This is a genomic window from Lacicoccus kunmingensis DSM 17847 (assembly GCF_059568765.1).
In genome coordinates this window covers 1-57,497 of the sequence record NZ_JCANUC010000012.1, presented here as the reverse complement: position 1 = coordinate 57,497, position 57,497 = coordinate 1, and the positions used below count along the sequence as shown (strand labels likewise).

Here is a 57,497-nt window from a genome sequence, read left to right as displayed (position 1 = left end):
AACTGCTTGGCGATTTTAAAACTCCGATGGGCTGCCGCTCATTCCTGCCGCAGTGGACGGACCCCGAGACCGGTGAAAGTGTGAATGAAGGGCGGGCCAACTTGGGTGTGGTCACGCTCAATTTACCAAGGATTTCCATAGAGTCGAAAGGCAGCAAGGAGAATTTCTGGAATAATTTCCATCAGAAAATGAATCTGATGCATGATGCTCTTGTCTTCAGATTAAAACGTCTTGAAGATGTCATCAGTGACAATGGTCCTATCCTTTACAAAAGCGGCGCATTCGGCAAACGTCTGGAAGCGGGAAAAAGCGTCATGGGTCTATTTAAAGGGAAACGTTGTACCCTGTCCATGGGTTATATCGGAATGTATGAGACAGCAACATCATTTTACGGTCCTGACTGGGAAACAGATTCTGAAGCGAAAGAATTCACTTTGGATATTTTAAGGGAAATGAAAAAATATCAGCTGGAGTGGACAGAAGAATATGATGTGTTCTTCAGTATTTATGCGACACCGAGTGAGTCTCTCACCGACCGCTTCTGCAGACTCGACTATGAAAAATTCGGTGAAATAAAAGATATCACTGATAAGGGATACTATCAGAACTCTTTCCACTATGATGTAAGAAAAAACATTACACCGTTTGAAAAGATTGATTTTGAACAGGATTATCCGCACCTTGCCGGCGGCGGTTTTATTCATTATTGTGAATATCCTAAGATGACACATAACTTAAAAGCATTGGAAGCTGTCTGGGACTATTCATATGATAAAGTAGGATATTTTGGAACAAACACACCAATTGATCAGTGTTTTGACTGTGGTTTTGAAGGTGATTTCGAGACCACGGATACAGGGTTCAAATGTCCAAACTGCGGCAACCAGAATCCAGAAACAGTGGATGTCGTCAAGAGAACATGCGGTTATCTGGGGAATCCGGTTGTACGTCCGACGATAAAAGGCCGTCATAAGGAAATCAGTGCAAGAGTCAAACATATGGATGATTCAAAATGAATGCACTAAAGATATATGAAGGGCGTTACCACATTGCCAAAGTGGAGCCAAGAACTTTTGTGGATGGTGAAGGTGTCAGATGCAGTATCTACCTTTCGGGCTGTCCCTTTGACTGCATAGGATGTTATAATCTTGCTGCACAGAATTTTACTTACGGTGAAGTATGCAGTGAAGAAATGATTGAAGAAATCCTGTCCCACTGCGCGGCGGATTATATAAGCGGTTTAAGCATCCTTGGCGGTGAACCGTTTTGTAATTTAAAACTGGCGGAGAGAATTGTCAGCCGGTTCAGAGTACGCTTTGGCAATCGGAAAACAATCTGGATCTGGAGCGGTTTTGTATTTGAGTATCTTAAGAATGATAATAAGAGACAGTATCTGTTAAATAATATTGATGTTTTGGTGGATGGACCGTTTATGCAGCAGTTATTCCAACCGAATCTTGCATTCAGGGGATCATTGAACCAGCGGATTATTGATGTGCAGCGGTCGCTATCGGGTGATAAGACAATCTATTTTAATGACTGAACGAATTCCATAGAAATATAAAGAAGACCATGAATTTTAAAATCATGGTCTTCTTCTTATATCGATACCTTTAATAATTTTTCTTTTTAGAAAATATAAGCGGGATAGCTACTGCTGCAGCCCCTGCAACACCTGTACCGGCAGCCAGTACGGCGGCTTTCCTGAGTGAGCCGGTTTTTTTATTATCCACATGTGATTCATCTTTAGATAACTGATAGCCTTCAGCCTCATCACTCAATGTTGAAATGGAATCCTCAACTTTGAACTTTTTCTTAAGGTCATCGGCATTGGCACCGAACCCTTTGACAAATTGGGTTAAAACATTCGAACCTTCTATAAATTGCGGGTCCATTAAAACTTTGAACAATCCGAGCCAGCCGCTGCTCCTGCTTCGATACTCATATTCAGAGGCAACTTCTATACTGTTGTTAATTTTTAAAATTACAGGTTCAAGCTCATCCATATTGATCTTACCAAGCAGCTGGGTCATCAACAATGCATTTTTAATGGATTTGCTCGCACTTGAAGATTCGACTGCTGTCAAAAGACGGTACAGTATACTGTCGCTTTCAGCAAGGCCGCCTTTGACCATATTGAGTACTTCGTGATCTTCGAGTTTGTTTAATATATCAAAGAGTTTTTCAAGCAGTTCCTGATTTTCAACAAGCAGTTTTTCAAGTTCTTTCAAATCACGTTCATGCTGGACTTCAGGGTCGACTTTCATTTTATGAATGACTTTCGTTTGTTTTGCCATTATTTTTTCGACCTTCTTTCCTTAACGATATCACCAGGGAAGATATAATCTTTACGTGCCCACTTCTGTTCAACGTTAACCCCGATCTGTGGCTGAGGGTTGCCGTATCTGTGGTTAATCTTCGGTAAAGGACTCTCACCTTTCTTTTCGAGCACTTCGATTTTTGCGGATACTTCCTTATATGCCGGTGTATCTGTGTCTTTATCTGCATACGAGCTGGTCAGGTAGTTAATCGCACCTTCACCGGCATCGTTCATCGGCAGATAGACCTGCTTGCCATAAACTCGGTCGGTTACGACGGCTTTCATTTTTACACTGCCGTATGGTGATGTGAGTCTGACCATCGAGCCGTTTTCTATGCCGCGGTCTTCCGCCAGTTCATGGGAGACTTCAAGGAAAACTTCCGGTGTCTTTCTTGTGATCGCTTCAGATTTATAAGTCATGTTGCCTTCGTGGAAATGTTCCAGCAGACGCCCGTTATTCACATGAATATCGTATTCCTCGCCGAAATCAAGCGGTTTCGTCCAATCCACAGGATAGAAACGTGCTCTGCCATCCGGGAACGGGAACTCTTCAGTGAACAGCAGCGGTGAATCCGTACCGTCAGCATCTACCGGCCACTGCAGGCTGTCATAGCCTTCCAGACGGTCGTAGCTGACACCTGCAAATATTGGTGTCAGTGACGCAGCTTCATCCATGATTTCACCCGGGTGATCATAATCCCAATCTGCACCGAGACGGTTTGCGATTTCAGTGATGATTTCCCAGTCCGGCTTAGTGCCTTCAAGCGGGTCGAAGACTTTGTACAGGCGCTGGAATCTGCGTTCCGTATTGACGAATGTACCCTCTTTTTCGAAACTAGGGCTTGCCGGTAAGACGATATCGGCAAATTCACATGTTTTGGAGAAGAAGATATCCTGTACGACAAAGAAATCGAGTTTTTCAAATGCTGCCTGTACATAGTTGATGTTTGAGTCGACAATGCCCATGTCTTCACCTTTCAGATAAAGCATATCCAGATTGCCTTCATGGATCGAGTCCACCATTTCATGGTTGTTCAGACCGGGCTCTTTTGGCAGTTGAGTGCCCCATCCTTCTTCGAAACGGCCTCTGACTTCATCATCTGTAACGAACTGATAACCCGGGAAACGATCCGGCATGCTGCCGAAGTCGCTGGCGCCCTGTACATTGTTATGTCCGCGCAGTGGGTAAGCACCGGCACCAGGCTTCATATAGTTTCCTGTTGCAAGCAACAGGTTTGAAATTGCTGTACTTGTGTCACTGCCGCCCTGCTTCTGAGTGACGCCCATCGCCCATAAAATACAAGTCGTTTCCGCTTCATGAATCGACTCTGCGATTTCAACGAGTTCTCCTTTGGAAATGCCTGTTGTTTCGACAGCATAGTCCATAGTATATTTTTCCAGAGTCTTATAATATTCATCAAAATCATTTACATGATCAGTGATGAATCTCTCATCGTGCCAGCCCTGGTCGATGATGTATTTGGTGACAGCTGACAGCCACACCAGGTCTGTAGTCGGACTCGGCTGGACGAACAGGTCTGCTCTGTCAGCAAGTTCGTTTTTACGCAGGTCACTGACTATCACTTTTTGTCCATTCAGCTTTTGAGCGCGCTTAACGCGTGTCGCAAGTACAGGGTGTGATTCCGCTGTATTTGAACCGATCGAGATGACCAGTTCCGACATGCCGATATCTGTGATGCTTCCTGAGTCACCGCCATGTCCGACAGTTCTCCATAAGCCCATCGTTGCCGGGGACTGACAGTATCTTGAACAGTTATCGACGTTGTTTGTTCCGACGACACCGCGTGCAAGCTTCTGCATCAGATACGACTCTTCATTTGTACATTTGGATGAAGAGATGAACGCCAGTTTATCCGGGTTTTCTTTCATTTTATCTTTGAATTTGGATTCTATGATGTCGAGTGCCTCTTCCCATGTGGATTCTACAAAACTGTCCCCTTTACGAATCAGAGGCTTGGTCAGTCTTTCATCACTGTTGACGAAGTCCCAGCCGAATTTACCTTTGACACATGTTGAGACGCCGTTTGCAGGCGCTTCTTCCTGAGGTTCAATTTTCAGAATTTCTCTTCCTTTTGTCCATACGTCGAAGGAGCAGCCGACACCGCAATAAGTACACACTGTTTTTGTCTTCTCGATGCGGTCTTCTCTCATTTCAGCTTCAACATCGGAAACGACCATCAATGAATTATATCCGGTCTCCACTTCTTTTGTGACGTTGACTGCTGGTCTGAATGAATCTTTGAGCATGCCAGTCAAATAACCGGCTTCCTCTTCCATGCCGACTTCCATCATCGCATTACACGGACAGACAGTTGCACAATGTCCGCAGTTTACACATGAAGAATCATCAATTGTCGTATCGTTATCCCAAATCACTTTCGGACGATCCAATGTCCAGTCGATCAATAATGTTTCATTGACCTGAAGATCCTGACAGGCTTCTACGCATCTGCCGCATAAAATACACTGGTCCGGATCATAGCGGTAAAAATCATTTCTCTGAATTTCATGACCTTTTGCTGTATGGGGTGATTCCTGATGATCAATACGCATTTCTTTAACTGTATTATGTATTTCACAGTTGCCATTGTTAAAGTCACATACTGTACAATACAACTCATGGTTCCCCATCACCCTGTCCATTGCAATCAATTGTGCTTCGTGAACTTCGCTGCCGACCGTTTCCACAACATCTCCATTGTTCAAGTCAGTTGAACATGAACGTACAAACTCGCCGTTAACTTTAACAATACAAGTGTCGCATGTTTCCAACGCACCGAGGCTCGGATGGTAACATAAGCTCGGAATGTCTATATCTTTGGATTCAAGATACTTCAGCAGACTACCATGCCTGGGTGCGGTAAAATCCACGCCGTTCAGCGTGATATCCACTGTTTCTGTTCTTACTTCCGCCATATATAAGCTCCTTCCATACAGTTTGATATCCTCATTCCCATGTCAGAGGGGAACAAAACATTTTTTGACTATTTCGATAATTATAATGAATAATAAAAAACTGTGTCAGCAGAAAAAGCTTATACACAGTTTTTGGTTGTATGGAAATAATTATGCGTACTGACTCATCAGCTCTTCAATTCGTTCAAATAGAATATGATTTTCCATATGAACGTGCTCGAAAGTCTGTTTTTCCAGTGCTTCAAGCCGGGAATATACAAGTGTATATGTGCCGCATGCATTTTCAGGTAATTTATATCCGTCTGTAATTTTACGCATGCGCATTAAAATTTCACCGGTCGTATCATGCTCGTCTACAAGTTTCTGGACGGCTTCTTTTACTTCCGGCACCGGAACATTTTCACTGTCATCGACATAGTTGACAATCAGCGGGAAAACATTCAGGTCTTCATCGGCTGTATGTGTAATCATTTCGACTTTGAATTTTTCGAAAAGATCATGCAGTTCGATAAGATGAGGCTGGGTGCCGCCGTGCCTTCCGGCAACTCTTTCGACAAAAGGTGTGAGGTTGACAAGTTCTTCCTTTAAATCTTTATGAAATCTGTTCTGGATATATTCTATGATGCTCGGTATTGATAAGTATTTCATATCAATCTGACCCGCTTCACTGCCTGCCTGACTGACCTTGCTCTCTACTTCGAGAAAAATTTCTTCATTGTCAAAATCACATCTTTCCACAGCTTCACTCAATGAGATTTTTCCTCCGCAGCAGTAATCTATCCCTGCTTTTCGGAAAACATCAGCCGTTCTCGGATATTCCCTGACGATGGCCGCCACATGTCTGTTCTGCAGTTCTGTATTCAATATAATCCTCTCCCATAGTCATATTCAGTATAGGAAGTTTACAGCGATGAGCCTATTGGTGAACTCCCTACTCTTTCTTCTGATTGTACAGTGTATGAAAGATGCATCTATGATATGAATCACACTTTGCGTATAATAAAGGAAAATACTGTTTGAAAAAGAGAATTTAAGAGAATAGGAAAGAGAATCAGGCAAAGGGGGTTTTATTTTGATTGAATTTAAAAATGTCTCAAAGAAGTATGGCAATAATTTAGCAGTAGATGATGTTAATTTCAAAGTGGAAGAAGGAGAGTTCTTTGTGATTATCGGACCTTCTGGATGTGGTAAAACTACGACCCTGAAGATGATCAACCGCCTCATCCCATTGACGACCGGCTATATATATTTTAAAGAGAAACCGGTCAGTGATTTTCCGTTGTATGAAATGCGCTGGGATATCGGGTATGTCCTTCAGCAGATTGCATTGTTTCCGCATATGACGATTAAAGAGAATATTGCACAGGTCCCTGAGATGAAGAAATGGTCGAATAAAGATATAGACGCCCGGGTGGATGAGCTTCTGGAGATGGTGGGGCTCGAACCTAAAGAGTACCGCAGCCGCATTCCTGGTGAGCTGTCAGGCGGCGAGAAACAGCGGGTCGGCGTTATACGCGCGCTGGCAGCGGATCCGCCGGTAATATTGATGGATGAACCGTTCAGTGCACTGGACCCAATCAGCAGGGAAAAGTTGCAGGATGATCTGCTTGAACTACAGAAGAAAATAAAAAAGACGATTGTTTTCGTTACACATGATATTCAGGAAGCGTTGAAAATGGGAGACCGGATTTGTCTGCTCAACGCCGGCAGTGTCGAGCAGATCGGCACACCGGAAGAATTTATGTCAGAGCCTGAAAATGACTTTGTGAGGGACTTCATCGGTGATATCGACGGACATCTGCTGAAGCAGTCCACTGCAGGAGATATTGTGAGGAGCGCACCTGAAATAGAGGGAGACACGGATGAAGGCATGCCGGAAGTGAGTCATGACGTGGATATCCATGGGTTGTTCAAATATTTCAGTGAACACGATACGCTGGTCGTTGTAAATAAAGATCGCCGTAAGTTACTGAACCGGCAGGATTTGTTCAAGTATTTATCCAATGATGAGGGCGGTGGTCATCAATGAGCAGACTGTTAAGTACACTGGAGTCGAGAAGCGGTGATCTGTTCACCGCATTGATAGAGCATATCCAGCTGTCATTCATCGCTTTATTAATCGCGGTGGTCATAGGTGTACCGCTCGGCATACTGCTGACAAAAACGAAGAAAATATCTGAGATAGTTATTAATATCGCTGCTGTAATGCAGACGATCCCTTCCCTTGCACTGCTTGGGCTGATGATTCCGCTGTTTGGTATCGGTACCGTACCTGCAATCATAGCACTGGTCATCTATGCGCTCCTTCCCATTTTGAGGAATACTTATACCGGTATTGATGAAGTGGATGAGTCGCTGGTAGAAGCGGCCGAAGGTATCGGAATGAAGCCGGCACGCCGGTTATTTAAAGTTGAACTTCCACTTGCAATGCCGGTCATCATGGCCGGTATCAGAACTGCGATGGTACTGATTATCGGTACGGCTACACTTGCCGCTTTGATCGGTGCAGGCGGGCTGGGGGACCTGATTTTACTCGGTATTGACAGAAATAATATGTCACTCATCATTATCGGTGCGATACCGGCAGCGTTACTTGCGATATTCTTTGATATCGTACTCCGTATACTGCAGCGGTTGTCATATAAGAAGATGCTGATCACATTGGCATCAATTCTGCTTGTATTACTATTGATTGCTGTTGCCCCGCTTCTGTCGGGACGCGGAGAAAGTATCACGATTGCCGGTAAGCTTGGCGCTGAACCTTCAATAATCACGAATATGTATAAAATATTGATTGAAGAAGAGACGGATTATATGGTTGATGTTGAAGACGGTCTTGGTAAAACGACATTCCTGTTCAATGCCCTGCAGTCCGATGATATCGACGGTTACTTGGAGTTTACAGGAACTGTGCTCGGTGAGCTTACACAGGAAGAACTTGAGTCGAAGGAAGAAGAAGCGGTTTATGAGCAGGCGAAGTCGAGCCTCGAAGAGGAGTATGACATGACTTTGCTTGAACCGATGGCATTCAATAACACCTATACACTGGCTGTTAAAGAAGACTTTGCCGACGAGCATGGGCTGGAGCAGGTCAGTGATCTTGAATCCATAGAGGATGATATCAGCGCGGGCTTCACACTGGAATTCAATGATCGTGAAGAAGACGGATATCCGGCCATTCAGCGTGTGTATGAACTGGAGTTCGGTGATGTCAGTACGATGGAACCTGCACTGAGATATCAGGCGATAGAGGCCGGGGATATTAATCTTCTCGATGCATACTCGACAGATGCAGAGCTGGAACAGTTTGATATGATAGCATTGGAAGACGACCAGGATGTTTTCCCGCCTTACAATGGTGCGCCGATGTTCAAAGTTTCATTTTTGGAAGAACATCCTGAAATTGTCGACCCGTTAAATAAGCTGGCTGGACAGATTACAGACGAAGAAATGCAGCAGATGAACTATCAGGTCAGCGCAGAAGATGCAGATCCGTATGAGGTTGCAGAAGAATACTTGATGGAAGCAGGATTAATAGAAGAATAATATACGCAGAAAAACCTTCTTGAGAGAAGGTTTTTTTATTTTGTCCGAAATAAATGTTTACAAAATACCCTTTATGATATATAGTTATATACATAGGTATATGACTATATAGCGAGGAGGGAATGCTTTGAATGGAAAATTAAATGAGAGAAAGCCAATCTTTGAACAGATTAAAGACTGGATCAGTGACCAGATTATCGATGAGACACTTTCTGAAAACGATAAGATCCCTTCAACCAATGAAATAGTAGAATTTTTTAAAGTGAATCATCTGACAGTCGCCAAGGGTGTAAACCAGCTTGTTGACCAGGGCGTCATTTATAAGAAAAGGGGTGTCGGTATGTTTGTCGCAGAAGATGCGAGGAATACACTGTTGAGTGAACGTAAACATAAATTTAAAGATGAATATGTGAAACCGATGATAGAAGAGATGTCAAAACTCGGGCTGTCGGAAAATGATCTGAATCAGCTGATTGAACTGGTAAAGGAGGATAACTATGGTAAACGTTGAATTTAAGAATGTGGACTTGAAAATAAAGAAAGAGAAGATTTTAAACCGTATCAATTTAAAGTTTGAAACGGGCATGATATATGGGCTCTTGGGCAGGAATGGTGCAGGTAAGACGACATTGCTGTCGTTGATTGCGACATATAGAAAGGTAACTGAAGGTACATTGACAGTCGACGGACAGGACCCATACGAAAATGAAGAAATCATGCCGCTTGTCGATTTCCTGCATCAGGAAGACTACAGTGAAGAATCGGACACAGTGGAAGGGTATCTTGATCTGGCTAAAAGGTATAAGCCTGCATTCGATATGGATTATGCCCTGACGCTTCTCGATGAATATAATATTAACCTTAAGAAAAAAATGATGGAACTGTCACAGGGGCAGCAGGCTGCAGTGGATGCTTCCATGGGACTTGCGACAATGTCACCGGTGGTGTTGTTTGATGAGGTGACCAATGGTATGGATGCACCATCACGGGAGAGATTTTACAGCCAGGTACTCAATGCCAAAAACAGGGAAAACAGAGTGATTGTATTGTCTACGCATATCGTCTCTGAAATGGACTATCTGTTTGATGAAGTTGTAGTCATTCATCATGGTAAAGTGCTGGTCGATGAACCTGTGGATGAATTTTTAGGACGAGGCTATCAGGTGACAGGCGGTACAGACGATATAGATGAATTTATCAGGGATAAAAAAGTGGTGAATATGAGAACACTCGGACCGACAAAAGCAGTGTCCATACTCGGTACACCGTCGGAAGAAGATGAGAAGATATTCGACGATGGCAGAATTTCATATTCATCCATGAGCTTACAGGACTTATTTATAAATATGACAGAAGACTGAAATAGAAAGGAGAGAAATTATGAATAACAATAAAGTCAAAAATGGAACGATGGATTTATCTATAATCAGTGTCATTGGTGCATTTTGGTATATTCCGATTTTCACCGCCATTTATATCACACTGTTCCTGGCATTCGGTGCCGAAGAGTTGGACAACCTCTCCTATTTTTCAATGGGGACAAACTCAAACAGAATATTTATGCTTGTAATGGGCATCATTATCGGCAGTTCGTTTATAAAATGGGCAATCGGTCTTGGAATGACAAGAAAGCAGTTCTATAAGGCGAATATGTACGCGGGTGCAATCATGGCAGTGGCGCTGACGATAGCAATGATTATCATCAGCCTGTTTATCGGGTTATTTCCGTTTGCGGGCACTGAGCATATAAACCAGGCGCTTGAAATGCATCCGGCGATGAACCTGCTGGCCATCACATTGATGGTGTACCTTGCATATTTGGCGGGGACGCTGATCGGAGCCGGATTTTATAGAAACGGATGGTTCGGTGCAGCAGGCATCATCATCACAATTTTCTGCAGTTCCTTCCCTGAGGTAATGGATTCAGTGATAGTGGACGCCTTTGGAATCAAGCCAGGGACAGGGACACTTATCATCGTAATTGGATTGATTTTTGCACTGATTGCTGTGAACTATTACTTTGTAAAAGATATTGTGATAAAAATATAATGAGAGGTAAAGGAGGAACAAAAAGCTTCTGATACCTTAGTAAAAAAGCGATGCATCTCTGTAAAAAGATGCACCGCTTTTCTTATTTTTTATTGGCTGATTGTCTCAGCCTCTTTCTCTTTAATCTCTGATTCTTTTCATTTCCCGGGAAATCTCTTTATCATGACCTGAATGCCTTGCCTCCAGCGCTTCCATTACATTTTGATAATCCGTCTCATTTCTGTTCTGGCTCATCTTGTATGCCGCCTGGACCTCCTGTACAATCACTTTGAAACCTACAATTCCTTTAATCTTGGCCTGTGATTCCTCTGATAGATTTTCCCAAGTCATACCGCCCTCACTCTGTCCTTCATGCTTTTCAATAAGATTGACGAGATCTTCCCGAAGCTCTTCTTCACTGAGCAGGGCACACCGTCCATACAAATGAACGGACTGATAGTTCCAGGTAGGTACATTTTCGCCTTCGTACCATGTGGATGAGATATAAGCGTGCGGTCCTTTAAATATAAGTAAAGTGTTTTCGTAATCATCAAATGTCTGCCATTGAGTATTTCCTTTAGAAATATGGCCGGTGATTGTCCATTCACCATTTTCTTCGTTCAGCATCATTGGGGTATGTGTAGCCACTGGTCTGTTGTTATCAGTGGTAATAATTGTGCCAAAATCGTTGTGGATGATAAAGTTCTTTATTTCTTCTATATCATCAATTTTAAAATGCTTGGGAATGTACAAATGTATCTGCTCCTTTATATTTAACCGAATTATTCCGGTGTATCTTTAGGACGTGGATTCTCCTTCGGATGAATAAAGTTATAATCAGAAATATTGTCTGCATCTATCGTTCTTTCCGTAATTTCATATGGCTCATAAAAATTCATTTCTGTGATTTCAATTGAATTGTCATTATTCACATCTGTTACATATGCGACGTGTCCGATTTCCCCTCTTGACGTCTGAAGGAGGGAACCTGATTCAGGATTCTGGTTCACTGTATAGCCGTCATCCTCAGCCCTTTCAGCCCAATGTTCGGCATCTCCCCAGCTTCTCTCAATCATGTTTAAATCACTCTTTACCAGATCAAAGACGTAATAGGTGCATTCACCTTCGTCATATGAGTTATCCGCCATGGGATCCGGCAAAATAATATATTTCATATCTTCAATCAGACCGTCTTCAGACCGGCTGTCAGCATAGAATAAGCCGCCGGCAATGAAGAGAAGGACGGTCAATGTTATAAAAATCTTCTTCATATTTCACCCATTCACTCAGTATTACTATGTTTATATCATATTTATTGTTTAAACACTAACAATCGATATAAAAATGGTGGTAAAAGCTGCAGTTTACTTCTCTTCGGTCTGTCCCAGTATATTGGAACCGGTGATAAAATATTTCTGGAATATGAAGAACAGTACAATGACAGGGAATAAAACCATCAGTGACCCCGCCATCAGATAATTCCATTGTGTCGAGCTCTGTTCTTTGAAGACCTGCAGGCCGAGCTGAAGTGTATAAAGTGATTCATCATTCAAGTACAGCAGTGGTCCAAGGAAGTCGTTCCATGCCCCGTTGAATGAGAATATCCCGACCGTAAACAGTGCAGGCTTCACCATCGGGAGCGCAATTTTAAAGAATATATAGAAATGGTTCGCGCCTTCCATTTTAGCTGCTTCTATCATACTGTTCGGCACACCTTTAAAGAACTGCCTCAACAGGAATATGTTGAAAGCACTGCCGAGGAATGCTGGGAGAATCAATGGATAATAAGTGTTGACCAGTCCGATATTGGCATAGATGACATACTGGGGGATCAACGTGATGAACCCTGGAAGCATCATAGTGGACAGCACAAGGATGAATAATGTTTCCCGGCCTTTAAATTTTATTTTGGCAAAGCCGTAGGCTATAAAAGCATTGACGAATACATTGCCGAGGACAATCAAAATGGTGATTACAGATGTGTTTACAAAGTATGTGAAGAAAGGTACGATTTGAAAAATCTCCACATAGTTTGAAAACTGGATATTTTCAGGGATGAACGAAAAATCACTCTGGTAAATCTCTTCAAGAGTTTTCAATGAAATTGAAACCATCCAGAAGAGCGGTGCAATCATGAAGATTCCACCGACGATAAAAGTACAATGTTCAAGGATTTCCAAAACTTCATCTTCGGATTATTGTGCATATTTTAATCTCCCTCATAGTGGCCCCATCTTTTCGATAATTTGAAATTGAGAAGAGTGAGCAGCAATACGATGATGAATAATATCCATGACATTGCCATCGCGTATCCCATGTCGAAGAGATTGAATGCTCTGATCCACATATATAAGTTGTAGAAAAGTAATGAATTCTCCGGTGCACCTGCATTATCGGCACTCATTACATATGCTTCCTGAAAAATCTGGAATGAGCCTATCGTGCTTGTGACGACATCGAAAAAGATGATCGGAGATAAAATGGGAAGCGTTATTTTAAAAAACATCTGAACTTTTGTCGCACCATCTATCTACGCAGCTTCATAAAATGTTTTGGGTATGCCCTGCATCGCCGCAAGATACAGCAGCATTGCGCCGCCGGCACTCCACAGTTTCATGAAAATCAGGGATGGTTTTGCCCAGTCTGCATCAAAAAGCCAGTTGGGGCCCTGGATGTCGAACAAGGCCAGAAACTGGTTGACCAGGCCTGTGGAAGGGTCCAGCAGCTGCATCCAAAGCAGGTAGACACCTACTCCGGATAATATTGCCGGAAGGTAATAGATTGTTCTGAAGAACCTCATTCCCGGCACATTCTGATTCATCATCGTTGAAATCAATATGGCTATGACCGTCGTCAGGGGCACTGAAAAAATTAGAAAGTAAAAAGTGTTATACAGCGATACCCAGAACAGATTGTCATTTGAAAACAGGTTACTATAGTTTTCAAAACCGATGAAGTCCATCTGAGATGTAACATTGTAGTTTGTGAAACTGCCGTACAGTGAGAACAGCAGTGGACCGAGAGTGAGCAGGAGGAACCCGATGATCCATGGTGAAATAAAAATATAGCCGAATATATTCTCTTTTCTCTTATTCATGGTCTTCACCTACTGATTTTCTTCAATCAGCTGTTCAAGATCTGAATGGGCACGCTCGAGACCACTCTCCACATCCGTATTGCCACTGATGATGGACTCGAAAATCGGGTTCACTGTTCCTGCATAATCCGGTGCGATCACCGGCTGGGGTGTCAAAAGTGTCTGGTCCATATTATCAATCATCTGAGTATAGACTTCACGGCCGGTATCATTGAATTCTTTGCTTTCATCTGCACTGTTGCCGGCTTCTTCATGGGCGACCAGGTCGAAGTTCATTTCGGCCCAGTACAGCTGAGATTCATGGTTTGTCAGGAATTCTATGAATTCATATGAAGCTTCAGGGTTTTTGGCACCCGCCGGCACCTCGGCGACAAATCCGCCGCCCCATGAGGTATTGCCGCTGTCCGGTTCACGCTCCGGAAGTGGCGCGACACCAAAGTTCAGATTTTCGGAAAAATCACGCAGCTGCACATAGTAGTTTGCATTTTGAACCATCATGCCGATGTTACTTGCCATGAATGGATCCTGCTGAGCATTTTCAAATTGTGAATTGACGCTTGTAATTTTGTCCTGCCCGTATTTGTCCTGGGCCTCGAGGATCCAGTTGAAAGTCTCATGGACGGGTGGTGTGTCTATCAGCACTTCTCCATCTTCCTGTAAATAATTTTCTCCAAGTGCATTAAGTACCCAGACATCCGTTCCCGCGCCAATCAAAGGGTAAAAGCCGATGCGTTCATACGTACCGCCTTCCTGGAGATCCATCATTTCAGCATATTCGTTCAATTCTTCCCATGTTTCAGGCGGGTGTTCCGGGTCAAGTCCGACTTCTTCAAATATATCTTTGTTGTAAAATAAAATCTGTGTATCAGTGTTGAACGGCAGAGCATAAATCTCATCCTCATGTATCACGGCCTCCATCATCTGATCGTAGAAACTGCCGCTCACGTCATCACTCACATACTCCGTAATCGGTTCGATCTGTCCCTCATCGGCACGCAGGGCCACGGTCATGATATCGTTGATGATGACATCCGGCGGATCGCCCGCTGCAATCGCAGCCAGGTTTTTTGTCCAGATATCTCCCCACGATGTGTAAGTGTGCCTAACTTCAATTTCATCCTGCGTTTTTTATAATTCTAATATAAAAAATCCCGGCACGCCAATGTACCGGGATCCCCTCCATTAAATACCAGGAGGATCTTCTTTTGCTTTCTTTTTATAATCTTCAAGTTCTTCTTCATACTCTTTTGCAGAACCTTTGACATAGTTTTCATAACGCCGCTTGTTCGGACTGATCGTCAGTTCGAAATATTTACGTTCCGCGTTTGCATCTTTATAAAACGATACGACCATCAGTATGACGACGATACTGAATGGTAACGCCGAAATTATGGCGGCGGACTGTAAGGCATTTAATCCGGTTTCCCCGCCTGCCAGTAAAAGAACGAAAGCGATGGATGACAGGGAAATACCCCATATAACTTTAATGATTCCGCTCGGTGTAAGAGATCCATAGGACGTCTGCATACCGATAACAAATGTAGCGGAGTCTGCTGATGTAACAAAAAATGAAGATACAAGTAATAATGCAATCAGTGACAGGAGTACTCCCATAGGCAGCTGATCGAATACAGCAAATAACTGCGTTTCAGCCGGCATTTCAAAGATTTCAGGGACGCTCTGTCCAACAGAGACACCTGTCATGCCAAATGTACTGAACCATACGATACCGATCAGTGTCGGTACGAATAATACAGCCATCACGAACTCACGGATAGTCCGGCCGCGTGATACACGGGCAATGAAAATACCTACAAACGGGCTCCAGCTCATCCACCAGCCCCAGTAATAGACTGTCCATGTACTCATCCAGTCACTCTTTTGCTGGTTTAATGGTGCGACATCAAAACTCTGAATCAGGAAAGTGCCCAGGTATTGTCCCGTGCCCGCCGTCATCATATTTAAAATTAAAATCGTCGGCCCGACGATAAGAATCACTATAAATAGAAGAGCTGCTAAAATCATGTTCAAGTTACTCAAGTACTGGATACCTTTGCTCAGGCCTGACCATGCACTCATTAAGAACAGCACAGTGACAACTGCAATGATGATGCCTTGCACGAATGTGTTCACAGGCACATCGAATAAGTAATTTAAACCGCCGTTAATCTGCATTGCACCGATACCGAGGGAAACAGCTACACCGACAACAGTCGCAAATACAGCCATTACATCGACAATGATGCCGAGAAGGCCATCTACCCGGTCACCGAATAACGGACGGAGTACTTTTGAAAGTAAACCGACTTCACCTTTTCTAAATTGTGAATAGGCAAGTGCAAGAGCAACAACCCCGTACATTGCCCATGCATGGAAGCCATAGTGTAAAAATGTAGATCTCATGGATTCAAGCATTGCTTCACGTGTTTCCGGCTCGGTACTCGGCGGTGCTACATAGTGTGACATGGGCTCTGAAGCACCGTAGAAGACGAGACCGATACCCATACCGGCACTGAACAGCATAGCCAGCCATGAAACAGTATGGAATTCCGGCTTTTCCTCCGGTTTACCCAGCTTTAATTTTCCAATGGGGCTGAGTAATAAAAATACACAGAAAAATACGAGTAAGGTGGTCAATATCATATAGTACCAACCAAAATAATCAGTGATCCAACCTGAAATCGAACTGGAAATCTCACCAAAACTGTCTGGGAATAATGCACCTGATAAAACAACGATACCGATGACAATTACTCCATAAACAAACACTTTTGATAACTTTCCGTTTGTTTTATTATTTTCCAAAGAATTTTTCCCCCTCTGCATAAAATTATATTGTGTACAAATCATCTTAAATGACAACAACGTTTTTGATACTATCAGTGTTTATTTACATTTTCAACCATAGTATTTTATTAATTCCCTATACCATGCATTATAATCTCAGAAGTGAGAAATAAAAACACACCCATCAGTTGAGTGTGTTTAACAAGTTATACACTTATAATTTCATAAGTTTTATTATTTATTTTTTTAATCAGACCTTCATCCTCCAACTTTTTGAAGTTACGGGTCAATGTCTCCGGCTGCATACTTAAATAGGATGCGAGATCTTTCTTAGTCATAGTTAAATTCAGCTGATCAGCCTGGGTATGGGTTCTGATATATTCCTGAAGCCGTTCGTTGCTGCTGAGTAATGAGATGTTTGTCGTCAGCAGTTCAGATTCATTGAGGCGTTCAGCGAAACTCTCAATAATTTTTATACTGATATTCGGATACTTTTTCATAAGGCCATAAATATCCTGCCTGTTAATTGTACAGACCTCTGCATCTTCCAGAACTTCAGCATAAGACTCATGTATATTATCTTCATTGAAGAGTGAAATTTCTCCGGTGAAATCCGCATGATCAAGTACTCTGACCAGTTGTTCTTTACCTTCAGCATTGAGTCTGAAAATTCTTACCTTACCTGCGTGCAGCACTGACAGAGATTCATTCTGATCTCCTGCCATATACAGGTAATCCCCCTTATTCAAGTGTCTATGGTTAATTTTACTGAACACTTCATGTAATTCATCATCATCAAGATGGCTGAAAATGGGCACTTTGCTGACACAGAGTTGATGACCTCGTAGTTTAGCCATTAAATATCCTCCTTATACAGTCCATTTAAAACCCTTCTTTAGCGTCGAAACGATTCGTATCAATTTCTATTATACCGGCGGCATAGATAAAGTGAAGAAAACAGCACTCAAGCGATGAAGTGCTGTTTAGGCAGGACCGGATTTTTATAATTGTTCCGTACAATGGATTAAGCGGATGTTTTAACCGATTTAACAGGGTAACCCAATTTTTCAATGGTATTTTTCAAAGACTCCCCTGTAACTGTATCATCATGTTCGACGGTGACTTTGTTCAAATTGAATTTTACATTGACACCGCTGACGCCTTCCGTTTTTCCGATGCCTGTTTCAATCTTTTTAATACAGCTCGGACATGTTAAATCATCTGTTCTCAAATTAGTTTTCATAACCTGAATCCCTCCTGAATGCTTTGATTTCTGTATTATTTTGATTATAAAGCCTTAACGATTATAAAAAATTGATCTATATCAAGAAATGATAAGTGAATTTTATGATGATATTCGGGTATTATAATTGAGAGGTGATAATGATGAGCCTTTCCATCCAGTATATATCTAAAAATAATGAGATTGAGAAAGCGGGAAATAAAGAACATGTACCGGAGCATGCCACTTTCACCTGGTACGACTACGACAGCTTGGATGATAAAGAAAAGTTGAAAAGTAATCATGATTTTGATGATGATATATTTGAAGATGAAACAAGTAAAAATTACCGGCCATCCTATTATAAAAATGATGATTATCAGATTTTGATCTGCCATGTCATCAATCAGGAAACGTTTGAAGCACACCCTGTCAATATCTGTGTGATGCAGGACGTTATTATAACGTTTCATAACGGCTCCCTCAGACAATTTATAGATGTAGAAAGAATAATAAAAGATAAAAATGATGACTTGGAAATTGATATTGCGCTTCATATTTTACTGAAGACAATTGATCAGTACTTTGATATTGTTCACGAGATAGAAGATGAAGTCATTTTATTTGAAGAGAGACATGTCGGTGATGCTAAGGGAAAAGATATTACTTCTGAAATATTTGAGCTGAAACAGAGAATATTTAAAGTTAAGCGTGTCATCATTCCAATGGAAGAGCTGGTGGAAAAGTTTAAAGAACATGATGACATACTGGAAAGTGAAAGAAGTGAGGATATTTTAAATAAGGTCGATACAAAAATAGACCGGCAAAAATTAATCATTCAATTCACTGAAGAAATGATTGATGAGATAAAGGATAATTATATGTCGTATAATACATACCGAATGAATAAAATAATCAATGTATTGACCATTATCTCGGCGGTATTTCTGCCGCTGACTTTGATCACAGGTATATATGGCATGAACTTTGAAAACATGCCGGAACTCAGTTGGAATTTCGGTTATTTCATAACGCTGGGCATTATGCTGGGAATCAGCGTATCCATGCTGATTTTCTTTAAAAGTAAAGGTTGGATGTAATCCAATAGTGTAAAAAATCTATCATGATTAATACGTTTCAATAAAAGAACTCCTTCAGATACAAATTCTGAAAGAGTTCTTTTATTACTCATGAGTCAATGCTTTTGCGCTATCGAATAATACTTGGACAGAGGTCATTATACTGTCTTCATGTATATCAAATTTTTCATTATGATGACCGGCAGCAAGTTTGGTGCCAAAGACGCAGTATGTGGCATAGCCGCCCCGTTTTTGTACTGCATCCATAAAATAAGTTGCATCTTCAGAGCCGGCGGCGGAATTATCCTCCAGAATACTGATCAGCCCGGTCTTGTCAGCACTATTCTTCAGTACTTCTGCAAGTTCCGGAGACCCTTCAGCCCCGATTGCTTCGCCGACGAGATCGATATCATATTCCACCTGATGCATCAAAGCTGCACCTTTTATAATTTCTTCAGCATAGATTTTCATATATTCGTTGAGTGCAGTAGTTTCTCCGCGTAATTCCATTTTCAGCTCGGCTGTATCAGGGATGATATTTCTCCCGCTGCCTGAGTGTAATTCCCCGACGTTGACACGGGTGACCCCGTCTGCGTGCCTTGGTATGGAATGGAGATTCGAAACTGCGGCAGCTGCAGCAAGCATTGCATTTTTACCTTCTTCAGGATGGCCGCCGGCATGGGAGGACACCCCCGTAAACTTAACATCGAGCTTGGAAGAAGCCAGAAAGCCGTTATTTGATGCGACGAAATGGTTGAAAGGCACACCGAGTCCTATATGTGAAGCGATGAAGTAATCGACATCGTCCACGACTCCGGCATCCACCATCGATTTTGCCCCGCGTGCACCCTCTTCAGCGGGCTGAAAAATCAATTTTATTCTGCCACGTATATTTTTTTTGTTTTCGCTGATGAGCCGAGCGAGGCCGAGGCCGATAGTTGTATGGACGTCGTGGCCGCAGGCATGCATATTGTTGTTGGAGGACCGGAAGCCTTTTTGATTCGGCAGGTGATCATCATTTTCACTTTCGTAGATAGGCAATGCGTCCATATCCACTCTGTATGCAACCGTCGGCCCCGGTGTATTGGTGTCAAGAACGCCCACCACTGCCGTATAACCTTCTTCGAAGCGCAGCAGATATTTTTCAATTGCTCCATGTGCTCTCGCCCATTTTAGGTGAGACCGGGTCTCATCTATTCCCGGCTTCCCCATACATGAAGCAGGCTCCATGACTTCTTTGCCTAAAAGAATATCAAATCCGAGTTTTTCCAATGTATCAGCGACAATTGAAGCTGTTCTCATCTCCAAAAATCCGAGTTCGGGATACTTATGAAAATCTCTGCGCCAGTCTATCAGTTGACTTTGAAGCTGTTCCATCATTTCACCCCTACATATGATATTTATACTTATAATAAAGTATATCATTTACTTTTTATATTTGAGAATGTTGTCCTGAAGATTAAAATGGATGCAAAGAAATTTTGGAGGATTCGGCTATGAATGAAAAAGATAAAATGCTTGCCAATGAATGGTATGATGCGAACTATGATGAGAACTTATTGAAAGAACGGCTGAAAGCGCAGGATTTATGCCATGATTTCAACCAGACCAAACCGAGTGATGAGAAACGGAGACAGGAAATACTCGTAGAACTGCTTGGGTATATTCCTAAAAATGCAGAGGTGGCCAGCCCGTTCATGACGGATTACGGTTACAATGTAAAGCTCGGTGAAAATGTTTTTATCAATATAAATAATTATTTTATGGACGGTGCAGAGATCACTTTAGGCAACAATGTCTTTGTCGGGCCATCATGCGGCTTCTATACGGCCAGCCATCCTCTGGACGCAGAAGACCGGAACAAAGGGCTTGAAAAAGCATCGCCCATATCTATTGGAAGTAATGTCTGGCTGGGCGGCAACGTGAGTGTAATGCCGGGCGTTACAATCGGCGAAGGTTCGGTTATAGGCGCAGGGAGCGTCGTCACTAAGGATATGCCGGATAATGTTTTGGCTGCGGGCGTACCATGTAAAGTGATCAGAGAAATAGACTGAAAATCGCACCGGATGTATGAATGAACACCGGATGCTGCTGGATCAGGTCATTTGAATGATTATGCTCAGCATAAGAAAAATCCAGATAAGAGCAGCAAAAACAATAAAGAAAATACTCCATTTTGATACCCGTTTATTTTCATTACGTTCTTTTCGAATTCTATTGATAAAAGGGATAATGAAAAAGATGAATACGAGAGTGCCGAGTATTGCTCTTAAAATCATGATATCACCTTCCTGGTCTGTCGTTTAATACTATATTCATTGTACAATCTATGAAAGCACCATATCCAGAAAGCTGTTTTTAAAGGCTTTACAGGCCCTGTGAAATGACAGAATTTAAAAATAACGCCATGCGTTACCTTGTTGTAACACATGGCGTTATTTTAAATTTTAGAATTGGTTTAATGCTGTCCAATCAATGTTTATTTAACCATCTCACTCAATTTGTCCATAATATCGTCGAGGTTTTTACCGATACTTATTTCGACGGCTGCTAAAAAACTGCCTTCAACAATAGGTGCGTTGGCGATATGGATATTGTGTTTACCTTCATACATCTCAACAGCCATTTCCAGGTTCATCAGACTGGAACCTATATCGAAAAAGCAGATTGTGTCATCTTTCACTTCAGCCAGCATATGGTCGATCTGTCCGATATTGGTACCGATGCTGCCGTTGACACCGCCTGATGCATGTACTGTCACACCTTCAGCCATCTGTTCAATCAGTGCTTTAGTGCCTGATGCTATATCTTTACTATGGCTGATAATCAATATTTCTGTCATTCTTTACTCCTCCTCTAAATCAAAGGCGTTTAAAATATAAACTGCACTCTGTGCACCGGGGTCTATTGTTCCTTTGGACTTTTCTTTAAAGTATGCAGCGCGGCCCTTTGTCGCCATCATATCCTCAGTGTCATCAGCGAGCTTTTGAAGGTCATCAAGTTTCAAACTGCCGCTCTCTTCAAAAACTTTTCTGGCTTTGGAGATGACATCATACATCGTCTTCTCCCCACCGGTCACTTTACCTTTTGAGCTGACCGTCTGATCGAAGATGTCGAGTAGCTGCATCAAATTTTCTTTATCGATTTCATCTTTGGCCGCTTCGCTCATTTTTACAAAGCTGAAGCCGTAAAGCGGGCCGCTGGCTCCACCGATGGAGCTCATAAGTGTCATACCTGTCTGTTTGAGTATCTCCTTTGTACTGCCCTCTTTGACGTTTTCTTTTACAGCATTAAATCCGCGTTTCATATTAACCCCGTGATCGCCGTCGCCTATCTCACGGTCAAGAGAAGTAAGCTCTGATTCTTTCTCAATGAAGACTGCCTGTAATTTTTGCAGGCGGGCCAAAAGTTTACTATTATCCATAATTGCCTCCTTAAAAGTGAGTGGATTCAGTCGGTGCATTCAGTGCACTGACTATATGCTCCTCGTGATTTAAAACAGTGAGTGAAAAGCCCTGCATATCCAGTGCTGTCATATAATCACCGACAAATAGTTTTGTCACTTTTATGTCTTTCTCTTCCAATGCTTCCATAACATTTTTTGTAACGACATATAATTCACTCAAAGGAGTGGCGCCCATGCCGTTGACCATTAAAATCAATTCTTTATTATCGTTATATTTGAAAAGCTCGGATAAAAGTCTGTCAGTAATTTTATCGACTGTTTCAGCTTTTTCTCTGTATATCCCTTTTTCACCATGGATTCCTATGCCTATTTCCATCTCTTCTTCGCCAAGATCGAAACCATATTCACCGGTTGTCGGTACCATGCACGGCTGCAGCGCCATGCAGATGGAAAATAAAGAGGTCATCATTTTTTCAATGTCATCTTTAATTTGATTTAAGCTTTGCTTTTTATCTGATAGATATCCGGCATACTTATGAACGAGCACAGTGCCTGCAACACCTCTGCGCAGTTCCGGGTCTTCTATTGCAACATCATCGCTGACTATGATTGTTTCAACTTTGCGGCCCTCTGCTTCAGCCATCTCTTTAGCCATATCAAAATTCATCACATCACCGGCATAGTTTTTTACAATCAGAAGTACGCCGTCGCCGTTATCCACATGTTTAATGGCTGACAGCACTTTATCAGGTGTCGGCGACGTAAATACTTCACCGCATACTGCTGCATCCAGCATCCCTTCTGCAACATATCCTGCATGTGCCGGCTCATGCCCGCTTCCTCCGCCTGAAACCAATGCGACGCCGGATTCTTTTTTATTTTTCCTTACAACAACGTTTTCCTCAATGATATCTATTTTCGGATCACTGTATTTTAATCCGGCCAGCATATCATTTACAAAGTGTTCACGGTCATTAATAAGTTTTTTCATAATTAAGCTCCCCCTCATAATGTTATTATACTCATTAGTTATTTTGATTAAAAATAAAATGTATAGAGAAATCATGATTTGACGACCCAAAGCAAACATTGGACAAATGATATAAAAAATTGGAAAATGACATTAAAGTACAGTGAGTTTAAGAATATGGGGTTTTGATTATGAGGATAGGCGTTATTTCAGACTTACATATCGATCGTTATAATAACAATGTGGCAAACATTCCCTTATATGAACATGCCTTAGTCGGAGAAATGCAAAGCAGAAAGATAAATATGCTGTTGATTGCGGGAGACATATCCAACAGCTATGAACGGACCATGGATTTTATTCATACCGTGTCAAAAGAGAGCGGAATTGAAGTTAAATTTGTCCCGGGGAATCATGATCTATGGCAGTCGGAGGTATCAAAAAATACTGAGGAAATATTGCAGCGTTATGCCGAGCAGGCTGAGTGCCTTGTTAAAAGACCGTATATCATCAATGATGAATGGGCAATAGCCGGCCATACAGGATGGTATGATTACAGCTATGCATCGGACCGTTTCTCTTATGAAAGACTGGCAAGACGTGCATATTACGGAGGGACGTGGCAGGATAAAGAAAATATTTCATGGCGTTACAGTGATGATATAATGTCCGGTAAATTCGCTGACGATATCAGGGATGACCTGGAGTCACTGGAAGGCAGGAAAATTATACTTGTAACGCATGTCGTAACGCACAAAAATTTTAAGGTGCCTATGCCGCATCGACTTTTTGACTATTATAATGCTTTTATAGGCACCAGTGATTTTAATAAAATTTATAATGATTTTGATGTTCGTTATAGTATTATGGGACACGTGCATTTCAGACATTCATTGACAGAAGGAGACGTTACATACATCTGCCCCTGTCTCGGATATAAAAGGGAATGGAGAACAGATGATATTCTGACGGAAATTGGAAACTCCATGTATGTCATTGAGGTATAAATAATTTTGAAGGAGTGAGTGAGTTGGAAACTTTCCAGGATTATATTGAGACAATTGATGATATGACACATCGCAAACAATTCGAAGAAGTTATAGAATGGATAAATAAAAACTACCCGGATCTTGGACGGGTCATCAAATGGAATACACCGATGTATACAATGGATGATACTTTCATTTTAGGAATCGACAGTGCAAAAAAGCATATGTCTATTTCACCGGAAGGGAAGACGATGGGAATATTTAAAGAGGAGATTGAACAAACGGGTTATTCACAGACAAAAGGATTGTTCAGAATCAAATACTCGCAGACGGTTGATTACGATCTGCTCAAGAAAATGATCGACTATAATATAGAGGATAAGAAGGGTTATGAAAAGTTCTGGCGATGATATGACCCGGGAAATACGACCTTTGTATAATCGATGAAAGGATTAAGCTATGGCAAAGTTATATTATCGTTTTGGCACAATGCAGAGCAATAAAAGCAATCAGATTATTACTACACACTATCAATATACCACTCAGGGGAAGAAGTGCCTGGCGTACTCCACCCCAATTGATACGAGAAGTGGATTTAAAAAGATTGAGTCACGTATCGGCCTTCATCTTGATGCAGAATATGTGACGGATAAAATTTTTGAGCAAGTTGAAGCACAGCATAAAAAAGAAAAAATTTATGCAGTACTGGTCGATGAGGCTCAGTTTTTAAAGAAGTCGGAAGTCCATCACCTGAGTGATATCGCTGACAAACTGGATATACCGGTGATCGCTTTCGGTTTAAAGACAGATTTTCGCAATCAGCTTTTTGAAGGCAGCAAAGCATTGCTGGAATTGGCGGATGCCATCGATGAATTGAAGACGGTCTGCCAATACTGCAACAAAAAAGCGACGTTGAATATGAGGATGCTTGATGGCAAGCCAGTAAATGTCGGTGAAACGATACAAATCGGTGACGAAGAGTATGTGCCTGTTTGCCGTAAATGTTATAAAAAACATTTAAATCTTGTATGAACAGTCGGGTTCATGTGAATTATCAGGAGTTCATATGAACTTTTTTTTTTGTATAATTACTTTAAGGATGATTTTAATGAGATTTTAAGAAATCTCTAATAATCTTCAAAAGGTTCATATATATAATAAAGATAATTACTTAGTATTGATTAAGCCATCTCTTAGGAGGAAAATTATGCACAAGATTTTAGTCGTTGAAGATGATGAAAAAATAGCTCGTGTGATTCAGCTCGAATTGGAATTTGAATCCTATGAGGTTACTAATGCATATACAGGTAAGGAAGCACTGGATAAATATGAAGAAGAGAGTTTTGATCTGATTTTGCTTGACGTCATGATACCTGAACTTAATGGCCTGGAAGTTCTGAGGAGGATCAGACAAAAGGATGAAGCCATTCGCATCATCATGCTTACTGCGAGAGATGCAGTGATGGATAAAGTCAGCGGTCTGGATTCGGGGGCTAATGATTACATCACCAAGCCGTATGAAATTGAAGAACTGTTAGCAAGAATCCGTGCACAGCTTAAACAGAACGAAATCGGTCAGAACGCCAGACAGGAAGAAATGATATTTAAAAATATTAAAGTACTGCCCTCTTCAAGAGAGGTCTTTATTGATGGTGAAGATGTGTATCTGACCCAGAAAGAATATGACTTATTTTTTTATTTATTATCAAATAAAAACCAGGTGCTGTCGAGAGAGCAGATTATAGAATCTGTCTGGGGCTATGACTATTTCGGGGATACCAACACCGTCGATGTATATGTAAGATACTTACGTAAAAAAATCGATTGTGAATCTCCGTCGGTAATATCCAGTGTCAGAGGCATCGGTTATATGATAAAGGATTAATCATTATGAAATTAGGGACTAAAATTCAGCTGTATATCACTGTGATGTCCGCGATTGTAGTTATTCTGATCAATACATTCGTCTACTTCAGTTATAAAAATTTCACGCTGGATGCAGAAATGAGCCAGCTTGAAGGCCGTGGAGTAAACATAATGCAGGAACTCCAGAATGCTATCGGAAGCGATGCGAATACCCGGGCGGTACTGCAGTCCCATTTGCTGTCTGACGGCTTTATTGCTCTGCTCAATGAGACGGGCGAACAAGAGCTCAGAATTACAACCAGTGCGAGCTATCCAGAAGACTTTGAAGACTATAGCACCGGCCAGTACAGGGATGTCGTTACTTATAATGATATCCATTTTGTTATGGTTTCACTGCCGATCATCTGGGAGAACGGTGAAGTTTATAACTTGCAAATCTATGAAAATATAGAGTTTTTATATGACACCTTCAATATACTCCAATGGGTTTTGATTATATCCACACTTATTATTCTTGTTGTCATCTACTTTTTGAACCGCATTATAACGAACGTCATTTTAAAACCTGTGAATAAATTGATCGGCAAGATGAAAGAAACTGAAAATACTAGTGGATATACGATGCTTGAAGTGAATAAAAATGATACTAAAGAACTGAAAGATCTGTCTGAGTCATTTAATGATATGATGCTGGACCTTAAAGAGAATGATGAACAGCAGCAGGCATTTATAATGAACGCTTCCCATGAACTGAAAACCCCGATTACAGTAATCGATTCCTACAGTCAGATGCTTAAGCGCTTTGGTAAAACGAGGGAAGATATTTTAGATGAAAGTATTTTTGCGATATCTGATGAAGCAAAACGTATGAAATATTTGACTGAACAACTGCTCAGTTTCAGTAAAGTAACACAGGCCCGAGAAAATTTTCAGCCTGAAAAACTTAACCTGGTGCAGCTGATATCAGGCATTAAAAACAGACTGGAACCTGTTTACGGCAGAAATATCGATATGCAATATGATATGGATTATATGTTTGTAACCGCTGATGCCGACAGTCTGGACCAATTGCTTAAAATATTTCTTGATAACGCTTATAAGTACAGTTCGGATGATATTAAGATAGATATTACGCAGGACAGTGAGTATACGAACGTCGATATTACTGACAGAGGTATCGGCATACCAAAAGAGGATATAGACAAGATTTTCAAACGTTTTTATCGGGTGGATAAAGCGCGCGCCAGAAAGACCGGGGGTTCAGGACTTGGTCTATCTATCGCAGAGGAGCTTGCAAAGATGAACGAAATCAAGGTCAGTGTTGAGAGCACAGTTGATGAAGGGACAACATTTACTCTGAAATTTGATCGTGGAAAGGAGACAGAAGATGAAAACCAGTAAAATACTGATCGCAGTAGTCGCAGTAGTGCTGGGCGTTATGATCGGCATCGTCTACATGAACTTCATGGAGGCGGATTACATCAACGAAGATGAAGTAAGAGCCATAGTCACAGACCGTTACCAGGGCGATATAAGTAATGTATCCCTCTCTGAGAATGATGATTATTTCCTGGTCACAGTGGATGACGAAAAATATTTATATGAGATAACGATAAACAGGTCTGAAGGGACAGTAGAGGATGTAAAATCAACTGAGAATCCGGATTATGTTGAAGAAGAGGACGATGAAGAATCCACCGCTAACAAAAAGGACACCGAAGAGCCCGATTCAAAACAAAAGGATTCTAAAGAAACAGTCTCTGAAGAAGGTACTTCAGATAAGAAAGAGGATGCTGCCGGTAATGAAACATCGGGTAATAATGAAGCGGTATCAGAAGGTTCCGACATCATCTCTGTGGAAGAAGCACGTGATATAGCGATGAATGAAGTCGGCGGGCTGTTCCTCCACTCGACTTTTAATGAAGAAGTCAGCCCGAATGAGTATCTGATAGCCAATTTAATTGATGGTGATGACGAAGGGGCCATCGTCTCAGTTAATGCACATAACGGCACTATTAATAAGGTGATCTTCCTGGATATTGAGTTCGATGAAATCGGTGATCTTGAATCCTTTATGCGTCAGGTCGCCTCATATAATGCACAGAGCCAGAATTACTATATAGAATATGATGACGATGATTGGGACGATGACGACTGGGACGATTAATATATATAAGACTGATTATCCAATCAGTCTTTTTTAATGTTTATAATTATAGATATCCTTTATTTTCAGTAAGTATTTTGGTATATTCAATAAGTGATGATATAGGGGCCAAAGGGGTGTTCAGATTGATAAATATGGACAGTGTAACAAAAACCTATGATGGGAAAAATGGTCTGTTCAATGCTGTGGACGATGTCTCATTAAAGATTAAGGAAAATGAAATATTCGGCCTGATTGGAGAAAGTGGTGCTGGGAAGTCCACGCTACTTCGTTTTATCAATGCGCTTGAGTCACCGTCTCAAGGCAGGGTCGCTGTAGATGATATCGATGTTTTCACACTTTCAGGAAAACAGCTGAGGCAGCATCAAAAAGGCATTGGTATGATATTTCAGCAATTCAATCTGTTGAATAACAAGTCTGTCAGAGAAAACGTACACCTCCCCCTGGAATTACATAAATACGAAAATCCATTAACTGTAGAAGAGGTACTGCAATTTGTCGGCCTCCCTGATAAGGCGGATAATTACCCCAGCCAGTTATCCGGTGGTGAAAAACAACGCGTGGGCATTGCACGTGCATTGATTACACGCCCGAAAATCCTACTCTGTGATGAGCCGACTTCTGCTCTTGATGAAAGCACTACAGAAGAAATTGTGGATGTATTGAAACGTGCACATACAGCATTTGATATGACGATTCTTGTGGTCACTCATGAACTGAATGTAATTAAAAGCATGTGTCAAAGATGTGCTGTACTGGAAAAGGGTCAGCTTATTGACGTTATAGATATTGTTCCTGAAACTCATAAACAAAGTTATAAATCATACCATGCACGTGTTTTGAAGGTGTTGAAAAATGTTTGATGTCATTGAAGGATACATCTCTCGTGTAATAGAGTTTTGGCCGGCGTTATTTGAGAGTTTATGGGAAACGGGAATTATGATGGGCTTTGCCATGACAGCTGCAATACTATTGGGTCTGCCGCTCGGAACATTGTTATATTTAACTGCTAAAGGCAAACCAATGGAGAATGTTTTTATATACCAGCTTTCAAATATCTTCGTAAATATTGTCAGATCTTTTCCGTTTCTGCTGCTGGTTGTGGCCATGCAGCCGTTTATAAGAACGATATACGGAAGAGCGACCGGTGACCCTATAGCGGCATCATTTCCTATGATGCTCATAGCAATCGCACTGTACGCCCGCTTTGTGCAGCAGTCGTTATTGGATGTACCGCGTGGCGTTACAGAAACTGCTCAATCCATGGGGGCATCCATACCTCAGCTTGTATGGAAGTTTCTATTTGTAGAATCGAGAAGTTCATTAATCATAGGATTTACTACTGCATTTGTCAGTTTCATATCGTACTCGACGATTATGGGAGTCGTCGGCGGCGGAGGTATCGGTGATTTTGCGATTCGTTACGGTTATCAAAGATACGAAACAGATATAATGTATACAGCCATCATCGTTATCATCATTATTGTGCAGATTATGCAGTGGCTTGGATTAAAGATCGCTAAAAAAATGGATAAAAGATAATCATAAATTATAAGGAGTGAAAGTAATGTTTAAACGTAATTTGTTGTTTGTATTGCTGGGCGTTATGGTATTTTCAATTGCAGCGTGCGGTAATGGAGAAGAGGAAAGTACTGAAGAAGCTTCAGAGAGTGCTGAAACTGAAGAGAACGGCACAGAAGAGGCAGCCGAGGAAGAAGATACTGAATTACTGGTTGCTTCTCAAACGATTCCTATGACTGATGTCGTTGAATTGGCGGCTGAAGCAATAGAAGAACCTTACACGGTTGAAATGTTGGAAGTTGCTGATAATATTCAATATAATGAAGCATTGTTGAATGAAGAAGTGGATGCAAACTTTGCACAGCATGAACCATTTATGGAAATGTTTAATGCGGAAAGAGACGGCAACCTGGTGGCGATACAGCCAATCTATAATGCAATTGTAGGATTCTACTCACCTGTATATGATTCAATCGAAGATGTAGAAGATGGTGCTGAAGTTGCAATTCCGAGTGATGCCACAAACGAAGCACGGGCATTAATGATTTTGGAACAACATGATTTGATAACATTAGCTGATGAAGTAACTTACAATGCCACAGTAGATGACATTGAAGAGAATCCTCATGACTTCACATTTACCCATGTCGATTTGTTAAATCTGACATCTTCATACGAAGATGGTATTGAACTGGTCTTTAACTATCCTACATATATTGACAGCATTGGATTAACGCCGGATGATGCGGTATTCCTGGAAGAGGATGAGGATAATACATTTGCAATTACACTCGTAGCACGGGAAGACAATCAGGATTCTGAAGCAATTCAGGCGCTTCAGGAAGCATTTACTTCAGATGAGGTTTATGAATTTTTATCAGATCTTGAGGAAGACGGCCATCTGGAACCTGCTTTTGAACAAGGTGAATAATAAAAAGGTGAAATGTTCCAATGAACATTTCACCTTTTTTATATCTTTAATTCATATTCCTGAGCGAGTTGAGCTTTAAATAGCTTAGTGTAGATGTCTGTAACGACAGCCTCAAGTCGGGCGTTATGAATGTTATCCATATCATGCATACGGATTACGGTTAACTTAACATTTGAGGATGCCATCAGCTGTTTGAAGCCTTCGTCTTTTTTAAAGTCTGTTTTCAACTTTTTGAATATATTATCCCTGCTGTTACCGACGATAAACAAATCGCCATCTTTGAATAAGAGATATATACCTTTTAAATCGTGCATAAATTGTAATTTATATTTACTTTTCAAATCATTTTTCAGTTTATTAAAATCAATGGAACGTTTGTTATTTTTATTAATGACTGTCAGCTTGAAATTTTCCATATGACTGTTTTCCCAGATTTTACCCAGGTCACATGCATATTTTGTAATAATTGATTTCATCAATTTTTTATCTTCCAAATATTCTTTAACCATATTATCACCTCGTTCATAACACTGTACTTTAATTCAACAGAAAAGTCATCAAATAAAATTCATGACTATGTGAGGTTTATGCGAAATAACCTTTGATAGTTTTAACTTCTAAAAATTCTTCGATGCCGAAATCGCCCCACTCACGGCCGAGTCCGGACTGTTTATAACCGCCGAATGGAAGGTCGGGCTGCCCAGGTACATCGTTTATGCCTACTGTACCCGCCTCAATAGAACGGGCAATTTTTTTCAAGGATTCTTTATCATTGCCCATCACATATCCTGCAAGACCGTATTTAGTGTCATTGGCAATCTCAATCGCCTCGTCGAGGTCTTTATAGGTGAGGACGGACATGACAGGTCCGAAAATTTCTTCTTGTGCTATCTGCATTTTATTATCGACTTCCGTGAATATGGTCGGTTTTGCAAAATAGCCATGATCCAGGCCGCCAGGCTTCCCTGTGCCGCCATGGAACAGATTCGCACCCTCTTTCGTTCCGATATCTATATAATTCTGTACCTGATCAAACTGTTTCTTACTGATGATCGGTCCCATCGTTGTAGTTTCATCGTTTGGATCACCGACAACGACTTCATCCATATATTGTTTTGCTTTCTTGATGAACTCGTCTTTGATGGACTCAGGGACAAGGGTTCTTGTGCCTGCTGTACATACCTGTCCGGTGTTGTTCACTACCTTTTGTACTGCAGACTTGGCTGCTTCGTCTATATCCACATCGTCCAAAATGATGTATGGAGATTTTCCTCCTAATTCTAGTGCAACCCTTTTAAAGTCCTGACTGGCTTTTTCCATTATTTTTGAACCTGTTGGCCCAGATCCTGTAAATGACATCATACGTATTTTAGGATGGCTGGATAAAGATGTCCCTACGCCTTCTCCATCACCATTCACAAGGTTGAAGACGCCTTCCGGCACATCAGCTGCATCAAAAATCTCTGCTAAAATTATTGCAGCAAACGGTGTTTCTTCGGATGGTTTTAATACGACAGGGGAACCGGCTGCCATAGCTGCGGATAATTTTAATGATGTCTGATTGGTCGGGAAATTCCATGGAGTAATCAACCCGGCAACTCCAATTGCTTCCTTTACTACAAGTGCATCTCCACGTCTTTCTTCAAACTGGAAACTATCCAAAGCGTCTCTTGCAGCTTTAAAGTGTGTCAATCCCATTTCATAGTGCACTTTATCCGACTTGCTCTTTGGAGAACCGAGTTCGGATGTAATTGCTTCGATAATATCATCTTTTCTCTTTTCATATTCAGTCACAATTCTGTCGAGCATACTCTTTCTGTCTTCAACCGGCATATTTCTAAATTTGAGATAAACGGTATCGGCGGCCTCTACTGCTTTGTTCACATCTTCTGAGTTGCCCTTTGCAATCCTCCCATAAACCTCTTCTGTTGCAGGGTTGATAACATCGATAGTTTCATTGCTCGTGCTGTCAATCCACTCTCCATTGATGTATTGCTTTGTATAATTCCTCATTATCAAGTCTCCTCATAACTGTGCTATATGTATTTTATCCTATTACTACCACAGATAAACCGGTAATGACAGCTTAAACACTTTATTTTCTTTCATCATAAAAATGGTTCTGAAATTAAGGGTTTCAAAGGTCATACAGACGGAAAAATAAAAACCATTGCGTTATTTATTCGCAATGGTTCTAAATGATTACTTACGGAAAGTTTCAAAAAAGCTCAGTGTATTCAACCCGAAGAATTTAATGGCGCCTTTCGTTTCTTCAAAGCCATCACCTGATTTATAATGCTTGAATATTGCCGTTCCTAACACCAGGTTCATCATTATTATCCCTATTCTTACCAATGTTTTACTGAACAGTGTAAAGAACAGCAGTGCCCCGCCGATTGCTTCGAAATAACCTGCAAGTTTCATCTGTTTACTGTCCACATCGAACTTTTCTTCAAAACCGGAGCCGAGTTCACCATCGTTTTGAACTTTTTGAAGTCCGCCTTCAAACATATTCTTACCTACATAAAAGTTGACTAAATGACGTAACATATTATGTCCTCCTAATTAGTTGATCTTAAATTACATATACCCAAAATTTCCCATGATAATTTATCATAGCATGATATAATCTAAATTACTTATTATCAATCTGAAAGTAAGGTCAAAATTATGAGTGATCACTCTAATCAATTGAAATTACAAAGTACAAGATACATGCCTGGTCTGGATGGCTTAAGAGCTATTGCAGTCATAGCGATAATAATTTACCACTTGAATCCCCGCTGGCTGCCAGGAGGGTTTTTAGGGGTGGACACTTTTTTCGTCATTTCCGGCTATTTAATCACTAGTCTGCTGCTAAGAGAATATCATAATACTCAGGTGATTGATTTAAAGAACTTCTGGATAAGGAGGTTCAGAAGATTGATCCCTGCTGTTTTTTTTATGACAGGTGTCGTCATCACATATGTCCTGGTATTCGAATCCGGCATCATCCGCACTGTTAAAGAGGATGGAATTGCAGCTTTTCTTTATATGTCCAACTGGTGGTACATCATTGAAGATTTGAGTTATTTTGAAGCATCTGAGCCAAGACCGCTGATGCATCTATGGAGTCTGGCAATCGAAGAGCAGTTTTACATCATATGGCCGGTGGTTCTATTGATTTTATTGCTGAAATTTAAAAACTATAAGCATATTATGCTCATTATATTCATGATGACAGTGGTGTCATTGATATGGATGATGGTACTTACGATACCTTACGAAGATAATTCGAGAGTATATTTCGGTACTGATACGCGTCTGCAGACGCTCTTGCTTGGTGTGGTGCTCGCTTACATCTGGCCGCCTTTCAGGTTAAAAAAAGATATCGGTCAAAAAATAAAGGTCTGGATAGACGGTATCGGAATCGGTGCGCTGCTGGCATTGATTATTTTCTTTATTACAATCGATGCTTCCAGCTATTGGATCTACTATGGAGGCCTGTATTTAATTACATTGGTTACGTTGTTATTGATTGCAAGCAGTGTGCACCCTTCAACAGTACTGCCAAAAATATTGGGCAATCCTTTATTTTTATGGATTGGTACAAGATCATACAGTCTTTACTTATGGCATTATCCTATCATCATTCTGATTAATGTGAACTTTGTTCAGGGACAGATGCCTTACTATATTATCCTGCTGCAGATTTTATTGACCTTTATATTTGCGGAAGTATCCTACAAATGGATTGAAACGCCGTTCAGACGACATGGATTTAAAGCTGTTTGGCCATCAGCCAAAAAACGATTACGGCTCATCACAACGACAACAGTGGCAGTTGTAAGCCTTACAGTAATGACGGGTCTGTTTGATGAATTGCATGAAGACGAGAATAAAAATCGTCAGACAAGCTATTTGTCCGAACAGGACACTCAGAAAGACAGTGAGGAAACACCCGAAGAAGCGGTTGACCTACAGGAAATCAGTCCCCTTTTTATCGGTGACTCTATTATGGTCAATGTCGGAGAGGAACTGGAAAATAGAATTCCTAATGCTCTCATAGACGGTGAGGTCGGCAGACAGGTAAGGGACACTTTAGAGCTGGTTCAGAATAATTACAGTGAATATGACAAGCCTGATGACATTATAGTGCTTCAGCTTGGGACAAATGGGACATTTACAGAAGATGATCTAAATGCGCTTATCGATACTTTTGGTGATGCTGAAATATATTTCGTTAACACCAGGGTTCCAAGATCCTGGGAAACATCAGTAAATGAAAGCCTTGAAGAGGCAGGTAATAATCATGACAATGTCACGATAATTGACTGGTATTCACATTCTGAAGATAAAACCGAGTATTTTTCAACAGACGGCGTACACCTTTTACCGGAAGGCATAGAAAGTATGAGTGATCTTATAATTAGAGGACTCAGACAGAATTAAAGAGGGATATATTTTACATGTTTAAATGAATATTATGTCCAAAGTGTTAATTTTCACTAAATAATGCAATAGTTCATCAAATTTTAATCGTATTTCCCATATTTTGGTTTGTGATTTTTAGAACAAGTCACTATAATGAGAATATTGAAAGCCTTTTTATAGGAATAAAATTATTGGAGGGACTTAAAATCGATCAGTTAATAGGTATAGGACTTTTATTATTAATACTCGTTTTTTTCAGTTTGTTTACATACTATGCACCATACGGCAGCGAGGTAATGAGTGCACTGGCAGCAGCAGCAATCGCAACGTTTTTAGTGGAGGCATTACAGGGCTATGTCATTGGAGACATCTTTGCACTTGATTTCTTTAAAGAGGCGGGAACAGTAGCAGGGACACTTTCAGGTGTCATTGTAGCAATGTTAGTCGGTTTGAAGATGGGTGTTAATCCGCAAAACTCTGCGATACTCGCAGTTGCTTTTGGAGAAATAGGATTAATACCTGCATTATTTTCAGCATATCTCGTAGCATTCCTAATTAAGTTTTTCCAAAATAAAGTATCACTTGGAATGGACTTTATATTGGTTATCTTAATCGCAGTGCCTTTAGCCAGATGGTTTGGGCAATTAATTACACCACTGGTCGATGGTTCATTGCTTAGAATTGGTGCAATCATTGAGTTGGCCATGGATGCGAGTCCATTAGTTATGGGCTTGATGCTTGGTGGTATCGTCACAGTAGTTGGTACTTCTCCTCTGAGTTCTATGGCATTGACTGCGATGCTCGGATTGACAGGTGCCCCTATGGCAGTTGCAGCACTATCAGCTTTCGGTTCTGCATTTATGAACAGTACTTTGCTTCATAGATTAAAAATTGGTGAATTGAAATCTGTAATTTCCATAGCAATAGAGCCATTGTCTAAAGCGGATCTGGTTACATCAAATCCGATTCCGATATATACAACAAACTTCGTCGGCGGTGCTCTAAGCGGTGTGATCATTGCATACTCCGGTATGATTAACGATGCGCCTGGTACAGCTGCACCTACACCGGGTCTGTTGGTGATGTTCGGTTTCAACCCTGCCGGACAAGTACTATTATATGCAGCAATTTGTGCGGTCGTATGTTTCATTGTCGGTTGGGCAGGCAGCTATGCATTTAGAAGTTTCCCTATCAAGAACAGTGAAGTTTTAGCGGAAGATCAGACTTTTGCGAGTGCTAAAGCATCAAATAAATATTAATTATCCATCTGTTTTAACAAATGGCAGAAAGTCTATGACGGTTCCGTCATAGACTTTCTTTTTTCTTTGAACCACCGACTGAACTGAATAGTATTGGATTGAAGGAAATGTTGCTATAATATCACATAAGGAGTGATATGAATGTCAATTTATGATATTGAAGTTACAGAAACAGATGGCAGTAATTATCCGCTTGAAAAGTATAAAGGACGTCCGATGCTGATTGTAAATACAGCAAGTAAATGTGGCTTCACACCACAGTTTGACGGCTTAGAAAAGCTGTATCAGAACTATAAGGATGATGGCCTGATTGTCCTTGGGTTTCCATGCAATCAATTTGGCGGACAGGAACCTGGAACAGCCGAAGAAGCAGCTGAAAACTGTAAGCTGAATTATGGAGTATCTTTTCCGATGCATCAGAAGATTAATGTTAATGGAGAGGATGAACACCCCCTGTATGAGCATTTGAAGTCATCCAAAAAGGGATTGTTCAATGACAAGATTAAATGGAATTTCACTAAGTTCCTTGTGGATAAAGATGGTGAAGTGATAGAGAGATATGCACCTAAAACAAAACCGGAAGATATAAATGAAGATGTAGAGAAGATTTTATAACGGTGCACATTATATGGTTTAAATGCAGTGAGTCAAAGGTTTTAGAGTGTTTGATTAAAAAAATAACGCAGCTGTAACGACAAAAAAACAGGAATGTTTCACGGGAAACATTCCTGTTTTGCATCCTATTTATAAATGTACTTTATGACCTCTACTGCCTGGTCCACAGTTTCAACAGTCACATTTGCTTTATTGGATAGTTCTTTAAGAGCGTGGATTGCGCTCTCCGGTCTGATAATGATTAAAGGTTTGCCAAGGTTGATGGCTGTAGTGGCGTCCATCGTCGTATTCCATTGCTTATACTTTTCACCGTATAATGCAACAACAAAATCTGCCTTGTTCATAAGAACTGAAGTTCTGAAGTTATTAATACTTGAAGCAGCATCGTCTCTAAAGTAATCGTTGGGCTGCTTACCTAAAACGTTCTCACCAATGTCATCAGATAAATCGTGATTGGTCTGCGGACCGACAAAATTCAGCTTTAAACCACTTTCCTTTGCCTTTTTTTCAACTTCTCCGCGCCAGTCATCATGAATCTGACCTGCGAGATAAACTGTAAACTCCATTAATTAATATCCTCCTTGTAAATCATAAGTTATATATACTCTACTATAATTATGATAATATAGAAATTGAAATGATTAACACTGTAAGGATGTGGCTAGATGAAGGTTGCTCTATTTGATTTTGACGGCACATTGTATCCTCATGAAACATTTGATATATTGATAGAAAAAATAAAAAAGCATCCTGACTATAAGACAGTCTACAATAAATTCATCAGGAATTTTGCACCAATCTACATCGGTTATAAGTTGAAGCTGGTGTCAAAGCTGACCATGCAGAACAAAGCGCTTGAAAAATATATTCATTCTTTTAAAGGAATGGACAAAGAGGAAATCGAGAGTTTCTTTCATGAGATAGCGAATAGCATGGTTGAAGATATGCGCCCCACTCTGGTTGAGCAGCTTCGTAAACTTAAAGAGGACAATTATTATATTGTTCTGGTTTCCGGCGCATTCATGCCGTTATTGGAGGCAGTCTTCAAATCGGAATCCGTAGATTATATTTTTGGTTCTGTCATCCATTATGATGGAGGTAAGCTGGATCACAAAAAACAATTCAACAGATTACATTCAGGAATGAAAGTTAAGCTTTTAATGGACCATTTTAACAATAGAGGTGATACAGTGGACTGGGAGAACAGTCTGGCCTTCAGTGACAGTTATTCAGACATCCAGATGCTGGAACTGGTAGGAAATCCGGTGGCTGTACAACCGGATAAAAAGTTGTTGAAAATAGCGACCGAGAAAAACTGGAAAATATACAATTAAGGAGTTAATGATATTGGATTTAACAGTAATAGACGAATATGAACTTTACCCGACAGAAAAGATAGGACCGGCGGTCCAGGGCACATTGATTTATAAAGTGGGAAATCAGACAGAATTTGAAGGTGCATATATCACTACATCTGAAAGAATGATTATGAATGTGGACATGAATGGTGAATCATATAAACGTGTCTTCAGCTATCAGGATATTGTTAAAGCTTATATTGAAAAAGAAGCATTGTTTCTTGAATTCCCTGAAGGCATGGGCAAGATAGCAATGGTCAATGTAACTAAAGGCGACGGGGAAGAGTTCATAGAATTTGTAAGTTCAAAATTACAGAATTAATAAAGAGTCCTGAAAAGGACTCTTTTTATTGGTATAACACATTTTGGTTACTGTATGACACAATTTATTAAAACCCTTTAATCATTAAATTAAAAGGAGTATAATGAATGGTAATAGAACATAAAAAACTAAACCTTCTTATTGTTACAATTTTAGAAGGTTCTAAATGTGTAAAAGGAGCGCTTTAAAAGATTATGACTCAGTTAGAAGATAAAAAAGATATTATTTTAATAGGCAGCGGCGTCATGAGTGCTACTTTGGGGACAATTATAAAACAACTTAACCCCGGGTGGAATATTAAAGTATTTGAAAAGCTGGAGAGTTCAGGACAGGAAAGTTCTGATGCGTGGAACAATGCAGGGACAGGACACTCCGCATTATGTGAATTAAACTATACACCTGAACAGGCTGACGGATCATTGGATATAAGCAAAGCAGTGAAAATCAATGAACAGTTTCAAGTCAGTAAACAGTTTTGGGCCTATCTTGTGGATCAGGGCATGTTGGAAACTCCAGAAAAATTCATTAGACAGGTGCCCCACTTAAGCTTTGTAGAAGGCAAAAAGAATGTGGAGTTTTTAAATAAACGCATTGATTCACTTACAGATAACCCATTATTTGAAGGTATGGAATTCGCAGATGATTATGAAACGCTGAAAGAATGGATTCCGTTGATGATGGAAGGACGAGAGCCTGATCAGGATATCGCGGCTACTAAAATCGACACAGGGACAGACGTCAACTTCGGTGCACTATCCCGTAAGCTGTTCTCCCTGCTTGAAGAACAGAATGTAGAAATGAACTACAACCACAGTGTTGAAGATCTGAAACAGCTGGATAACAATAAATGGCAGGTTACAGTGAAGAATCATAATACAGGTAAAACTGAATACCATATAAGTGATTTCGTATTTATAGGAGCTGGCGGCAACAGTCTTCCGTTGCTTCAGAAAACAGGAATTGAGGAATCTAAAAATGTCGGTGGATTCCCTGTAAGCGGTATGTTCCTCGCATGTACTGACGAAGAAGTGATAAACAAGCATAATGCCAAAGTATATGGAAAAGCAAAAGTGGGTGCCCCGCCGATGTCTGTGCCCCACCTAGATACACGTTATATAGATGGAAAGAGAAGTTTATTATTTGGTCCTTTTGCCGGTTTCTCACCGAAGTTTTTAAAAACAGGTTCTTATATGGACCTTGTAAACTCAGTAAAGCCCTATAACGTTCTTACAATGCTCTCAGCAGGTGCAAAAGAGATGGGATTGACAAAGTATCTGATTCAGCAGGTATTGCTTTCTGATGAAGACCGTATGGATGATTTAAGAGAGTTTATACCGGATGCCAAAAGCGAAGATTGGGAACTCGTTGTAGCAGGACAGCGTGTACAGGTCATCAAAGATACAGATGATAAAGGTAAAGGGACGTTACAGTTCGGTACTGAGGTTATAACGTCATCAGATGGCACTGTTGCAGCGCTTTTAGGCGCTTCGCCAGGAGCATCTGTAGCAGTAGAAGTAATGCTCGACATACTAAAACGATGCTTCCCGGAACAGTATTCACAGTGGGAAGACAAAATAAAAGAGATGGTACCTTCCTATGGTATCAAATTATCAGAGAATCCTAAAATGTTTGAAGAAATTCATGAAAACACATCTGAATCATTAAGGTTATCAACTGGTGAAGATAGCGTACTATTAAGTTAAATAAGTAAAAAAGAAGCGATTCATTGATGTGAACTCAAAAGTTGAACTTTTGAGGCGCACGTCACATTCGAATCGCTTCTTTCTTTATTTAGTATAACTATTGGATAACGCCTGTTCCAGATCATTTCTTATATCTTCGTAAGATTCTATGCCGACTGACAGTCGAATTAACTGTTGGTCGATGCCCCTTGCTTCCAACTCTTCCTTAGGCATGTCCGCATGTGTCTGTGTATAAGGAAAAGTGATGAATGTCTCTGTACCGCCTAGACTCTCGGCAAATGTACACAGTTTAACACTTTCGAGTAGTTGAGCGACACTATACCCTTCCTCGAGCCTTAGACTTAACATACCGGTCTGACCGGAATATAAGACATCTTTGATCGCGTCATGATTAGTAAAGTATTCAGCGAGCTTACCGGCATTTTCCTGGGCTCTCTCGACTCTTAGGTGCAGCGTCTTTAAACCTCTGATCAATAAGTAGCTGTCGATTGGGGACAAAGTCGCACCTATCATATTATGAAATTCCGACAGTTTGTTGCCCAAATCATCGTTATTCACCGTTACAACGCCACCCAATACATCGTTATGCCCACCGATGTACTTAGTGGCTGAATGAATCACTATATCAGCGCCCTGCTTGAGCGGTTGGGATAAGTAAGGTGTCAGAAAAGTGTTATCTATTATGGTGGTTATACCGTTATCCTTAGCGATATTTATGAGTGAATCCAAAGGAGCTTTCATCATTGAAGGATTAGTAATAGGCTCTATGAAAAAGGCTTTTGTATTGCTTGTCATCTGTTCTTTTACCGCATCAACATCAGTGAAGTCTACATATTTGAACTTAACATTGTATTGTTTTGTATAGAAGTCAAACAGTCTGAAGGTACCGCCGTATAAATCAAAGCTTACCAGAATCTCATCATCCTGTTTGAAAAGGTTGCATACAAGCTGTATGGCAGCCATGCCACTTGAAGTACCAAGAGAATGCGTGCCGCCTTCCAATTCTGCGAATGATTCTTCAAACTGAGATCTTGTAGGGTTTTTAGTTCTCGTATAGTCAAACCCTGTCGATTCGCCTAATTTGGGGTGTTGATAAGCCGTAGCCAAATATATTGGATTTGATGTAGCTCCGGTATGATCGTTCACTAATGATAATTGAGAAAGTTTTGTGTCCATTTAATACCTCCAAGTCTGATAGGATTTGAATATTAGGATTAATATACAAATGATTCTTAATAAAGTCAATATGAATAAGTAATAATCAATTTAAATAACTCTGGAATTATAGTATAATTAACGCTATAGATATTAAATGACATATATTTAGTTTATTATTGAAACGGTATGCATAACTTAATGATCATAACGCTATAAATGTTAATGTATAGCGGTTTAATAAATTTAGTAACGGCGGTCGCATCAACGTTACTAAAACGTTATTCTCTCATTGTCAAACCTGGGAGTTCATGGTTATTTGAGTATAGTGTCGTTATAATATACATTAATGATTAACCCGGAGGTAATAAGGATGAAAGAACTTAATCAGGCAGTTTATTACACAACTGCACAAGTTACAGAATTGGTTGACTTATCTGATCAAAATGTCCGAAAGTATGTGAGGCTGCTTGAAGATAGAAAATATGAGGTGGCTAAAGATGAACACAATAGACGTTTGTTTTCAGCAAATGATGTACTGATACTGAGAGAATTAATTACGAAGGCTAAGAAACCAGGTTATACATTGGAATCTGCAGCTGATGAAATAGTGAATGAAATAGGTGAGATAATATCTGCTTCGGGTCATGGTGTTTCCACAACATCCAACGATAATGATATTAAAGAGATGTTCACCCATGTAATAGAGAGATTAGATGCAATACAGGATGAAAATAAAGATTTAAAAGATAATATACGTAATTTGGTCGAACGCTTGGAACAATATGATCAAAATAACTCCCAACGATATCTTGAAACCGCGGCTTCAGAAGAATACAGCGCTGATAATAACGTTACAGAAAATAGCGTATCAGAGATGACTGTTGATTCAATTGAAGGTATCGGAAGTAAAGATGATAACGCAGATAATAATGCTGAATCTACTGAGAATGACGAAACAGATAACGATATTTATAAGGATGTAAATGAATCTGCAGAGCCAAATGATACCGAGAAAGAACAATCAGTTGATGAAGCACCTTCTGTCAGTGAAAATCAGGAAAAAAATAATGTTGATATGAGGAATTTCAGCCAGGAGGAAGAAAGTGTATCAGGAGAGAATCGTGATGAAGACGTGCAGCAGGAGAACACTCAGTCGTCCAATGAAAATGATGAAGAGAAAGAGGGGTTCTTCAGTAGCCTGTTTAAAATGTTTAAGAAATAAAGTTTTATTTTAAACTGCAAAGGGGAGAGTGGCTTGACTAAGAAACGATGGTTTTAACTTGCTGTGGCAATACTTTTTGTACTCATCATGTTAGTGCTGCTCATGCAAGTGTCGAGTATATTCTATCCTTTCGCAGCTTTGTTGGATACATTGTTTAGACCGTTGCTTTTTGGAGGTCTTTTGTATTAAATCGCCTTGGCTTTTCAGACACTTTTAGAGAGAAATGGACTAAACAGAATATCGAGTATTTTAATTATAATACTTATATTATCATTATTCATCGGAATAATAGGGTATTTTGCTGCACCAATAATCGTCAGCTAAAGCCAAAAACTAATTTTTAGATGGCCGGAATTTCATCAGGAATTGGAGAGCATGGCAGGTTAAGTCATAACTTAAAGAGAGTCGCTTTCTGATTTCATTGTGATATTTATCGCTAATATTATTATGGTTTTGAGTGACTCCTTTTCAGGTGCGATAACGGATGTAGTGAGTCTGGTGATCAACACTATCTCAACGTTATTCATGATTATCATCATCCCGTTTTTCTTATTTTTTATGTTGAAAGACCATGAAAAGTTTATTCCAGGTGTAACAGGTCTATTCACCGGAGAAATGAGATTATTTATAATTAGCCTGCTGGTTGATATCGATGGTGTATTGAATGCCTTTATCCAGGGACAACTTATGGCCAGCATTATCAGAGCGTTATTTTTATACATAGGATTTGTGCTTCTTAATGTCGAATATGGTATTGTGCTTGTAATTTTAGCGTTATTTTTGAATGTTATACCATTTTTAGGCGATTGGTAATATTCATTATAGTCATGACTTTTGCGTTGGTACAGTCATCCTCAATGACGATATGAATCAGCGTTATTTTTCTGATAAGCTGCTATCTGGAATCAAAGTGGGTGACACCGGTGATAGTTTCAACACAGCTGACAATCCATCCTTTGACTGTTATGCCATTGATTATAGGATTTGCTAATTTGGCAGGGTTCTGGGGGATAATTTTATCAATACCATTATATGCAGTACTACGTGCGGTGATTATAAACATTTTTAAATATAGATACGATATAAAAGCAACAATGCTGAACGATATTATAGAAAGATAAAAAAATCCCGTTTATATTAATTTATAAACGGGATTTTATATATATTTCTTCATTCTGATTAATGAACATTGCCGCAGGTTACCGCAATTAATGCTTTAATTGTATGCATCCTGTTTTCAGCCTGATCAAAAACTTTTGAGGCCGGACTTCTGAACACATCATCAGTGACTTCAAGTCCGTCTACATTAAATTTTTCATAGGCAAGTTTGCCGACATCTGTTGATTTATCATGAATTGCAGGGAGACAGTGTAAAAAGATAGTATCTTTTTTGTCTGTCATATCCATCAATTCCTGGTTGACCTGATAATCGGCGAGCAGTTTAACTCTTTCATCGAGCGCTTCTTCTTCTCCCATTGAACACCATACGTCTGTATATACGACATCACTGTTCGCAACACCCTTTTTTATATCTGAGGTAATCAGTAATTTACTGCCCGAAGCTTTTGCAATATCGTAAGCAATTTTTTGCACTGACACCGTCGGTTGAAGTGACTCAGGCGCAAGGATGTTAATGTTGGCACCAAGGATAGCTCCTGTTACCAGTAAGGAATGAGCGACATTATTTCTGCCGTCTCCAACAAAGGTGATTGTTTTACCTTTGTATGTACCCAGGTGTTCTTTAATGGTTAAAAAGTCAGCCAGCATCTGTGTTGGATGCCATTCATCAGTCAAAGCATTCCAAATGGGAATGTTCGCATGTTCTCCAAGCGATTCAACAGTATCCTGATGATCACCTCTGTATGCAATACCGTCGAACATTGCACCGAGCACTTTTGCTGTGTCCTCTACTGATTCTTTGGAACCGAGTTGAATATCGTTTTTGTTCAGGTATTCTACATTTGCTCCAAGTTTTGTAGCTGCTACTGTAAATGCAGAACGTGTACGTGTAGACTGCTTTTCAAAGATTAATGCAATATGCTTTCCACTCATGAATCGCTGAGGGATACCATGTTTTTCTTTCTTTTTTAAATCTGCTGCAAAGTTAATCAAAGTTTCCAAATCATCTTTGGAAAAGTCGATTTCCTTTAAAAAGCTTTTTCCGTAAAATTTATTAAGTTCTATTTGCTTTGCCGCCCCATGTAACCATCTCCTAAATCGTTAATAAATCATATTATACATAGAAAGGTTCTGAATGTAAATAAATATTTAGTTTTATGTATAAAGATACTTATTTCGATGTCTAAAAGGCTCTAGAATCTATAGATATACAAAATAAAAAAAGCAAAACCAGAGCTGGTTTTACTTTTTCATTCTTCGGGGATCTCGATATTATGCAGATCCTGATATCTTTTGCGGGATTCGACCATCATTTGTTCCATAGTGTCTATATCTTCGTCCTCAATTGCCGTCGATAATTTTTCAAGCTGTAACTTAAATTCATCGATATGTTTCTGGAGATAGTCCTTATTCATAATAAAAAGCTCGGGCCACAGTTTATCATTGATGTTTGTAATCCTCGTCAAGTCGCGGTAGCTGTCTCCTGTATATTTTTTTGTATTTCGGTTTATATCATCACTGTTGATTAAAGAAATTGCGATAACGTGCGCCAGCTGACTCGTAAACCCTATGACTTCATCGTGAAACTCAGGAGAAATCTCGGTAATATTACTGAAGCCGATAAGGGTCAGAAACTCTTTTAATAACTGTATATTTTCAGGCTTGTTTCTTTTTGTCGGTGTAATCAAATAGTTGGCACCGATGAAAACTTCGCTGCTCGCGTATTTGAGCCCGCGATTTTCACGGCCGGCCATGGGATGGCCAAATATGAAATCAACTTTTGGAGGCAGCTTATTTTCTATTTCTTCAATGACCTTCCTTTTAACACCTGTGACATCATTAATGATCGTATTTTCCTGGAAAAGTGAATAGTACTGATCGATAATATTTACAATAACTTTTGGATACACTGCAAAAAGTATAAAATTCGCTTCAGGAATGATGTCTTTGGGGTTTGTATATCCTTTTTTTATCAGACCTTGTTCTTCTGCTGACCGGAGCGTTTCTTCATCAACGTCTATGGCATATACATCATGTCCTTCTGTATGCTTTTGTATAGCCTGTGCAAATGAACCGCCGATATTTCCTAGGCCAATGATGACTATATTCATGTAATTCCTCCAATATGATTATACTTTTGAGTATATAGCTAAAGTAAATAAACGACAAGATTTTTAAAAGTCTGAACATTTTAATATTTTGGGTTGACAAAGAAATCATTACCCAATATAATTGCAATCAACCACATTACAAATTGGAGCGATTACTATGTTGAACAGATTAACCGAACAACAAATTAATAATCGATTTTACTTTAGCTATTTTTGATGCCGTTTGTACTCATCATTGCGTACAAACGTAAAACTAACCAAAGTTTGTATCAATGATGGCTAAAGCATTTTGTAATGTCTAGCCATTTTAAAATAAGTGGCTGGAGACTCGGACTAGTATATTATTTCAACAACTGCCACTTATTTAATATTAAGTGGCAGTTTTATTTTTTTAAAAATTATGGGAGGTTTTTTATTATGATTATTCATGTTACGCATGATGCCAAAGAAACAGAGATTGAAATGTTAGTTTCAAATATTGAAGAAGCGGGTTTTCGTGTACACCGTTCTGACGGGGAAAGAAGAACAATAATTGGACTTATTGGAGATACTTCCCGGGTAGACGAGAATGACTTCAAAAAATACAGAATAGTGAAGGCGGTATACAGAATCCAGTCACCATATAAGAAAGCGAACCGAAGGTTCCACGAAGATGACAGTGTTATTGATATAGATGGAGTGAAAGTCGGCGGCAGTCATTTCATGGTATGTGCTGGTCCTTGCTCTGTCGAGAACGAAGAGGATACTGTAGCACTTGCAAAACAGCTTAAAGATGCCGGTGCCAACACTTTAAGAGGTGGAGCGTTCAAGCCGCGTACTTCACCATACAGCTTCCAGGGACTGGGTATTGAAGGACTGCGTATACTTAATACAGCTAAGCAGGAAACAGGCCTGCCTATCGTATCTGAACTGATGGGTACCGAATATATCGATGAGTTCGTTGATATGGTGGATGTAATCCAGGTTGGTGCACGTAATATGTCTAACTTCGACCTGCTTAAAGTACTTGGTCAGACGAATAAGCCGGTTCTTCTTAAGCGAGGTATGTCTGCAACTATCCAGGAGTGGTTAATGTCTGCTGAGTACATCATGGCAGGCGGAAATGACAACGTAATCTTTTGTGAAAGAGGTATCCGTACTTTTGAAACAGCGACACGTAACACGCTTGACCTTCAGGCTGTACCAGTGATTCAAAAAGAATCCCACTTGCCGATAGTGATTGACCCATCCCACGCGGCAGGAACAAGATACGTCATTCCTTCCATGGCTAAATCAGCTGTTGTATCCGGTGCGAACGGACTTCAGATAGAAGTGCACCAGGATCCTGAAAATGCATGGAGTGACGGCCAGCAGTGTCTGACACCTGCAGAATTCAAAGACTTGATGCAGCACATCAACATCCTTGCAGAAATGGAAGGTAAGACTATTACGAATGACACTATCGTTCAAAAATAATGATAAGGAGGAGTACCCATGACGAAACATGATATGTTGCGTAAAGAAATTGATGAAATTGACCAGGAGTTAATGCGTCTGTTTGAAAGAAGAATGCAGATATCAGAAGAGATAGCTCAATATAAGTATGCTCGGGATATTGCTGTATTCGACTCATCACGTGAAAAACAAGTGATTGATAAAAATGTAGCTCTAATAGAAAATCAGAGTTTGAAACTCTATGGTGAATTATTTATTAAAAATCTCATGGGACTCTCCAGAAAGCATCAAAATGATAGTATTAATCATATGAAAGTTTCCCACAAATCATAAAAAAACTCAGGTCCACTGGACCTGAGTTCTTTATTTCCCTAAATCATTTAAATCATAATATGTGTTCTGATAAGTTTCATTCAGCCAATTATTGAACAATAAGTGGCCATGTGATTTCCAGTTGAAGTAAGGTTCGTTATTTGAGTCATCGTCCGGGAAGTAGTTATGGGGCATGCCGATATCTGCCCCTTTTTCAATGTCTCTGATGTACTCATTATTCAAGGTATTGCGTTCATATTCCAAATGTCCGAATATATAAAGATCTCTACTGTCTTCGGTACTGAGTATGTCGGGTCCAAAATCAGGATGGACCGACAGTACCTTCAATTCCGGATGTCTGTCCAGAGTAGAGAAATCCATTCTGGTATGCCTTGAATGGGGCACTTCGAACTGATCATCAAAGCCTCTCATCAAAGGGTGGGTCGGCAGAATGTTCTTATATTTGAAAATGCCGAATAATTTACTAGACAGCATGATTTTATCAAACTGATAGTAGTAATTCAGAGCATGCTGGGCACCCCAGCATATGAAAAATCTTGAGAACACATATGTTTCCGACCATTTCAGAATGGCTTCCAACTCATTAATATAATCAACCTGGTTAAAGTCCAGTTTTTCGACCGGAGCGCCGGTGACAATCATGCCGTCAAAGCGCTCCTCCTTAATTTCATCGAAAGTCCTGTAATATTTATGAAGATGACTGGTCGGGGTGTTTTTACTTTTGTGTGTCTCAGTATATAAAAACTCAATATCTATCTGCAGTGGTGTATTGCCGAGAAGTCTTAACAGATGCAACTCCGTCTCTTCTTTTTTAGGCATTAGATTTAAAATTAAAATTCTGATCGGACGAATGTCCTGTGTCGTTGCCCTGGAAGCATCAATTGTAAATACATTTTCCTGTTCTAACCTTTTTTTAACCGGTAATCCTTCAACTATTTTTATTGGCATTAAATCGCATCCAGACCTTTATTGATATCATCAAGTATATCATCTATATGCTCAAGACCGATAGAAAGGCGCACTGTTTCCGGTTTTACACCGCCTGCCAGCTGCTGTTCTTCGGTCAACTGTGCGTGAGTAGTGGACGCCGGGTGAACAACAAGAGATTTTGCATCGCCCACGTTCGCAAGCATTGAAAACAGCTCGAGTGATTCAATGAACTTCTTGCCCGCTTCATAGCCGCCTTTGACTCCGAAAGTGAATATGGACCCTGCGCCTTTTGGCAGATATTTTTCTTGTAATTGCTTGTAAGGACTGTCTGACAGACCTGCAAAATCAATCCATTCAACTTTTTCATGGTTGGCCAGATAATCAGCGACTTTAGCTGCGTTCTCAACATGTCTTTCCATTCTTAGGGAAAGTGTTTCTATACCTTGAGTCAGAAGGAAAGAGTTGAATGGTGAAATGGCAGCGCCGGTATCTCTTAACAGAGTTGTTCTGATTTTATATGCAAAAGCCTGATCGCCGAATGTGTCAGCGAAAACCAGTCCATGATAGGAATTATCAGGTTCACTGAATCCTGGGTACTTTCCATTATTCCAATCAAAATTCCCGCCGTCGACAATGACACCGCCGATTGATGTACCATGGCCGCCTAAAAATTTAGTGGCTGAGTGAATGACGATATTTGCACCGTGCTCAATCGGACGGCACAGATATGGTGTTGCAAATGTATTGTCCACAATTAAAACAATATTATTATCCTGTGCGATTTTTGACAATGCTTCCAGATCCTCGATGTTACCTTCCGGATTGCCGATTGTTTCAACAAATATCGCTTTAGTATTGTCTTTTATTTCACGTGAAACATTATTTATATCTTTAGTATTTACTAAGGACACATCAATTCCAAATTTTTTGAAAGTGTGTGTAAATAAAGTGTGCGTTCCGCCGTACAGGCTAGTCGTTGAAATAATATGGTCGCCGGCGTCGGCCACACCCTGGATGGCATAAGTGATGGCAGCCATACCGGAAGCTACTGCGAGCCCTGCTGTTCCGCCTTCCAGCTCCGCAACTCTTGTTTCGAGTGCTGCGGATGTTGGATTTGTTATACGTGTATATATATTACCTGCTTCTGATAATCCGAAAAGGTTGGCACCGTGCTCAGTATCATCAAAAACATAAGATGTTGTTTGATAGATTGGGAGTGCGCGGGACTTTGTTTCGGAATCGACCACCTGACCTGAATGTAATTGCTTAGTTTCGAACTTAAAATCTTTTGACATTAATATTTCCTCCTTAGTAAATAAAAGAGCCTGCTAAAATTTAGCAGACTCATATCTGCTCATCTTCCGGGGGATTCCCGGCTGGAATTAGCACCTTACTTAAAAGGTTGCCGGACTTCGTCGGGCCAGTCCCCTCCGTCACTCTTGATAAGCTATATTTAATATTTTTTCTAATGTTACATCCCAAAGTCTGTTTTGTCAAATAATTTACAAGATTAAAAATAATCTGAAAAATGGAGGGGCGAAGAGTAACGCTATGCGTTACTCCCTGTATCGCCTTATTTCCAGATGTATTTCAACAGTTTCTGAAATTTTTTATAGGTAGGATAACGTAACGGAATATCGAATAAAGTCGTCTGTTTCAGTATGCTTTTGGAGTGACTGAACGTATCGAAGGAATAACGCCCATGATATTTCCCCATACCGCTGTTTCCCCGGCCCCCGAACGGCAGGTGGGGTGTGGCCAGATGATACATTGTATCGTTGATGGCACCGCCGCCGAAAGGTATGCTGTTTATGACATGCTGTGCAGTTTTTTTATTTTCGGTAAAAACATACAGTGCCAGAGGATCGGGCAGATCTCTGATATCAATCAATGCTTTTTCCAGATTGTCATAACCGAGAACGGGCAGGACAGGGCCGAATATTTCTTCTTCCATCGCAGGATGGCTGAAATCGGCATTTTGAATAATCGTTGGCTCAATCATCCGTTTGGATTTATGACTGCGCCCGCCATAGGCAATGTCACCTTGAATGTAATTATGGACACGTTCGAAATGATCATTGTTTATAATCTGCATATAATTCTGTTGTTCAAATTCTTTATTATAAAATTTATGAGTATAATGTTTTAAGTGTTTAGTCAGCTGATCTTTAACACTGTTATCTACATAAATATAGTCTGTAGCCACACAAGTCTGGCCGGCATTCATAAATTTGCCCCATACGATTCTTTTTGCCGCATATTTCAAGTTGGCATCTTTTGTGACGATGCTCGGAGACTTACCACCCAGCTCGAGAGTCACAGGTGTTAAATTTTTTGAAGCGGCTTCCATCACAACTTTACCGACGTGTGAACTGCCTGTGTAGAATATATAATCAAAAGGCAGACTTAAAAGCTGCTGGTTGGTTTCAATGCCGCCTTCTATTGATGTGACATATTTTTCAGGTAAGGCAAGACCAATCACTTTTGTAATGACCTCCGATACATGTGGCGTATGCTCAGAAGGCTTCAATATGGCAGTGTTGCCTGCGCTCAGTGCGCCGACCAGCGGTGCAAGAGCGAGATTGAAAGGATAATTCCACGGAGAAATAATCAATGTAACACCATAAGGCTCTTTGTAAATTGTAGACTTCGAGCCGAAATGGGTCACCGGTGTTTTTACATTGACAGGTTCTGCCCACACGGATAAGTGTTTAAGGTGGAAATTTATTTCACTGTAGACAATTCCAATTTCTGTTAAGAAAGCATCGCTTTCGTTTTTGTTGAAATCTGCTTTCATAGCAAACAACAAATCATCTTCATAAAATTTGATTGCGTCTTTAAGCTGTTTCAACGCTTTAATCCGGACGTCTAATGACAATGTTTCCTTAGTTTGGAAAAATTGTTTTTGCTTATTAAATATAGATTCGTACATATACTCACTCCTTATAGACTGGTTACCCGATTTAAAAATTGTTAATTAAAGAAGAAAATATTGCATTTTATTAATAACTTCCTATAATTAATAGTACTTAACAATAAAAGGTGATGCTCATGAACGATAAGTTTAATATTTTAAAAGGCAGTTTAACAACCTATCAACTAAGCGAAGCTTTAGAAATAACAATAGAACAGGTCGAAGCTGTTTTGAATGAAGAAATTGATGTTTCGGACTTCAGTCCGGAAGTGATCAATAAAATTCATCATTTGGAAAATGCGTTGTTCGGGCATGTCGAGAAATGAATTGAATGTATTGAGCATATAGTTGAAGTTCATGGAATCTGTGGTATAATAAGTTATTGATATTTCGATACTTATGAAGAAGGTGACATTATGAACACTGAATTGAACCTTTCACTCCTCGTGGAAAAACTAACTGCATACCAAATCAGTCGAGCTGTAGGTGTCGATATGAACTTAGCACAGAAAATTGTTGACGAAGAAATAAAACTCGAAGATTTACCAGAAGATACATTAGGTAAGTTGCAGGAATTGAATCATAAATTGATGAACTGAGACTGATAAAGTCTCTTTTTTTTTTACTTCTTTTGACGTATGTGAATAGCTGTATGAAAAATGTTATTATTAATATACTAAATATTTTTTATAAAGGAGCAAACTTATGAATCTGCTGATTATTTCCGGGAGTCCATTTCCAGGTTCAAGTACAGCTTTTTTAGCAGAAGAAATAAAAGCTCAGATTGAACAGCCTGAAAACCACGTGGAAATAATTGATTTATGCCAATGGGATATTCCATTACTCGGGCATCCTGGTACAAAAGAACTTGAGGAATTTAAACAGATTGCGACTAAAGCGGATGCCATAATAATTGGAACGCCGAACTTCCATACTTCATTTTCAGGGATATTGAAAAATGCTTTGGACCATTTATCATTTGATCAGTTTGAAGAAAAGCCGGTCGCCCTGTACTGTACAAGCGGCGGTATGCGGAACACAGATCCGCTGGCCCAGCTGAGAATAGTAATGAGAGGACTGCATGCGCTGGCTCTGCCGACCCAGCTCTGTGCAAGCAGTTCCGATTATAAGAAAGATGAAAATGGCAAGTATAGCGAACTAAGTAATGAGATGAAGCAAAGAATCGGCAAGATGGTGGATTCATTAATCTCACTCGCGGGTATGACTAAAAGTAAGCATCATATTTGATGCTTACTTTTTTATGGTATTGCTTTTATGCCATACAAGTATACAAAGGAAAAGGATAAAAAATATGTTGAATAAAGATAAAGACGATTTGCCATTATTGTTGTTGAGTGCCATCATGGGGATTTTTGTCATAGCATTTATCGTTTCGGAAACAACAGGCAATAGAAATTATCAGTCTGAATATACATTTGATGAAGCTGTTTCAGCTCATATGGAGAAAAATACGCAGGATGTCACCATTGAAGATGGCGAGTTGACGGATGCTGACGAAAACCAAATCAGAGAATATATGAGTACCGATAAAGACCATTATCCTCTGCAGCATATGGATTTGCGCGATAAAGTGGATGCCGAAACTGAAATCTTGAATGAGATATTGGAGGGCAAGGGCGTACTTGAAAACCATGGAGAAACTTTTTTGGAAGCTCAAAATATACATGATATCAATGTGCTGTACTTGATCAGCCATGCGCAACTGGAGACCGGGAATGGTCAGTCGGAACTGGCGCAGGGCATTAAAACAGATGAAACCTATTACAATTTTTTCGGCATCGGTGCTTTTGATAAACAAGCAGTGGAAGCGGGGGCGAGTTACGCTGAGCAGGTAAACTGGACGTCTCCTGAAGCGGCTATACTGGGCGGCGCAGAGTTCATAAGTGATAATTATGTCAACAATTATCAAAATACGTTATATAAAATGAGATGGAACCCTGAAAATCCGGGCAATCATCAATATGCTACGGACATCAGATGGCCGGTTATCATCGCTGATATAATGTCCTCATATTATAATGAATATAATTTAAATACTGGAAAAATGGAGTATACGGAATACCGTAATGAAGATTAAAACGTCACCATCATTTAATGGCGACGTTTTTTTAATCTAAAAAATTACGGACGGTATGATCAATGTCATCTGATTCGGCAATTGCTGAAATTACTGAGATGCCATCCGCACCGTTAGAAATGCAATCGGTATAGTTGCTTTCTGTTATTCCGCCGATGGCGACCATCGGCAGCTGTCCTATCTTTTGGCGCATCAACTTCAGCCCGGAAACACCTATCGCATCCCCCGCATCGTCTTTGGACCCTGTTGGAAATACTGGACCTGTACCGATGTAACTGACATTGTCGAGGTTGCTTGCGGCAAGTTCGGTTTCATCGCGTACAGACAGACCCACCAACTTATCATCGAAATATGCAGGCAAACTGTCAGGGTCCATATCATCCTGACCGATATGGATACCGTCGGCTTTCACTGCCAGTGCCAGCTCTACATCATCGTTAATAATAAAGGGCACATTGTACCTGGCGGTCAGCTCCTGTACTGAAAGAGCAAAGTCTTTAAGCGCTTCTCCTGTCAGGGCCCCTTGTCCTTTTTCCCGCAGTTGGAATAAAGTGATTCCGCTCTGTAATGCCTGTTCTATAATGGAAAGGCTTGTGTTTGTCTCTCCGCTATTTGAGCCATAAATAAAATAAAGTCTTAAATCAGCTTTATTCATGGATTTTAACAACCTTGTCTTTTAAGATATCATCATCATTTAAATACAGCGCATCGATATAATTTGGCAGGAAAGTGCCTGGACCGGCGGTGTTTTTCTCTGCTGCTGATTCGGCACAAAGATTATAGTAGCTTACGGCATTGCCAACAGCGTTATTTACATCGTTATTTGTGGCGATGAAGGCCAGTATGACAGCGCCGAGAAGGCATCCGGACCCCGTTATCTTGCCTTGCAGATAATGACCATTATGAAGAGTGTATTTTTGATCATGTGTAACGACCGCGTCTGTTTCACCTGTGACCAGAACAGGTATTTCATATTTACGGAAGGTATTTTCAGCGATTTCAAGCGCATCGCTTTCCTCAGTGGAATCCACGCCTCGTGAAGTGCCTTCTGCACCTGATAAAGCGAGCATTTCACTTCTGTTTCCTTTGATGAAGTCTATATCGTATTTTTCTATCAGTTCATCAACAAGGTTTTTTCTGAAGGAGGAGGCACCATAACCGACCGGATCCAATACTACAGGAACGTTATTTTTATTTGCCTGGGCAATCATTTCTGACATCAGTTCTTTTTTATGTGCGTCTGCTGTTCCAATATTAATCAACAATCCGTGGGCAACTTTCATCAGTGATTCCGCCTCGTCTTTTTCACCGCTCATAATTGGTGATGCACCGAGGGCAATCAGTCCATTGGCAGTAAAGTTTTTAACGACATCGTTTGTTATGCACACAATCAGCGGCGGTTCTTCACGCAGTGTTTTAATAAATGGCATAATTTTATAATTCTCCTTTATAAGCAAAATGGTTTATCGGTCCGTCGCCTCTGCCGATTTCCGGAGTTTCTTCTATGGCTTTGGTTATATAATTTTTACCGATGTGGAAAGCATCATCCAAAGATTTACCTTTAGCCAGTTCTGCCGTAATGACTGCTGAAAATGTACAACCTGTTCCATGGGTATGATTGGTGTCCACTCTGTCAGAGGACAGACTGCTCTCATTATCTTTTTCAAACAGGTAATCAACGGCTGCGCCTTTCAAGTGCCCCCCCTTTATGATGACGCTGTTCACGCCGATATCTTCAATGAATACTTTGGCAGCTTTTCTTACATCTTCTTCGTTTTCGATATCGACCCCTGTAAGCTTTTCCGCTTCCATAATATTTGGAGTCACCGTCAAGGCGACGGGGAGCAGTTCATTCTTCAAGTAATCTATCGCATCTTCACTGATCAGGTTATGACCGGATGTTGAAATCATGACCGGATCGATGACGAGCGGAATTTCATATTTGGTGACGTAATCCTTTAAAACTTTCATCATCTCTTCAGTGGCAATCATGCCGCTTTTCATTGCATTAGGAATTTCATCGGAAAATATACTTTCAAGCTGTGCTTCCAGAAAGTCTGCGGGGACATGAAATACATCCTGTACCCCCAACGTATTTTGTGCCGTGAGCGAGGTGACTGCCGACATGCCGTAAACCTCTCTTGAGTGAAAAGATTTTATATCTGCCAGAACACCGGCGCCGCCTGTAGGGTCAGTTCCTGCAACCGTCAGAGCAATTGGTAAACCTTGTGCCATTTCCTCTCCATCCTTCCTTTTATAGAAAATAAAAAGCCCGTTTCCGGCAATGAAATCATTGCAGAAGCGGGCTTAGTAATATAAATAACAGCACACACCAAAAGAGCATCATAGTCTATAGAAATATATTTGGTTAGCTGTTTGATATTTATGTACTAAACCACTTCCTTACGCTAGAATTACCCAGATCAAGTCGAAGGGATCAGCACTTCCTGATAATTGCTTATCAGAAATCTGCTATCTCAGCTAAATGCACCCCTAGTGGTACTGTTATTTACTTAGTTTTATGATAAATGTGTAAAGCATGTAAGTCAACTGACTTGGTTATACACTTGAAAGTTATTCACTTTCTTTTATACGCCATGGATGACTGTAGATATTGAATGAATTGCCTCTTACAAATCCGACTGCTGTAATATTCAGATCATGCGCCAATTCGACTGCGAGATCTGTAGGTGCGGACTTGCTCAGAACGATTCCAACACCTATTTTAGCGGCTTTTGTCAAAACTTCAGATGAAATCCGGCCGCTGAATACAAGTATTTTATCTCTGACAGAAATATTATTTTCAACGCAGTAGCCGTACAATTTATCCAGAGCGTTATGACGGCCGATATCACCACGGTGAACGACAGTGCCTTCAGAGCTTCCGAGACTTGCATTATGAATGCCGCCGGTTTCCTTGAAAATTGTGCTTGTCGTCTGCATTTCAATCATCAGTCTGCTTATCTGTTCCGGATTCAATGTCGTCTTACTCATGGATACTTTGGCAGTGTCCACATCATTCTGAAAGTAGAATTGACGGCTTTTACCACAGCATGAGCCGAGTATACGTTTGGAATACTGGAAGTGGTCTGTAGGAATCGATTTATTCAGCTTTATATGACAGAATCCGCCTCTGTCATCAAGGTTGATGGACTTGATGTCTTTATAAGATCTGATTGCGCCTTCAGACGCAAGGAAACCTATGACCAGCTCCTGCAGATGTTCTGGAGAGCAGACGAGGGTGGCAAACTCAATATCGTTTATATAAATAGTCAACGGGAATTCCTCTGCGACTACATCATCTATATCAGAAAATTGCCTGTCCTGGTATCTGACAATTTTTCTGTGTGTCGTTATTTCCATTTTATTACCTCTTTAAAAATATTTTCGAAAACATTTCACAATTTAGACAAAATGTATTGTCGCAATTGTGACGAACATATATACTCCATTATAGCAAACAAATACATTTTATATGATAACCTGAATTATTCATACTTCCCAGTTGAATCCTCAATTGAGTCAAAATCATATGATTTCTGAGATTTTCTCTATTAACTTGGCAAAATCAAAGTCATTGTCTTATTTTGAACGGTGTTTCAGTATGAATATCCAAATCGGATCTGTTTTTGGACAGACTGC

The 57,497-nt window shown here is 40.3% G+C and carries 63 protein-coding genes and 2 riboswitches (1 of these 65 running past the window's edge); of the genes, 33 read left to right on the top strand and 30 right to left on the bottom strand.

Annotated features, from left to right (window positions below; translation table 11 throughout):
* A protein-coding gene (gene nrdD / locus BO48_RS11555; protein WP_496367604.1) for an anaerobic ribonucleoside-triphosphate reductase crosses the window boundary here: on the top strand, positions 1-1,016 show its 3' portion. The gene continues 835 nt to the left of window position 1, outside the view; 1,016 of the gene's 1,851 nt are visible here — the last part of the coding sequence; its start codon lies off the left edge, out of view; it ends in the stop codon at positions 1,014-1,016.
* Positions 1,013-1,543, top strand: coding sequence for an anaerobic ribonucleoside-triphosphate reductase activating protein (gene nrdG, locus BO48_RS11550; RefSeq protein ID WP_496367603.1), 531 nt, complete (start codon positions 1,013-1,015; stop codon positions 1,541-1,543). Before nrdD ends, nrdG begins: the two co-directional genes overlap by 4 nt.
* A 70-nt stretch (positions 1,544-1,613) precedes the next feature.
* Here nrdG and BO48_RS11545 read toward each other — a convergent pair whose 3' ends face one another.
* From BO48_RS11545 to ric, 3 genes are all read right to left on the bottom strand, one after another.
* Positions 1,614-2,297, bottom strand: a complete 684-nt coding sequence (locus BO48_RS11545) for a helical membrane plugin domain-containing protein (protein WP_496367602.1) — start codon at positions 2,295-2,297, stop codon at positions 1,614-1,616.
* Positions 2,297-5,257, bottom strand: a complete 2,961-nt coding sequence (fdhF, locus tag BO48_RS11540) for a formate dehydrogenase subunit alpha (RefSeq protein ID WP_496367601.1) — start codon at positions 5,255-5,257, stop codon at positions 2,297-2,299. The genes BO48_RS11545 and fdhF overlap by 1 nt, the downstream gene beginning before the upstream one ends.
* A gap of 150 nt (positions 5,258-5,407) precedes the next feature.
* Entirely contained in the window at positions 5,408-6,121 is a 714-nt protein-coding gene (gene ric, locus BO48_RS11535; RefSeq protein ID WP_496367600.1) for an iron-sulfur cluster repair di-iron protein, read from the bottom strand.
* A 208-nt stretch (positions 6,122-6,329) separates the two neighbouring features.
* Between ric and BO48_RS11530 the strand changes: the two genes are divergently transcribed.
* From BO48_RS11530 to BO48_RS11510, 5 genes are all read left to right on the top strand, one after another.
* Complete coding sequence (locus BO48_RS11530) at positions 6,330-7,286, top strand: ABC transporter ATP-binding protein (protein ID WP_496367599.1); 957 nt, start codon at positions 6,330-6,332, stop codon at positions 7,284-7,286.
* Positions 7,283-8,803 carry an ABC transporter permease/substrate-binding protein gene (locus BO48_RS11525; RefSeq protein ID WP_496367598.1) on the top strand — a complete coding sequence of 507 codons (1,521 nt, stop codon included), beginning with the start codon at positions 7,283-7,285 and terminating at the stop codon, positions 8,801-8,803. Before BO48_RS11530 ends, BO48_RS11525 begins: the two co-directional genes overlap by 4 nt.
* Before the next feature lie 127 nt (positions 8,804-8,930).
* Positions 8,931-9,314: a GntR family transcriptional regulator gene (locus tag BO48_RS11520; RefSeq protein WP_496367597.1), complete on the top strand. Its 384-nt coding sequence runs from the start codon at positions 8,931-8,933 to the stop codon at positions 9,312-9,314.
* On the top strand, positions 9,301-10,164 hold the full coding sequence (locus tag BO48_RS11515; protein ID WP_496367596.1) for an ATP-binding cassette domain-containing protein: 864 nt from the start codon (positions 9,301-9,303) through the stop codon (positions 10,162-10,164). The genes BO48_RS11520 and BO48_RS11515 overlap by 14 nt, the downstream gene beginning before the upstream one ends.
* A gap of 19 nt (positions 10,165-10,183) precedes the next feature.
* Positions 10,184-10,852, top strand: coding sequence for a hypothetical protein (locus tag BO48_RS11510; protein ID WP_496367595.1), 669 nt, complete (start codon positions 10,184-10,186; stop codon positions 10,850-10,852).
* Positions 10,853-10,972: 120 nt separating this feature from the next.
* On the opposite strand, the gene BO48_RS11505 is transcribed toward BO48_RS11510, so the two are convergent.
* The 9 genes from BO48_RS11505 to BO48_RS11465 form a co-directional block, all read right to left on the bottom strand.
* Positions 10,973-11,584 carry an FMN-binding negative transcriptional regulator gene (locus tag BO48_RS11505; protein WP_496367594.1) on the bottom strand — a complete coding sequence of 204 codons (612 nt, stop codon included), beginning with the start codon at positions 11,582-11,584 and terminating at the stop codon, positions 10,973-10,975.
* A gap of 29 nt (positions 11,585-11,613) precedes the next feature.
* Positions 11,614-12,102 (bottom strand): CHAP domain-containing protein, encoded by a 489-nt coding sequence (locus BO48_RS11500; RefSeq protein WP_496367593.1) that lies wholly within the window; start codon positions 12,100-12,102, stop codon positions 11,614-11,616.
* A gap of 93 nt (positions 12,103-12,195) precedes the next feature.
* Positions 12,196-13,011, bottom strand: a complete 816-nt coding sequence (locus tag BO48_RS11495; RefSeq protein ID WP_496367592.1) for a carbohydrate ABC transporter permease — start codon at positions 13,009-13,011, stop codon at positions 12,196-12,198.
* Positions 13,012-13,040: 29 nt separating this feature from the next.
* Positions 13,041-13,337, bottom strand: coding sequence for a carbohydrate ABC transporter permease (locus tag BO48_RS11490; RefSeq protein WP_496367591.1), 297 nt, complete (start codon positions 13,335-13,337; stop codon positions 13,041-13,043).
* 24 nt (positions 13,338-13,361) lie between these two features.
* Positions 13,362-13,928 (bottom strand): carbohydrate ABC transporter permease, encoded by a 567-nt coding sequence (locus tag BO48_RS11485; RefSeq protein ID WP_496367590.1) that lies wholly within the window; start codon positions 13,926-13,928, stop codon positions 13,362-13,364.
* A 9-nt stretch (positions 13,929-13,937) separates the two neighbouring features.
* Complete coding sequence (locus tag BO48_RS11480; protein ID WP_496367638.1) at positions 13,938-15,041, bottom strand: ABC transporter substrate-binding protein; 1,104 nt, start codon at positions 15,039-15,041, stop codon at positions 13,938-13,940.
* Positions 15,042-15,110: 69 nt separating this feature from the next.
* On the bottom strand, positions 15,111-16,754 hold the full coding sequence (locus BO48_RS11475; RefSeq protein WP_496367589.1) for a BCCT family transporter: 1,644 nt from the start codon (positions 16,752-16,754) through the stop codon (positions 15,111-15,113).
* Between the two features lie 167 nt (positions 16,755-16,921).
* A complete protein-coding gene (locus tag BO48_RS11470) occupies positions 16,922-17,572 on the bottom strand; it encodes a Crp/Fnr family transcriptional regulator (RefSeq protein WP_496367588.1) in 651 nt (216 codons plus the stop codon).
* A 167-nt stretch (positions 17,573-17,739) separates the two neighbouring features.
* Positions 17,740-17,958 (bottom strand): heavy-metal-associated domain-containing protein, encoded by a 219-nt coding sequence (locus BO48_RS11465; protein ID WP_496367587.1) that lies wholly within the window; start codon positions 17,956-17,958, stop codon positions 17,740-17,742.
* A 143-nt stretch (positions 17,959-18,101) separates the two neighbouring features.
* On the opposite strand from BO48_RS11465, the gene BO48_RS11460 reads away from it, so the two are divergent.
* Positions 18,102-19,037 (top strand): CorA family divalent cation transporter, encoded by a 936-nt coding sequence (locus tag BO48_RS11460; protein WP_496367586.1) that lies wholly within the window; start codon positions 18,102-18,104, stop codon positions 19,035-19,037.
* Between the two features lie 84 nt (positions 19,038-19,121).
* Here the strand turns inward: BO48_RS11460 and BO48_RS11455 are convergent, their stop codons facing one another.
* Complete coding sequence (locus BO48_RS11455) at positions 19,122-20,393, bottom strand: amidohydrolase (RefSeq protein WP_496367585.1); 1,272 nt, start codon at positions 20,391-20,393, stop codon at positions 19,122-19,124.
* 119 nt (positions 20,394-20,512) lie between these two features.
* Between BO48_RS11455 and BO48_RS11450 the strand changes: the two genes are divergently transcribed.
* Complete coding sequence (locus BO48_RS11450; protein WP_496367584.1) at positions 20,513-21,070, top strand: sugar O-acetyltransferase; 558 nt, start codon at positions 20,513-20,515, stop codon at positions 21,068-21,070.
* 425 nt (positions 21,071-21,495) lie between these two features.
* Here the strand turns inward: BO48_RS11450 and dhaM are convergent, their stop codons facing one another.
* From dhaM to dhaK, 3 genes are read right to left on the bottom strand one after another with little or no spacing between them, the layout of a single operon-like run.
* Entirely contained in the window at positions 21,496-21,858 is a 363-nt protein-coding gene (gene dhaM, locus BO48_RS11445) for a dihydroxyacetone kinase phosphoryl donor subunit DhaM (RefSeq protein WP_496367583.1), read from the bottom strand.
* Positions 21,859-21,861: 3 nt separating this feature from the next.
* Entirely contained in the window at positions 21,862-22,440 is a 579-nt protein-coding gene (gene dhaL, locus BO48_RS11440) for a dihydroxyacetone kinase subunit DhaL (RefSeq protein WP_496367582.1), read from the bottom strand.
* A 10-nt stretch (positions 22,441-22,450) separates the two neighbouring features.
* Positions 22,451-23,413 carry a dihydroxyacetone kinase subunit DhaK gene (dhaK, locus tag BO48_RS11435; RefSeq protein ID WP_496367581.1) on the bottom strand — a complete coding sequence of 321 codons (963 nt, stop codon included), beginning with the start codon at positions 23,411-23,413 and terminating at the stop codon, positions 22,451-22,453.
* Between the two features lie 170 nt (positions 23,414-23,583).
* Here dhaK and BO48_RS11430 point away from each other — a divergent pair, with 170 nt between their 5' ends.
* From BO48_RS11430 to BO48_RS11390, 9 genes are all read left to right on the top strand, one after another.
* Positions 23,584-24,399, top strand: coding sequence for a metallophosphoesterase (locus tag BO48_RS11430; RefSeq protein ID WP_496367580.1), 816 nt, complete (start codon positions 23,584-23,586; stop codon positions 24,397-24,399).
* A gap of 14 nt (positions 24,400-24,413) precedes the next feature.
* The gene (locus BO48_RS11425; protein WP_496367579.1) at positions 24,414-24,791 is read left to right on the top strand and encodes an iron chaperone; all 378 of its coding nucleotides are present in this window, start codon (positions 24,414-24,416) and stop codon (positions 24,789-24,791) included.
* Positions 24,792-24,840: 49 nt separating this feature from the next.
* The gene (locus BO48_RS11420; protein WP_496367578.1) at positions 24,841-25,413 is read left to right on the top strand and encodes a thymidine kinase; all 573 of its coding nucleotides are present in this window, start codon (positions 24,841-24,843) and stop codon (positions 25,411-25,413) included.
* Between the two features lie 175 nt (positions 25,414-25,588).
* Complete coding sequence (locus tag BO48_RS11415; protein WP_496367577.1) at positions 25,589-26,266, top strand: response regulator transcription factor; 678 nt, start codon at positions 25,589-25,591, stop codon at positions 26,264-26,266.
* 5 nt (positions 26,267-26,271) lie between these two features.
* Positions 26,272-27,648, top strand: a complete 1,377-nt coding sequence (locus BO48_RS11410) for a sensor histidine kinase (RefSeq protein ID WP_496367576.1) — start codon at positions 26,272-26,274, stop codon at positions 27,646-27,648.
* Complete coding sequence (locus tag BO48_RS11405; RefSeq protein WP_496367575.1) at positions 27,635-28,414, top strand: hypothetical protein; 780 nt, start codon at positions 27,635-27,637, stop codon at positions 28,412-28,414. Before BO48_RS11410 ends, BO48_RS11405 begins: the two co-directional genes overlap by 14 nt.
* A 116-nt stretch (positions 28,415-28,530) precedes the next feature.
* Positions 28,531-29,277 carry a methionine ABC transporter ATP-binding protein gene (locus BO48_RS11400; protein WP_496367574.1) on the top strand — a complete coding sequence of 249 codons (747 nt, stop codon included), beginning with the start codon at positions 28,531-28,533 and terminating at the stop codon, positions 29,275-29,277.
* Positions 29,270-29,956, top strand: a complete 687-nt coding sequence (locus tag BO48_RS11395) for a methionine ABC transporter permease (RefSeq protein ID WP_496367573.1) — start codon at positions 29,270-29,272, stop codon at positions 29,954-29,956. The genes BO48_RS11400 and BO48_RS11395 overlap by 8 nt, the downstream gene beginning before the upstream one ends.
* 25 nt (positions 29,957-29,981) lie before the next feature.
* Positions 29,982-30,866 carry a MetQ/NlpA family ABC transporter substrate-binding protein gene (locus BO48_RS11390; protein WP_496367572.1) on the top strand — a complete coding sequence of 295 codons (885 nt, stop codon included), beginning with the start codon at positions 29,982-29,984 and terminating at the stop codon, positions 30,864-30,866.
* Positions 30,867-30,904: 38 nt separating this feature from the next.
* On the opposite strand, the gene BO48_RS11385 is transcribed toward BO48_RS11390, so the two are convergent.
* The 3 genes from BO48_RS11385 to BO48_RS11375 all read right to left on the bottom strand — a co-directional run bounded on the left by BO48_RS11385 (position 30,905) and on the right by BO48_RS11375 (position 33,416).
* Entirely contained in the window at positions 30,905-31,375 is a 471-nt protein-coding gene (locus BO48_RS11385) for a hypothetical protein (RefSeq protein WP_496367571.1), read from the bottom strand.
* Positions 31,376-31,451: 76 nt separating this feature from the next.
* On the bottom strand, positions 31,452-32,879 hold the full coding sequence (locus tag BO48_RS11380; protein ID WP_496367570.1) for an aldehyde dehydrogenase family protein: 1,428 nt from the start codon (positions 32,877-32,879) through the stop codon (positions 31,452-31,454).
* A 189-nt stretch (positions 32,880-33,068) separates the two neighbouring features.
* On the bottom strand, positions 33,069-33,416 hold the full coding sequence (locus BO48_RS11375) for a hypothetical protein (protein WP_496367569.1): 348 nt from the start codon (positions 33,414-33,416) through the stop codon (positions 33,069-33,071).
* Between the two features lie 120 nt (positions 33,417-33,536).
* Here BO48_RS11375 and BO48_RS11370 point away from each other — a divergent pair, with 120 nt between their 5' ends.
* The 3 genes from BO48_RS11370 (at position 33,537) to BO48_RS11360 (ending at position 37,153) form a co-directional block, all read left to right on the top strand.
* Positions 33,537-35,297 (top strand): acyltransferase family protein, encoded by a 1,761-nt coding sequence (locus tag BO48_RS11370; RefSeq protein ID WP_496367568.1) that lies wholly within the window; start codon positions 33,537-33,539, stop codon positions 35,295-35,297.
* Positions 35,298-35,485: 188 nt separating this feature from the next.
* The gene (locus BO48_RS11365) at positions 35,486-36,538 is read left to right on the top strand and encodes a PTS sugar transporter subunit IIC (protein WP_496367637.1); all 1,053 of its coding nucleotides are present in this window, start codon (positions 35,486-35,488) and stop codon (positions 36,536-36,538) included.
* Positions 36,539-36,679: 141 nt separating this feature from the next.
* Complete coding sequence (locus BO48_RS11360; RefSeq protein ID WP_496367567.1) at positions 36,680-37,153, top strand: glutathione peroxidase; 474 nt, start codon at positions 36,680-36,682, stop codon at positions 37,151-37,153.
* Between the two features lie 125 nt (positions 37,154-37,278).
* Here BO48_RS11360 and BO48_RS11355 read toward each other — a convergent pair whose 3' ends face one another.
* The gene (locus BO48_RS11355; RefSeq protein WP_496367566.1) at positions 37,279-37,719 is read right to left on the bottom strand and encodes a YtoQ family protein; all 441 of its coding nucleotides are present in this window, start codon (positions 37,717-37,719) and stop codon (positions 37,279-37,281) included.
* 99 nt (positions 37,720-37,818) lie between these two features.
* Between BO48_RS11355 and BO48_RS11350 the strand changes: the two genes are divergently transcribed.
* The 3 genes from BO48_RS11350 (at position 37,819) to BO48_RS11340 (ending at position 40,536) form a co-directional block, all read left to right on the top strand.
* Positions 37,819-38,487: an HAD family hydrolase gene (locus BO48_RS11350; protein ID WP_496367565.1), complete on the top strand. Its 669-nt coding sequence runs from the start codon at positions 37,819-37,821 to the stop codon at positions 38,485-38,487.
* Positions 38,488-38,500: 13 nt separating this feature from the next.
* Positions 38,501-38,833 carry a hypothetical protein gene (locus BO48_RS11345; RefSeq protein WP_496367564.1) on the top strand — a complete coding sequence of 111 codons (333 nt, stop codon included), beginning with the start codon at positions 38,501-38,503 and terminating at the stop codon, positions 38,831-38,833.
* A 194-nt stretch (positions 38,834-39,027) separates the two neighbouring features.
* The gene (locus BO48_RS11340) at positions 39,028-40,536 is read left to right on the top strand and encodes a malate:quinone oxidoreductase (protein WP_496367563.1); all 1,509 of its coding nucleotides are present in this window, start codon (positions 39,028-39,030) and stop codon (positions 40,534-40,536) included.
* An 84-nt stretch (positions 40,537-40,620) separates the two neighbouring features.
* Here the strand turns inward: BO48_RS11340 and BO48_RS11335 are convergent, their stop codons facing one another.
* The gene (locus BO48_RS11335) at positions 40,621-41,712 is read right to left on the bottom strand and encodes a PLP-dependent transferase (RefSeq protein WP_496367562.1); all 1,092 of its coding nucleotides are present in this window, start codon (positions 41,710-41,712) and stop codon (positions 40,621-40,623) included.
* A 352-nt stretch (positions 41,713-42,064) separates the two neighbouring features.
* Between BO48_RS11335 and BO48_RS11330 the strand changes: the two genes are divergently transcribed.
* From BO48_RS11330 to BO48_RS11320, 3 genes are all read left to right on the top strand, one after another.
* On the top strand, positions 42,065-42,916 hold the full coding sequence (locus BO48_RS11330; RefSeq protein WP_496367561.1) for a hypothetical protein: 852 nt from the start codon (positions 42,065-42,067) through the stop codon (positions 42,914-42,916).
* A gap of 423 nt (positions 42,917-43,339) precedes the next feature.
* The gene (locus BO48_RS11325; RefSeq protein WP_496367560.1) at positions 43,340-43,729 is read left to right on the top strand and encodes an AI-2E family transporter; all 390 of its coding nucleotides are present in this window, start codon (positions 43,340-43,342) and stop codon (positions 43,727-43,729) included.
* 56 nt (positions 43,730-43,785) lie between these two features.
* Positions 43,786-44,037: an AI-2E family transporter gene (locus tag BO48_RS11320; protein ID WP_496367636.1), complete on the top strand. Its 252-nt coding sequence runs from the start codon at positions 43,786-43,788 to the stop codon at positions 44,035-44,037.
* Positions 44,038-44,095: 58 nt separating this feature from the next.
* Here BO48_RS11320 and argF read toward each other — a convergent pair whose 3' ends face one another.
* Together argF and BO48_RS11310 are read right to left on the bottom strand one after the other, a co-directional pair.
* A complete protein-coding gene (gene argF, locus BO48_RS11315) occupies positions 44,096-45,100 on the bottom strand; it encodes an ornithine carbamoyltransferase (RefSeq protein ID WP_496367635.1) in 1,005 nt (334 codons plus the stop codon).
* Between the two features lie 185 nt (positions 45,101-45,285).
* Entirely contained in the window at positions 45,286-46,146 is an 861-nt protein-coding gene (locus BO48_RS11310; RefSeq protein WP_496367559.1) for a prephenate dehydrogenase, read from the bottom strand.
* A gap of 417 nt (positions 46,147-46,563) precedes the next feature.
* Here BO48_RS11310 and aroF point away from each other — a divergent pair, with 417 nt between their 5' ends.
* Positions 46,564-47,601 (top strand): 3-deoxy-7-phosphoheptulonate synthase, encoded by a 1,038-nt coding sequence (gene aroF / locus BO48_RS11305; protein WP_496367558.1) that lies wholly within the window; start codon positions 46,564-46,566, stop codon positions 47,599-47,601.
* An 18-nt stretch (positions 47,602-47,619) separates the two neighbouring features.
* A complete protein-coding gene (locus BO48_RS11300) occupies positions 47,620-47,913 on the top strand; it encodes a chorismate mutase (protein WP_496367557.1) in 294 nt (97 codons plus the stop codon).
* A 30-nt stretch (positions 47,914-47,943) separates the two neighbouring features.
* Here the strand turns inward: BO48_RS11300 and BO48_RS11295 are convergent, their stop codons facing one another.
* From BO48_RS11295 to BO48_RS11285, 3 genes are all read right to left on the bottom strand, one after another.
* Positions 47,944-48,861, bottom strand: coding sequence for a homoserine O-succinyltransferase (locus BO48_RS11295; RefSeq protein WP_496367556.1), 918 nt, complete (start codon positions 48,859-48,861; stop codon positions 47,944-47,946).
* Positions 48,861-50,138, bottom strand: a complete 1,278-nt coding sequence (locus BO48_RS11290) for an O-acetylhomoserine aminocarboxypropyltransferase/cysteine synthase family protein (RefSeq protein WP_496367555.1) — start codon at positions 50,136-50,138, stop codon at positions 48,861-48,863. The genes BO48_RS11295 and BO48_RS11290 overlap by 1 nt, the downstream gene beginning before the upstream one ends.
* Before the next feature lie 56 nt (positions 50,139-50,194).
* Positions 50,195-50,292, bottom strand: a riboswitch (SAM riboswitch).
* A gap of 124 nt (positions 50,293-50,416) precedes the next feature.
* Positions 50,417-51,775 (bottom strand): aldehyde dehydrogenase, encoded by a 1,359-nt coding sequence (locus tag BO48_RS11285; RefSeq protein ID WP_496367554.1) that lies wholly within the window; start codon positions 51,773-51,775, stop codon positions 50,417-50,419.
* A 119-nt stretch (positions 51,776-51,894) separates the two neighbouring features.
* On the opposite strand from BO48_RS11285, the gene BO48_RS11280 reads away from it, so the two are divergent.
* The 4 genes from BO48_RS11280 (at position 51,895) to BO48_RS11265 (ending at position 53,855) form a co-directional block, all read left to right on the top strand.
* Positions 51,895-52,083 carry a hypothetical protein gene (locus tag BO48_RS11280; RefSeq protein WP_496367553.1) on the top strand — a complete coding sequence of 63 codons (189 nt, stop codon included), beginning with the start codon at positions 51,895-51,897 and terminating at the stop codon, positions 52,081-52,083.
* A gap of 90 nt (positions 52,084-52,173) precedes the next feature.
* Positions 52,174-52,356 (top strand): hypothetical protein, encoded by a 183-nt coding sequence (locus tag BO48_RS11275; RefSeq protein WP_496367552.1) that lies wholly within the window; start codon positions 52,174-52,176, stop codon positions 52,354-52,356.
* 106 nt (positions 52,357-52,462) lie between these two features.
* The gene (locus tag BO48_RS11270) at positions 52,463-53,005 is read left to right on the top strand and encodes an NADPH-dependent FMN reductase (RefSeq protein ID WP_496367551.1); all 543 of its coding nucleotides are present in this window, start codon (positions 52,463-52,465) and stop codon (positions 53,003-53,005) included.
* Positions 53,006-53,069: 64 nt separating this feature from the next.
* Positions 53,070-53,855, top strand: coding sequence for an N-acetylglucosaminidase (locus BO48_RS11265; protein WP_496367550.1), 786 nt, complete (start codon positions 53,070-53,072; stop codon positions 53,853-53,855).
* Between the two features lie 31 nt (positions 53,856-53,886).
* Here the strand turns inward: BO48_RS11265 and thiE are convergent, their stop codons facing one another.
* The 4 genes from thiE to fdhD all read right to left on the bottom strand — a co-directional run bounded on the left by thiE (position 53,887) and on the right by fdhD (position 57,218).
* Positions 53,887-54,510 (bottom strand): thiamine phosphate synthase, encoded by a 624-nt coding sequence (thiE, locus tag BO48_RS11260; protein ID WP_496367549.1) that lies wholly within the window; start codon positions 54,508-54,510, stop codon positions 53,887-53,889.
* Positions 54,503-55,285 carry a hydroxyethylthiazole kinase gene (gene thiM, locus BO48_RS11255; RefSeq protein ID WP_496367548.1) on the bottom strand — a complete coding sequence of 261 codons (783 nt, stop codon included), beginning with the start codon at positions 55,283-55,285 and terminating at the stop codon, positions 54,503-54,505. Before thiM ends, thiE begins: the two co-directional genes overlap by 8 nt.
* 4 nt (positions 55,286-55,289) lie before the next feature.
* On the bottom strand, positions 55,290-56,090 hold the full coding sequence (gene thiD, locus BO48_RS11250) for a bifunctional hydroxymethylpyrimidine kinase/phosphomethylpyrimidine kinase (protein WP_496367547.1): 801 nt from the start codon (positions 56,088-56,090) through the stop codon (positions 55,290-55,292).
* Positions 56,091-56,238: 148 nt separating this feature from the next.
* A riboswitch (TPP riboswitch) is annotated at positions 56,239-56,360 on the bottom strand.
* 69 nt (positions 56,361-56,429) lie between these two features.
* Positions 56,430-57,218 carry a formate dehydrogenase accessory sulfurtransferase FdhD gene (fdhD, locus tag BO48_RS11245; RefSeq protein ID WP_496367546.1) on the bottom strand — a complete coding sequence of 263 codons (789 nt, stop codon included), beginning with the start codon at positions 57,216-57,218 and terminating at the stop codon, positions 56,430-56,432.
* Between the last annotated feature and the right edge of the window lie 279 nt (positions 57,219-57,497).

Excerpts from the sequence above, each read along its gene's own strand:
- dhaL (WP_496367582.1), bottom strand. The coding sequence starts at position 22,440 with ATGGATAATAGTAAACTTTTGGCCCGCCTGCAAAAATTACAGGCAGTC.
- BO48_RS11415 (WP_496367577.1), top strand. The coding sequence starts at position 25,589 with ATGCACAAGATTTTAGTCGTTGAAGATGATGAAAAAATAGCTCGTGTG.
- BO48_RS11460 (WP_496367586.1), top strand. The coding sequence starts at position 18,102 with ATGAGCCTTTCCATCCAGTATATATCTAAAAATAATGAGATTGAGAAA.
- BO48_RS11455 (WP_496367585.1), bottom strand. The coding sequence starts at position 20,393 with ATGGAACAGCTTCAAAGTCAACTGATAGACTGGCGCAGAGATTTTCAT.
- BO48_RS11475 (WP_496367589.1), bottom strand. The coding sequence starts at position 16,754 with ATGCAGAGGGGGAAAAATTCTTTGGAAAATAATAAAACAAACGGAAAG.
- BO48_RS11515 (WP_496367596.1), top strand. The coding sequence starts at position 9,301 with ATGGTAAACGTTGAATTTAAGAATGTGGACTTGAAAATAAAGAAAGAG.
- fdhF (WP_496367601.1), bottom strand. The coding sequence starts at position 5,257 with ATGGCGGAAGTAAGAACAGAAACAGTGGATATCACGCTGAACGGCGTG.
- BO48_RS11360 (WP_496367567.1), top strand. The coding sequence starts at position 36,680 with ATGTCAATTTATGATATTGAAGTTACAGAAACAGATGGCAGTAATTAT.
- BO48_RS11470 (WP_496367588.1), bottom strand. The coding sequence starts at position 17,572 with ATGGCTAAACTACGAGGTCATCAACTCTGTGTCAGCAAAGTGCCCATT.
- BO48_RS11500 (WP_496367593.1), bottom strand. The coding sequence starts at position 12,102 with ATGAAGAAGATTTTTATAACATTGACCGTCCTTCTCTTCATTGCCGGC.
- BO48_RS11450 (WP_496367584.1), top strand. The coding sequence starts at position 20,513 with ATGAATGAAAAAGATAAAATGCTTGCCAATGAATGGTATGATGCGAAC.
- BO48_RS11285 (WP_496367554.1), bottom strand. The coding sequence starts at position 51,775 with ATGTACGAATCTATATTTAATAAGCAAAAACAATTTTTCCAAACTAAG.
- BO48_RS11465 (WP_496367587.1), bottom strand. The coding sequence starts at position 17,958 with ATGAAAACTAATTTGAGAACAGATGATTTAACATGTCCGAGCTGTATT.
- BO48_RS11395 (WP_496367573.1), top strand. The coding sequence starts at position 29,270 with ATGTTTGATGTCATTGAAGGATACATCTCTCGTGTAATAGAGTTTTGG.
- BO48_RS11295 (WP_496367556.1), bottom strand. The coding sequence starts at position 48,861 with ATGCCAATAAAAATAGTTGAAGGATTACCGGTTAAAAAAAGGTTAGAA.
- BO48_RS11545 (WP_496367602.1), bottom strand. The coding sequence starts at position 2,297 with ATGGCAAAACAAACGAAAGTCATTCATAAAATGAAAGTCGACCCTGAA.
- BO48_RS11420 (WP_496367578.1), top strand. The coding sequence starts at position 24,841 with ATGGCAAAGTTATATTATCGTTTTGGCACAATGCAGAGCAATAAAAGC.
- BO48_RS11265 (WP_496367550.1), top strand. The coding sequence starts at position 53,070 with ATGTTGAATAAAGATAAAGACGATTTGCCATTATTGTTGTTGAGTGCC.
- dhaK (WP_496367581.1), bottom strand. The coding sequence starts at position 23,413 with ATGAAAAAACTTATTAATGACCGTGAACACTTTGTAAATGATATGCTG.
- thiM (WP_496367548.1), bottom strand. The coding sequence starts at position 55,285 with ATGCCATTTATTAAAACACTGCGTGAAGAACCGCCGCTGATTGTGTGC.
- BO48_RS11310 (WP_496367559.1), bottom strand. The coding sequence starts at position 46,146 with ATGAATATAGTCATCATTGGCCTAGGAAATATCGGCGGTTCATTTGCA.
- BO48_RS11370 (WP_496367568.1), top strand. The coding sequence starts at position 33,537 with ATGAGTGATCACTCTAATCAATTGAAATTACAAAGTACAAGATACATG.
- BO48_RS11410 (WP_496367576.1), top strand. The coding sequence starts at position 26,272 with ATGAAATTAGGGACTAAAATTCAGCTGTATATCACTGTGATGTCCGCG.
- BO48_RS11280 (WP_496367553.1), top strand. The coding sequence starts at position 51,895 with ATGAACGATAAGTTTAATATTTTAAAAGGCAGTTTAACAACCTATCAA.
- BO48_RS11300 (WP_496367557.1), top strand. The coding sequence starts at position 47,620 with ATGACGAAACATGATATGTTGCGTAAAGAAATTGATGAAATTGACCAG.
- BO48_RS11335 (WP_496367562.1), bottom strand. The coding sequence starts at position 41,712 with ATGGACACAAAACTTTCTCAATTATCATTAGTGAACGATCATACCGGA.
- BO48_RS11350 (WP_496367565.1), top strand. The coding sequence starts at position 37,819 with ATGAAGGTTGCTCTATTTGATTTTGACGGCACATTGTATCCTCATGAA.
- fdhD (WP_496367546.1), bottom strand. The coding sequence starts at position 57,218 with ATGGAAATAACGACACACAGAAAAATTGTCAGATACCAGGACAGGCAA.
- nrdG (WP_496367603.1), top strand. The coding sequence starts at position 1,013 with ATGAATGCACTAAAGATATATGAAGGGCGTTACCACATTGCCAAAGTG.
- thiE (WP_496367549.1), bottom strand. The coding sequence starts at position 54,510 with ATGAATAAAGCTGATTTAAGACTTTATTTTATTTATGGCTCAAATAGC.
- thiD (WP_496367547.1), bottom strand. The coding sequence starts at position 56,090 with ATGGCACAAGGTTTACCAATTGCTCTGACGGTTGCAGGAACTGACCCT.
- BO48_RS11405 (WP_496367575.1), top strand. The coding sequence starts at position 27,635 with ATGAAAACCAGTAAAATACTGATCGCAGTAGTCGCAGTAGTGCTGGGC.
- BO48_RS11390 (WP_496367572.1), top strand. The coding sequence starts at position 29,982 with ATGTTTAAACGTAATTTGTTGTTTGTATTGCTGGGCGTTATGGTATTT.
- BO48_RS11340 (WP_496367563.1), top strand. The coding sequence starts at position 39,028 with ATGACTCAGTTAGAAGATAAAAAAGATATTATTTTAATAGGCAGCGGC.
- dhaM (WP_496367583.1), bottom strand. The coding sequence starts at position 21,858 with ATGACAGAAATATTGATTATCAGCCATAGTAAAGATATAGCATCAGGC.
- BO48_RS11375 (WP_496367569.1), bottom strand. The coding sequence starts at position 33,416 with ATGTTACGTCATTTAGTCAACTTTTATGTAGGTAAGAATATGTTTGAA.
- BO48_RS11355 (WP_496367566.1), bottom strand. The coding sequence starts at position 37,719 with ATGGAGTTTACAGTTTATCTCGCAGGTCAGATTCATGATGACTGGCGC.
- BO48_RS11330 (WP_496367561.1), top strand. The coding sequence starts at position 42,065 with ATGAAAGAACTTAATCAGGCAGTTTATTACACAACTGCACAAGTTACA.
- BO48_RS11510 (WP_496367595.1), top strand. The coding sequence starts at position 10,184 with ATGAATAACAATAAAGTCAAAAATGGAACGATGGATTTATCTATAATC.
- BO48_RS11275 (WP_496367552.1), top strand. The coding sequence starts at position 52,174 with ATGAACACTGAATTGAACCTTTCACTCCTCGTGGAAAAACTAACTGCA.
- BO48_RS11525 (WP_496367598.1), top strand. The coding sequence starts at position 7,283 with ATGAGCAGACTGTTAAGTACACTGGAGTCGAGAAGCGGTGATCTGTTC.
- BO48_RS11270 (WP_496367551.1), top strand. The coding sequence starts at position 52,463 with ATGAATCTGCTGATTATTTCCGGGAGTCCATTTCCAGGTTCAAGTACA.
- BO48_RS11430 (WP_496367580.1), top strand. The coding sequence starts at position 23,584 with ATGAGGATAGGCGTTATTTCAGACTTACATATCGATCGTTATAATAAC.
- aroF (WP_496367558.1), top strand. The coding sequence starts at position 46,564 with ATGATTATTCATGTTACGCATGATGCCAAAGAAACAGAGATTGAAATG.
- BO48_RS11485 (WP_496367590.1), bottom strand. The coding sequence starts at position 13,928 with ATGAATAAGAGAAAAGAGAATATATTCGGCTATATTTTTATTTCACCA.
- BO48_RS11380 (WP_496367570.1), bottom strand. The coding sequence starts at position 32,879 with ATGAGGAATTATACAAAGCAATACATCAATGGAGAGTGGATTGACAGC.
- BO48_RS11385 (WP_496367571.1), bottom strand. The coding sequence starts at position 31,375 with ATGGTTAAAGAATATTTGGAAGATAAAAAATTGATGAAATCAATTATT.
- BO48_RS11290 (WP_496367555.1), bottom strand. The coding sequence starts at position 50,138 with ATGTCAAAAGATTTTAAGTTCGAAACTAAGCAATTACATTCAGGTCAG.
- BO48_RS11490 (WP_496367591.1), bottom strand. The coding sequence starts at position 13,337 with ATGTTTTTTAAAATAACGCTTCCCATTTTATCTCCGATCATCTTTTTC.